Origin of the sequence: Enterobacter sp. RHBSTW-00975, assembly GCF_013615235.1 — a bacterium.
Lineage (GTDB): Bacteria > Pseudomonadota > Gammaproteobacteria > Enterobacterales > Enterobacteriaceae > Enterobacter > Enterobacter ludwigii.
In genome coordinates this window covers 746,726-804,396 of the sequence record NZ_CP055883.1, presented here as the reverse complement: position 1 = coordinate 804,396, position 57,671 = coordinate 746,726, and the positions used below count along the sequence as shown (strand labels likewise).

At 55.5% G+C, this 57,671-nt stretch carries 48 protein-coding genes (1 of these 48 cut by a window edge); 25 read left to right on the top strand and 23 right to left on the bottom strand.

Features of this window, described 5'->3' with window-relative positions; all coding sequences use genetic code 11:
* Nucleotides 1-210, top strand: partial view of a TRIC cation channel family protein gene (locus HV340_RS03800; RefSeq protein WP_014168690.1) — the final stretch only. It extends 414 nt beyond the left edge of the window; only the last 210 of its 624 coding nucleotides appear in the window; its start codon lies beyond the left edge, outside the window; the stop codon is at nt 208-210.
* A 56-nt stretch (nt 211-266) separates the two neighbouring features.
* On the opposite strand, the gene erpA is transcribed toward HV340_RS03800, so the two are convergent.
* Together erpA and clcA are read right to left on the bottom strand one after the other, a co-directional pair.
* Nucleotides 267-611, bottom strand: coding sequence for an iron-sulfur cluster insertion protein ErpA (gene erpA, locus HV340_RS03795; protein ID WP_013095643.1), 345 nt, complete (start codon nt 609-611; stop codon nt 267-269).
* Between the two features lie 85 nt (nt 612-696).
* Nucleotides 697-2,097: a H(+)/Cl(-) exchange transporter ClcA gene (clcA, locus tag HV340_RS03790; protein WP_063925637.1), complete on the bottom strand. Its 1,401-nt coding sequence runs from the start codon at nt 2,095-2,097 to the stop codon at nt 697-699.
* Between the two features lie 177 nt (nt 2,098-2,274).
* On the opposite strand from clcA, the gene hemL reads away from it, so the two are divergent.
* Nucleotides 2,275-3,555, top strand: a complete 1,281-nt coding sequence (gene hemL, locus HV340_RS03785; protein ID WP_041162433.1) for a glutamate-1-semialdehyde 2,1-aminomutase — start codon at nt 2,275-2,277, stop codon at nt 3,553-3,555.
* Nucleotides 3,556-3,611: 56 nt separating this feature from the next.
* Here hemL and fhuB read toward each other — a convergent pair whose 3' ends face one another.
* The 6 genes from fhuB to hrpB form a co-directional block, all read right to left on the bottom strand.
* Nucleotides 3,612-5,594, bottom strand: a complete 1,983-nt coding sequence (gene fhuB, locus HV340_RS03780) for a Fe(3+)-hydroxamate ABC transporter permease FhuB (RefSeq protein WP_063925638.1) — start codon at nt 5,592-5,594, stop codon at nt 3,612-3,614.
* Nucleotides 5,591-6,481 (bottom strand): Fe(3+)-hydroxamate ABC transporter substrate-binding protein FhuD, encoded by an 891-nt coding sequence (gene fhuD / locus HV340_RS03775; protein ID WP_040018653.1) that lies wholly within the window; start codon nt 6,479-6,481, stop codon nt 5,591-5,593. Before fhuD ends, fhuB begins: the two co-directional genes overlap by 4 nt.
* Nucleotides 6,481-7,278: a Fe3+-hydroxamate ABC transporter ATP-binding protein FhuC gene (gene fhuC / locus HV340_RS03770; RefSeq protein WP_020882606.1), complete on the bottom strand. Its 798-nt coding sequence runs from the start codon at nt 7,276-7,278 to the stop codon at nt 6,481-6,483. Before fhuC ends, fhuD begins: the two co-directional genes overlap by 1 nt.
* 50 nt (nt 7,279-7,328) lie before the next feature.
* Entirely contained in the window at nt 7,329-9,548 is a 2,220-nt protein-coding gene (fhuA, locus tag HV340_RS03765) for a ferrichrome porin FhuA (RefSeq protein ID WP_063925639.1), read from the bottom strand.
* 229 nt (nt 9,549-9,777) lie between these two features.
* Nucleotides 9,778-12,303: a bifunctional glycosyl transferase/transpeptidase gene (gene mrcB, locus HV340_RS03760; protein ID WP_025205202.1), complete on the bottom strand. Its 2,526-nt coding sequence runs from the start codon at nt 12,301-12,303 to the stop codon at nt 9,778-9,780.
* Between the two features lie 174 nt (nt 12,304-12,477).
* On the bottom strand, nt 12,478-14,907 hold the full coding sequence (gene hrpB / locus HV340_RS03755) for an ATP-dependent helicase HrpB (protein ID WP_063925640.1): 2,430 nt from the start codon (nt 14,905-14,907) through the stop codon (nt 12,478-12,480).
* A gap of 73 nt (nt 14,908-14,980) precedes the next feature.
* Between hrpB and thpR the strand changes: the two genes are divergently transcribed.
* The 9 genes from thpR (at nt 14,981) to panD (ending at nt 21,942) form a co-directional block, all read left to right on the top strand.
* A complete protein-coding gene (thpR, locus tag HV340_RS03750; protein ID WP_014168680.1) occupies nt 14,981-15,535 on the top strand; it encodes an RNA 2',3'-cyclic phosphodiesterase in 555 nt (184 codons plus the stop codon).
* Nucleotides 15,525-16,229 (top strand): DNA/RNA nuclease SfsA, encoded by a 705-nt coding sequence (gene sfsA / locus HV340_RS03745; RefSeq protein ID WP_014168679.1) that lies wholly within the window; start codon nt 15,525-15,527, stop codon nt 16,227-16,229. The genes thpR and sfsA overlap by 11 nt, the downstream gene beginning before the upstream one ends.
* Before the next feature lie 176 nt (nt 16,230-16,405).
* The gene (dksA, locus tag HV340_RS03740) at nt 16,406-16,861 is read left to right on the top strand and encodes an RNA polymerase-binding protein DksA (RefSeq protein WP_001155232.1); all 456 of its coding nucleotides are present in this window, start codon (nt 16,406-16,408) and stop codon (nt 16,859-16,861) included.
* Between the two features lie 59 nt (nt 16,862-16,920).
* Nucleotides 16,921-17,811, top strand: a complete 891-nt coding sequence (gene gluQRS, locus HV340_RS03735) for a tRNA glutamyl-Q(34) synthetase GluQRS (protein ID WP_063925641.1) — start codon at nt 16,921-16,923, stop codon at nt 17,809-17,811.
* A gap of 42 nt (nt 17,812-17,853) precedes the next feature.
* Nucleotides 17,854-19,251 (top strand): polynucleotide adenylyltransferase PcnB, encoded by a 1,398-nt coding sequence (pcnB, locus tag HV340_RS03730; protein WP_071842211.1) that lies wholly within the window; start codon nt 17,854-17,856, stop codon nt 19,249-19,251.
* Entirely contained in the window at nt 19,248-19,727 is a 480-nt protein-coding gene (folK, locus tag HV340_RS03725; RefSeq protein WP_063925642.1) for a 2-amino-4-hydroxy-6-hydroxymethyldihydropteridine diphosphokinase, read from the top strand. The genes pcnB and folK overlap by 4 nt, the downstream gene beginning before the upstream one ends.
* 122 nt (nt 19,728-19,849) lie before the next feature.
* Nucleotides 19,850-20,641, top strand: a complete 792-nt coding sequence (panB, locus tag HV340_RS03720) for a 3-methyl-2-oxobutanoate hydroxymethyltransferase (protein ID WP_063925643.1) — start codon at nt 19,850-19,852, stop codon at nt 20,639-20,641.
* An 11-nt stretch (nt 20,642-20,652) separates the two neighbouring features.
* On the top strand, nt 20,653-21,504 hold the full coding sequence (gene panC, locus HV340_RS03715) for a pantoate--beta-alanine ligase (RefSeq protein ID WP_025205376.1): 852 nt from the start codon (nt 20,653-20,655) through the stop codon (nt 21,502-21,504).
* A 57-nt stretch (nt 21,505-21,561) separates the two neighbouring features.
* Nucleotides 21,562-21,942 (top strand): aspartate 1-decarboxylase, encoded by a 381-nt coding sequence (gene panD / locus HV340_RS03710; protein ID WP_014168672.1) that lies wholly within the window; start codon nt 21,562-21,564, stop codon nt 21,940-21,942.
* A 40-nt stretch (nt 21,943-21,982) separates the two neighbouring features.
* On the opposite strand, the gene HV340_RS03705 is transcribed toward panD, so the two are convergent.
* The 4 genes from HV340_RS03705 to HV340_RS03690 all read right to left on the bottom strand — a co-directional run bounded on the left by HV340_RS03705 (nt 21,983) and on the right by HV340_RS03690 (nt 25,533).
* A complete protein-coding gene (locus tag HV340_RS03705) occupies nt 21,983-23,230 on the bottom strand; it encodes a polysaccharide deacetylase family protein (RefSeq protein WP_014168671.1) in 1,248 nt (415 codons plus the stop codon).
* Between the two features lie 63 nt (nt 23,231-23,293).
* Nucleotides 23,294-23,734, bottom strand: coding sequence for a PTS sugar transporter subunit IIA (locus HV340_RS03700; protein ID WP_025205377.1), 441 nt, complete (start codon nt 23,732-23,734; stop codon nt 23,294-23,296).
* Between the two features lie 105 nt (nt 23,735-23,839).
* Nucleotides 23,840-24,610 (bottom strand): ABC transporter permease, encoded by a 771-nt coding sequence (locus tag HV340_RS03695; RefSeq protein ID WP_014168669.1) that lies wholly within the window; start codon nt 24,608-24,610, stop codon nt 23,840-23,842.
* Nucleotides 24,607-25,533, bottom strand: a complete 927-nt coding sequence (locus HV340_RS03690) for an ABC transporter ATP-binding protein (RefSeq protein WP_014168668.1) — start codon at nt 25,531-25,533, stop codon at nt 24,607-24,609. The genes HV340_RS03695 and HV340_RS03690 overlap by 4 nt, the downstream gene beginning before the upstream one ends.
* A 107-nt stretch (nt 25,534-25,640) precedes the next feature.
* Between HV340_RS03690 and can the strand changes: the two genes are divergently transcribed.
* Nucleotides 25,641-26,303 (top strand): carbonate dehydratase, encoded by a 663-nt coding sequence (gene can, locus HV340_RS03685; protein WP_020882596.1) that lies wholly within the window; start codon nt 25,641-25,643, stop codon nt 26,301-26,303.
* Nucleotides 26,304-26,404: 101 nt separating this feature from the next.
* Here the strand turns inward: can and hpt are convergent, their stop codons facing one another.
* Nucleotides 26,405-26,941, bottom strand: coding sequence for a hypoxanthine phosphoribosyltransferase (gene hpt / locus HV340_RS03680; RefSeq protein ID WP_025205381.1), 537 nt, complete (start codon nt 26,939-26,941; stop codon nt 26,405-26,407).
* Between the two features lie 207 nt (nt 26,942-27,148).
* Here hpt and HV340_RS03675 point away from each other — a divergent pair, with 207 nt between their 5' ends.
* Nucleotides 27,149-29,539, top strand: coding sequence for a glucose/quinate/shikimate family membrane-bound PQQ-dependent dehydrogenase (locus HV340_RS03675; RefSeq protein WP_020882595.1), 2,391 nt, complete (start codon nt 27,149-27,151; stop codon nt 29,537-29,539).
* A 96-nt stretch (nt 29,540-29,635) separates the two neighbouring features.
* Here the strand turns inward: HV340_RS03675 and cueO are convergent, their stop codons facing one another.
* A complete protein-coding gene (gene cueO / locus HV340_RS03670; RefSeq protein WP_050737494.1) occupies nt 29,636-31,195 on the bottom strand; it encodes a multicopper oxidase CueO in 1,560 nt (519 codons plus the stop codon).
* 145 nt (nt 31,196-31,340) lie between these two features.
* Between cueO and HV340_RS03665 the strand changes: the two genes are divergently transcribed.
* The 3 genes from HV340_RS03665 to speD all read left to right on the top strand — a co-directional run bounded on the left by HV340_RS03665 (nt 31,341) and on the right by speD (nt 33,469).
* Nucleotides 31,341-31,688, top strand: a complete 348-nt coding sequence (locus HV340_RS03665) for a YacC family pilotin-like protein (RefSeq protein WP_014882582.1) — start codon at nt 31,341-31,343, stop codon at nt 31,686-31,688.
* A 116-nt stretch (nt 31,689-31,804) separates the two neighbouring features.
* A complete protein-coding gene (gene speE, locus HV340_RS03660) occupies nt 31,805-32,674 on the top strand; it encodes a polyamine aminopropyltransferase (RefSeq protein ID WP_014168661.1) in 870 nt (289 codons plus the stop codon).
* Entirely contained in the window at nt 32,675-33,469 is a 795-nt protein-coding gene (gene speD / locus HV340_RS03655; protein ID WP_014168660.1) for an adenosylmethionine decarboxylase, read from the top strand.
* Between the two features lie 31 nt (nt 33,470-33,500).
* Here the strand turns inward: speD and yacL are convergent, their stop codons facing one another.
* Nucleotides 33,501-33,863, bottom strand: a complete 363-nt coding sequence (yacL, locus tag HV340_RS03650) for a protein YacL (RefSeq protein WP_014168659.1) — start codon at nt 33,861-33,863, stop codon at nt 33,501-33,503.
* A 188-nt stretch (nt 33,864-34,051) separates the two neighbouring features.
* Nucleotides 34,052-36,649 carry a bifunctional aconitate hydratase 2/2-methylisocitrate dehydratase gene (gene acnB, locus HV340_RS03645; protein WP_020882592.1) on the bottom strand — a complete coding sequence of 866 codons (2,598 nt, stop codon included), beginning with the start codon at nt 36,647-36,649 and terminating at the stop codon, nt 34,052-34,054.
* A 412-nt stretch (nt 36,650-37,061) separates the two neighbouring features.
* Here acnB and HV340_RS03640 point away from each other — a divergent pair, with 412 nt between their 5' ends.
* Complete coding sequence (locus HV340_RS03640; RefSeq protein ID WP_163387292.1) at nt 37,062-38,600, top strand: DUF3300 domain-containing protein; 1,539 nt, start codon at nt 37,062-37,064, stop codon at nt 38,598-38,600.
* Between the two features lie 10 nt (nt 38,601-38,610).
* Nucleotides 38,611-39,402: a DUF2950 family protein gene (locus HV340_RS03635; protein WP_044858481.1), complete on the top strand. Its 792-nt coding sequence runs from the start codon at nt 38,611-38,613 to the stop codon at nt 39,400-39,402.
* Nucleotides 39,403-39,455: 53 nt separating this feature from the next.
* Here the strand turns inward: HV340_RS03635 and lpdA are convergent, their stop codons facing one another.
* From lpdA to pdhR, 4 genes are all read right to left on the bottom strand, one after another.
* The gene (gene lpdA / locus HV340_RS03630) at nt 39,456-40,880 is read right to left on the bottom strand and encodes a dihydrolipoyl dehydrogenase (protein WP_020882589.1); all 1,425 of its coding nucleotides are present in this window, start codon (nt 40,878-40,880) and stop codon (nt 39,456-39,458) included.
* Nucleotides 40,881-41,078: 198 nt separating this feature from the next.
* Entirely contained in the window at nt 41,079-42,974 is a 1,896-nt protein-coding gene (gene aceF / locus HV340_RS03625) for a pyruvate dehydrogenase complex dihydrolipoyllysine-residue acetyltransferase (protein WP_014168654.1), read from the bottom strand.
* Between the two features lie 14 nt (nt 42,975-42,988).
* Nucleotides 42,989-45,652, bottom strand: a complete 2,664-nt coding sequence (gene aceE / locus HV340_RS03620) for a pyruvate dehydrogenase (acetyl-transferring), homodimeric type (protein WP_014168653.1) — start codon at nt 45,650-45,652, stop codon at nt 42,989-42,991.
* A gap of 123 nt (nt 45,653-45,775) precedes the next feature.
* Nucleotides 45,776-46,540, bottom strand: a complete 765-nt coding sequence (gene pdhR, locus HV340_RS03615) for a pyruvate dehydrogenase complex transcriptional repressor PdhR (RefSeq protein ID WP_013095596.1) — start codon at nt 46,538-46,540, stop codon at nt 45,776-45,778.
* A 537-nt stretch (nt 46,541-47,077) separates the two neighbouring features.
* Between pdhR and aroP the strand changes: the two genes are divergently transcribed.
* The 3 genes from aroP (at nt 47,078) to HV340_RS03600 (ending at nt 50,971) form a co-directional block, all read left to right on the top strand.
* A complete protein-coding gene (gene aroP / locus HV340_RS03610) occupies nt 47,078-48,448 on the top strand; it encodes an aromatic amino acid transporter AroP (protein WP_014168651.1) in 1,371 nt (456 codons plus the stop codon).
* Between the two features lie 164 nt (nt 48,449-48,612).
* Nucleotides 48,613-50,010: an MFS transporter gene (locus HV340_RS03605; protein WP_063925644.1), complete on the top strand. Its 1,398-nt coding sequence runs from the start codon at nt 48,613-48,615 to the stop codon at nt 50,008-50,010.
* Between the two features lie 10 nt (nt 50,011-50,020).
* Nucleotides 50,021-50,971 (top strand): family 43 glycosylhydrolase, encoded by a 951-nt coding sequence (locus tag HV340_RS03600; RefSeq protein ID WP_063925645.1) that lies wholly within the window; start codon nt 50,021-50,023, stop codon nt 50,969-50,971.
* An 18-nt stretch (nt 50,972-50,989) separates the two neighbouring features.
* On the opposite strand, the gene ampE is transcribed toward HV340_RS03600, so the two are convergent.
* Both ampE and ampD read right to left on the bottom strand, forming a co-directional pair.
* On the bottom strand, nt 50,990-51,844 hold the full coding sequence (gene ampE / locus HV340_RS03595; protein WP_063925646.1) for a beta-lactamase regulator AmpE: 855 nt from the start codon (nt 51,842-51,844) through the stop codon (nt 50,990-50,992).
* Between the two features lie 9 nt (nt 51,845-51,853).
* Complete coding sequence (gene ampD / locus HV340_RS03590) at nt 51,854-52,405, bottom strand: 1,6-anhydro-N-acetylmuramyl-L-alanine amidase AmpD (RefSeq protein ID WP_113656576.1); 552 nt, start codon at nt 52,403-52,405, stop codon at nt 51,854-51,856.
* Nucleotides 52,406-52,492: 87 nt separating this feature from the next.
* On the opposite strand from ampD, the gene nadC reads away from it, so the two are divergent.
* From nadC to hofC, 4 genes are all read left to right on the top strand, one after another.
* Nucleotides 52,493-53,386, top strand: coding sequence for a carboxylating nicotinate-nucleotide diphosphorylase (gene nadC / locus HV340_RS03585; RefSeq protein WP_063925648.1), 894 nt, complete (start codon nt 52,493-52,495; stop codon nt 53,384-53,386).
* Nucleotides 53,387-53,559: 173 nt separating this feature from the next.
* The gene (gene ppdD, locus HV340_RS03580) at nt 53,560-53,997 is read left to right on the top strand and encodes a prepilin peptidase-dependent pilin (protein WP_047743422.1); all 438 of its coding nucleotides are present in this window, start codon (nt 53,560-53,562) and stop codon (nt 53,995-53,997) included.
* 10 nt (nt 53,998-54,007) lie between these two features.
* A complete protein-coding gene (gene gspE, locus HV340_RS03575) occupies nt 54,008-55,390 on the top strand; it encodes a type II secretion system protein GspE (RefSeq protein ID WP_025205399.1) in 1,383 nt (460 codons plus the stop codon).
* Nucleotides 55,380-56,564, top strand: a complete 1,185-nt coding sequence (hofC, locus tag HV340_RS03570) for a protein transport protein HofC (RefSeq protein WP_063925649.1) — start codon at nt 55,380-55,382, stop codon at nt 56,562-56,564. Before gspE ends, hofC begins: the two co-directional genes overlap by 11 nt.
* 33 nt (nt 56,565-56,597) lie before the next feature.
* On the opposite strand, the gene HV340_RS03565 is transcribed toward hofC, so the two are convergent.
* Nucleotides 56,598-57,641 carry a GMP reductase gene (locus tag HV340_RS03565; protein ID WP_181216293.1) on the bottom strand — a complete coding sequence of 348 codons (1,044 nt, stop codon included), beginning with the start codon at nt 57,639-57,641 and terminating at the stop codon, nt 56,598-56,600.
* Nucleotides 57,642-57,671 lie beyond the last annotated feature (30 nt).

The following is a 57,671-nucleotide window of genomic DNA, read 5'->3' as shown; positions in this document are numbered from 1 at the left end:
CGTGAAGTTCCCATGATCCTGCGTACCGAAATCTATGCCACGGCGTGTATTATTGGTGGGATTGTTCACGCGACGGCGTATTACACCTTTGCGATGCCGCTAGAAAATGCAGCCATGCTGGGTATGGTGGTCACGCTGGGGATACGGTTAGCGGCGATACGCTGGCATCTGAAGCTGCCGACGTTTGCGCTGGATGATAATGCACGATAAGCGTTGTTTATAAGCCCGGTGGCGCTACGCTTACCGGGCTTACGACTGCATCCCTGTCAGATGCTGAACGAAGAGCCACATCCACAGGTACTTGTCGCGTTCGGGTTAGTCACAACGAAGCGCGAACCTTCCAGGCCTTCAGTGTAATCCACCGAACCACCCACCAGGTACTGCAGGCTCATCGGGTCAACCACCAGCGCAACGCCCTGCTTCTCGATAGTCATATCGCCGTCGTTGACCTGATCGTCAAAGGTAAAACCATACTGGAAGCCGCTGCAGCCGCCACCGGTAATATAGACACGCAGTTTCAGATCCGGATTGTCCTCGTCGGCAATCAGGGTTTTCACTTTGTTGGCTGCTGCTTCGGTAAATTCCAGCGGCAACGCTACGTCATCACTCATCTTATGCTCCCATGAATACTGCTACTGCTATTGGGTAAAATTCACCCAATTCTTTATGTCATTATCTAATACCCTGGTAATTCATTCAAGTATTCTGCGTCGGGGCCCGCTCGGCCTCTTGTTTTGCCAGGGTACGGGCAAGAATGGTGGAGTATAGCGGTTTTCCACCCAGGAATTGGGCTAATAGTGTCGCGCCGAGACAGGTAATGATCATTGGCAAAATGAGCTGGTAATTATCCGTCATCTCCAGAACCAGCACGATGCCGGTCAACGGCGCGCGCAGGGACGCCGCCAGCAGCGCGCCCATTCCGGCAATAGCAAAGGTCCCGGCGTCCAGATGATAGGCCGGGAATCCGGTAGCAGCGACCATGCCAAACGCGGTTCCCAGAAGCGTACCCAGCGCCAGCATCGGGGCAAAAATACCGCCAGGCGCACCGGAGGAGAAGCACAATACGGTGGTAATCACCCGCGAAATAAACATGAACAGCAACAGACCAATGCTGAAATTACCCGCCGCGGCAATCGGTATCAGCCCGAAGCCACCGCCTGCGGCATTGGGCTCAATGAAGCCGAGCACGCCGCAGGCGCCGCCCAGCAGTCCGCCGATCAATACCCAGCGGGTGGTATTCCCACCGTGAATGCGCTGGAACATATCCTGGGCGCGTAAGATAAGCGTGTTAAACAGCGGGCCAACCACGCCAAAAATCATGCCGAGGATCAGGTATAGCCACAGCGTATTCACCGGCGCATTGGTCAGTTTCCCCACCTCAATCACCGCCCCTTCGCCATTAAAAATGCGAAAGACAATGCTCGACATAATGACGCCGGTGAATACCGCTTTTATTGAGATAAGGTTGTAGCGAAACTGTGCCCGCATCTCTTCAATAATGAACAGGATCCCCGCGAGCGGTGCGTTGAACGCCGCCGAAAGGCCGGCCGCCGCCCCCGTTGCCAGCAGCGTATGTCGCGCCTCCGCGCTGCGCATGCGAAACAGATCGCCGACCATGCGCCCAACGTTTCCGCCCAGCTGCACCGTTGGCCCTTCGCGCCCGAGCACCATGCCTGCCCCGAGCGTTCCCATGCCACCGATAAATTTTACCGGGATGACGCGCCACCAGCGAACCGGCCTCAGCTCTTCCAGTGCGCCTTCTATTTCAGGGATCCCGGAACCGCCCGCTTCCGGCGCAAATTTACGGACCAGGAAATAGCCCACCATGGCAAACAGCGCAGAAAAGCCAAAGGCCCACACCCATACCCATCCACCGCTATAGGCAAAACCCGCCACGGTTCCAATTCGCCAGTTCATTATCGCGTTAACCGCTTTTTCGAAGGCGATACCCACCAGCCCGGCAACGGCGCCGACCACGGCAGCAGCCAGCAGGATAGCCAGCGGCGTTTTATCACGATTAAGCAAGCGCCGGATGCTGATACGGTGCTGCGCACGTCTGAACTGCTGTTCAGTATAAGAATGAGTGTCTGCTTTCATTACCGTTTCTTTTCGTCATACAAATAACCGCAGGGATTTTACCAGAGTGCGTAATATCATCCCGTGAAAAATACTTAACAATTGTTTGGGCATGAAAGGGGGCAAAAATTTCATTACCTTCCGAGGATCACTTAGAATAGTGTGCTTAATCATTTTATACGAACCAGGAACGACGCCATGAGCAAGTCTGAAAACCTCTACAGTGCAGCCCGCGAGCTTATCCCAGGTGGCGTGAATTCGCCTGTTCGCGCCTTTACCGGCGTAGGCGGTACGCCGCTGTTTATCGAACGTGCTGACGGCGCGTATCTGTATGATGTCGATGGCAAAGCCTATATCGATTATGTCGGCTCATGGGGTCCGATGGTGCTGGGTCACAACCATCCTGCAATCCGCAATGCGGTGATTGAAGCCGCCCAGCGCGGCCTGAGCTTCGGCGCGCCAACCGAGATGGAAGTGAAAATGGCGGAACTGGTCACCGAACTGGTCCCGACTATGGACATGGTGCGTATGGTGAACTCCGGTACCGAGGCCACCATGAGCGCGATCCGCCTGGCACGTGGTTTTACCGGCCGTGACAAGATCATCAAATTTGAAGGCTGCTACCACGGTCATGCGGACTGCCTGCTGGTAAAAGCCGGCTCCGGCGCGCTAACCCTCGGTCAGCCGAACTCACCGGGCGTACCGGCTGACTTTGCGAAGCATACCCTGACCTGCACCTATAACGATCTGAACACCGTTCGGGCAGCCTTCGAGCAGTATCCGCAGGAGATTGCCTGTATCATCGTTGAACCTGTCGCAGGCAACATGAACTGCATTCCACCGCAGCCGGAGTTCCTGCCGGGTCTGCGCGCCCTGTGCGATGAGTTTGGCGCTCTGCTGATCATCGACGAAGTGATGACCGGCTTCCGCGTCGCGCTGGCGGGGGCACAGTCTTACTACGGCGTAGAGCCGGACCTGACGTGCCTTGGCAAAATCATCGGCGGCGGCATGCCTGTCGGTGCATTCGGGGGACGTAAAGAGGTGATGGAAGCGCTGGCGCCGACTGGCCCGGTCTACCAGGCGGGTACCCTTTCCGGCAACCCGATTGCAATGGCCGCAGGTTTCGCCTGTCTGACCGAAGTCGCGCAGCCGGGTATTCACGAAACCCTGACCGATCTGACAACTCAACTGGCCAACGGCCTGCTGGAGGCCGCGCAAGAAACCGGTATTCCTCTGGTGGTAAACCACGTTGGTGGGATGTTCGGGATTTTCTTCACCGATGCGAAAACCGTGACCTGCTATCAGGATGTGGTGAAGTGTGACGTTGAACGCTTCAAGCGCTTCTTCCATCTGATGCTGGAAGAAGGCGTCTACCTGGCACCATCCGCGTTTGAAGCAGGCTTTATGTCCGTCGCGCACAGCGAAGACGATATCAATAAGACTATCGATGCTGCGCGCCGGGTCTTTGCGAAGTTGTAAGACAGAAACGAACTGCTGCCCTCTCCACCCGGAGAGGGCAATACCCCACCGCCCTTCTACCTGCTTTGCTTTCTCAACAAATAGATAAAGTACGGCGCACCGATAAACGTCGACAGCAACCCGGCAGGTATCTGGTACGGGAACAGCACCATCCGCCCCAGCCAGTCAGCAACCACCAGTATTACGCCCCCCGTCAGCGCCGACATCACAATGTGCGGCATCGTGCGACGAAAGCCCATCATTCTGGCAATGTGCGGCGCCATTAAGCCGACAAAGCTCAGCGGGCCGATGGTCATGGTGGCCGTTGCCGTGAGGCATGCGGCCAGCAGCAGTAACCCGATACGGGACGGCGCCAGGGCCATCCCCACCGCACGCGCGGTCTCGCCGCCCAGCGGCAGAATGGTCATCCAGCGACGACACAGCGGCACCATCGCCAGCAATACGATCATTGCAATCCCGGAATGCACGACCTGGCTGGCGGTGGCGCTGTACGTTGAACCGGAGATCCAGGTCAGGATCTTGGCCATACGCGGATCGCCACTCGCCTGCAGCATCATCAGCAGCATAGTAAATGCCGTGCTGAGCGCCATCCCGGCAAGCAGCATCCGGTGAGGGGAAAACCCGCCACGCCCGGAGGCAATGAGGATGATCAGCAGCGTCACCGCCGCGCCAACGCTCCCGGCAGGCATCAACCAGCCGAAGGCATTTCCCGGCACCAGGAACAGCATCAGGACCACGCCAAAGGCGGCACCAGAACTGATACCCAGAACCTCCGGGCTGGCCATCGGATTACCGGTCAGACGCTGGATAATACAGCCCGCCACCGCCAGCATGACCCCGGCGATTAACGCCGAGAGAATGCGCGGCCAGCGCCACTGCATGAGTTCGTTAAGCAGATCCCCAGACGCCCAGTGCCAGCCCACCGCATCGCGTCCGAAAGCGAGCGCGGCAAATGAGATAACAATCAGCACTGCCAGCCCGGCAAGGCTGAACCCCAGCACTGACTGGCGCTCAGCATAGACCTTATCGCCAGCATCCATCGCTGGCGCGCTGATACTGCGCAGACGCGGCAGCAGCCACAGCAGCAGCGGTGCACCGATAAGCGCCGTCATCGAACCGGTAGACACTTCCATCCAGACGCGTGCCAGCCAGAGAATGATTTGATCGGAAAGCCAGAGGATCAACGCGCCAATCAGCGGGGCTAACATCAGGCGCGCCAGCAGGCGGCGCGCACCGAGCATTTTTGCCAGCAGCGGCGCAAACAGTCCGATAAACCCGATGATGCCTACCGCATTAACCAGCAGGGCACTGAGCACAATTGCCAGCGTCAGCGCCCCCAGACGGGCCAGCGACAGCGCCAGCCCCAGATTACGCGCCACGCCATCGTCAAGACCCATCAACGTCAGCGGGCGCAAGAGCAGCAGCGTCAACACGACGCCACCGACGAGCTGCGGCCACAGACGCTGCACGACGCTCCAGTCGGTCTGGGTGAGCGTACCGGTGCTCCAGAGGAACATGCTCTGCAGCTGATCGTGATGGAACAGCACCAGCAGCTGATTAATCGCGCCGCAGTACAGGCTTACCACCAGCCCCGCAAGAATAAGCGTGACGGGGGAGAGACGCTTGCCCCAGGCGACGCCGAATACCAGCGCGCCCACTACACACGCACCGGCGAGGGCAGCAAACTGCGAGGTCAATGCCCCAGGCAACGCCCAGAGTGTGGTAATCGTGATCCCAAGCTGTGCCCCGGTCGCCACGCCAAGCGTCGTCGGCTCGGCCAGAGGGTTACGCAGTACCTGCTGGAATAAAACGCCCACCAGCCCTAATCCCGCCCCGACCAGCAGCGAAATCGAAAGGCGCGGCAACAGACTGTAGTGGAACAGCATTTGCTGAATATTATCGATATCTGGCGTCACCAGCGCCGCACGCCACTGGTCGCGCGGTAAGGCCGTCGACAGATTGAACCAGGTCAATGCCAGCGCGCACAGGAAAATGAGGCAAAGTAACAGTGCCGGGAAACGGGCAATACGCTTACTCATGCCTGGCCTCCCAGCGCGTTGTCCAGCACGCGGGCAAAGTGCATGGCAGAAAGCGTCGCGCCGTAGAACCATACCGCAGGTGCGCGCAGGAACCGTTTTTCACGCACAAACGGCATTGCCTGCCAGAGCGGCGTCGCCATCAGGGTTTGCATCTCCCGCTCGTTGCCGTGGTCAAAGCACAACACATCGACATCGCGAAATGCCGCAAGACGGTCAATCCCCACGGCGGTGCTGCCCCAGAAGGTCATCTCCCCTTCCCAGGCATTACGAATACCAAAACTGTCGAGCACGTCCTGGAACAGGCAGTTTTTCCCAAAGACCAGCATATGGCGGGCATCCAGCAGCGTCACCATCAGCAGCGGGCGATCGCCCCGGTGAGCAAAACGCGGCTTCAGGGCGTTAATCAGTGCATCAAAATCGTCGAGATGTTTTTTGGCCTCAACCTCACGGTTAAGGAACTGTGCCATCTCGTGGAGGGAGTTTTTCGCCATCGCCAGCGGATTTTTACCGTCGCTGAAGGAGAAACCACGGCCGGGCGCAATCCGTGCCATTGTCTCTTCTGACGGGCCGTAACCTGCAGACCAGAACAGGAATGACGGCTTCATCTGGGTGAGCAGTTCGAGATTTGGCTCGGTGCGCAGGCCGATGTCGATTACCGAGTCCGGTAGCCTCGGCTCATTCACCCATAGCCTGTAGTTGGGAATATCCGCCACGCCATAGGGCGTAACGCCCAGCGCCATCATCAGCTCTACCGGCAACCATTCCAGCGCCACAATGCGGTGTGGATCGACCGCAGCCGCACGCGCGGTATTCATTTTTAACAGCAGCGGTGAAAGCGCCATTGCCGTCAGCAGACGACGGCGACTCATCAACATAGAATCCAGCATCAGTACACAAAGCTCACCGGTGCTGCCCCGGCAGGGTGAGGCAAAATCCCCATTGGAATACCGTAAATGTGTTCCAGCGTTTCACTGCGCATCAGTTCAGACGGCGTCCCCTGGGCGATCATTTCACCGCCGCGCAGGGCAACGAGGTAATCGCAGTAACGCGCGGCCATGTTGATATCATGCAGGACCGCGATAACCGTCAGACCGCGCTGCTGGCTTAAACGATGCACCAGCGCAAGCACGTCGACCTGATGGGCAATGTCCAGCGCAGAGGTCGGTTCGTCGAGCAGCAGGCAGCGGCTGTCCTGGGCCACCAGCATTGCTATCCACGCGCGCTGACGTTCCCCTCCTGACAGGCTGTCTACCAGACGGTGGGCCAGCGGTTTTAGCCCCACCAGCGCAATCGCCTCTTCCACTTTCTCTCTGTCGGCCACGCCGAAACGGCCAAGCGCGCCGTGCCACGGATAACGTCCAATCGCCACCAGTTCACGCACGGTCATCCCCTCCGCCTGCGGCAACTGCTGCGGCAGATACGCCACTTTGCGGGCAAAGGCTTTACTGCTCCAGCTCTCCAGCGGCTGACCGTCCAGCAGGATATCGCCTTCTGACGGCGGCTGATGGCGGCCAAGCATTTTGAGCAGCGTTGATTTACCAGAGCCGTTGTGACCAATCAGGCCTGTCACTTTACCTGCCGGGAAGGTCAAAGAGAGCGGATGCAGCAGGGTGCGTCCGGGCACGCGAAAGGAGAGATTATTGAGCGTGAAGGTGGTGTCGGATTGCGTTTGATTATCCTGCATATCGGCCAACTTAAATAAAAAGGGCACGGCGAACCGTGCCCGAAGAGAGATTAGAAGCGGAAGGTCGCGGTGGCGACAACCTGACGTTCAGCACCCCAGTAGCATGCATAATCCTTGTAGCAGCTGGAGACATATTCCCGATCGAACAGGTTATTCACGTTCACCGCCACAGATGACCCCGGCAGACCCAGACGGGCCAGATCGTATTTCACCATCGCATCGGCAAGGGTGTAGCTCGCGACGTTAAACGGCTGATCTTTTTTGTCGCCGCTTGAGTAGTAGCTCACCGTGTTACCGATGTAACGGGTACCGGCACCAATCGTCAGGCCGCTTAAGGCCGTGTCGGTGAAGGTGTAATCTGCCCATAATGACGCCTGATTACGCGGCACTTCCGCCGGACGTTTACCTTCAAAGGTGCTGTCATGGGTGTACTCAGCATCAATAAAGCTGTACGCCGCGGTCACATTAATATTGGCGTTAACCGCTGCTTTCGCTTCCAGTTCGAAACCACGAGAACGGATCTCACCGGTCTGGATACTGTGAGTATTCGTTGGATCGTTCGGATCCGCCGTCAGGTTTTTATCTTTCGTCAGCTGGAACAGCGACGCGGTGACCACAACCGGCAGGTCTTTCGGCGCGTATTTCACACCCGTTTCATACTGCTTACCGCGGGAAGGGTCGAACGGTGTGCCGTTACGATCGGCGCCCGATACCGGCTCAAACGACTCGCTGTAGCTGAAGTAAGGTGAAATACCGTTATCAAAGAGATAGTTAATTCCCCCGCGCCAGGTGAAAGCCTGGTCGTGGTTTTCAGCCAGCGAATCGGCCGTACCGCGCGTCAGCGTTGAGGCCATCACGTAGTCGTAGCGTCCGCCCAGCGTCAGCACCCACTTATCCCACTCCGCCTGATCCTGAGCATAGAGCCCGGTCTGTTCATTACGGTTAACGACGGAATAGTTAGACCATGGCAGGTTAGTGTTGATGTTCGCGTTGCCGTAATCCGGGTTCTGGATATCAATCGGGTCGGCGGAACCATACAGCGCATTGATATCATTACGCATACGCGAGTAATCAACACCCGTCAGCAGCGTGTGGTCTACGGCGCCCGTCGCGAATGTCGACTGCAGTTGAGTATCCACGGTGAACATATTCAGATCTTCATCTGAACGCACGTAAGCGCGGTTAATCTTGCCAGGCTCAGCGTAGCCATTGCCGTAAACAGAGCGGTAGAGCGTATGAACTTTTGCGTAACGCAGATTCTGACGCACGGTGAACGTGTCATCAAACTGATGCGAGAAGCTGTAACCAATCAACTGCTGGCGACGAGCCATCTTATTATCCGCTTCACCTTCGTTGAAATCGGTTGGGATCTTATGCTCATTGCCGTTTGCGTCACGGTATGGCACCACGGTCCCTTCCCGTGGCAACCAGCCGTAGTAGCCCGCTTCCGGATCGTTCTGGAAATTGCTCAGGAAGGTGAAATCGGTTTTGTCATCCGGACGCCAGCTAAAGGAGGGCGCAATCGCATAGCGGGTTGATTTTGACATCTCCTGCTGTGCGTTCTGACTACTGCCAAGACCGGTCAGGCGGTACGACCACACGCCATCTTCATCGATTGCATCACTGAAATCGAAGCCCGTTTGCCACAGGTTATTGGTCCCCATTTTAAACTGGACTTCTTTCAGCGGCTCGGTCAGTGGGCGTTTGCTCACCATACTGACGATACCGCCTGGATTGCTGTTGCCGTAGAGCACAGACGTAGGCCCGCGCATCACTTCTACGCGCTCAAGGAAGTACGGATCCATGGAAGCTTCGGAGTAGTTATTCCCCATCAGCTTCATGCCATCGAGATACTGGTTGGTGTTTACCGTCGAAGGCGCGGTAAAACCACGAATTGAGACCACATCATAGGTGGTGGAGCTGCCGCGGGTCGCAAACACGCTCGGCGTATAGCCCAGCGCCTCTTTTACGGTCGCTGGCTGGCGGCGTTCCATTTCATCACGCGTTACCACGGAAATAGACTGCGGGGTCTTTTCAATCGCGGTATCGGTTTTGGTCGCCGTTGCCGTGCGCTTTGCTGCGATCGTTGGCGCAGGCCCCCACGGGCTTTCCTGGGCGGCAGGCGCGGCAGTGACGGTGATGGTTTCTTCTTTTTTCTGGGTTTCAGCCGCATGTGCATACGTAGACATGCTGGCAACCGCTGTGGCTACGACGACCGCGATTTTTCGCAGCGACGTGTGAATTGGCTGAGCAGTATTGGAAAGCGCCATGTTTATCTCTGATGGAAAAGTGAATGATAACGTAAACGAGAATTATTATTATGACCGCAGAATAATATGCGAAACGTTGGCTGCATAGCAAGCAGTAAGCGGCCCTACGAGAATTAAGGGTTTAAGAAATAAACAAGAGAAAACGAAGGGTTAATCAGAATGAAAACGAGGGTTAAGGAAATGGAAAGTACAGGTAAAAAAATCCCCCCTTTCGGGGGGATGTGAAGCGTTAGTTACCGCCGAACATATCTTTAATCCAGCCCGCGACACCGTCGCTGTCTTTTTTCTCATTCTGCTGCTGCGGCTGTTGTTGCGGCTGCTGCTGAGGCTGAGAAGACTGCTCGAACGGGTTACCCGTCGGTTGCTCTGGCTGGCTTTGCTGGCACAGCGAATCCGGGTTGGTGGTCCAGACAGGCAAGGTACGCATACCGCCGCCACAGACAAAGTTACCGGAACCGTCCACGCCCATATCGACAATATCTTCCGGCGCCACCAGATTCAGCGGTACCGGAGACTGATTCGCCAGATAGCGCTGGTAAATCGACATCGCCCCGCTCGCACCGTACAGTTTGGTTGGCTGGTTGTTATCGCGGCCTACCCAGGTGATCACCACTTCACGGCCATCGATACCGGCGAACCAGGTATCCACGTTGTTGTTGGTGGTCCCGGTTTTACCTGCCAGATGCAGGCCCGGATACTTCGCACCCAGTTGACGTCCGGTCCCCCGCTGCACAACCTGCTGCATCGTCCACAACGTCATATAGGCCGCCTGCGCTGGCACGGCACGTTCCGCTTGCGGGAAGCTCTGATACAGCACGGAGCCGTCCTCAGCAATCACCGAACGCAGAGCAGAGAGCGGTGCACGGTTACCCCCGCTGGCAATGGTCTGGAACGCCTGAGCCACTTCGATCGGCGTCAGGTTAAGCGCCCCCAGGATCATCGCCGGAACAGGATGGAGCTGATCTTTCGGCACACCCAGTTTCTGCCAGGTGTCGACAATCGCCGGCAGACCGAGCGCCATACCCAGGTTCACCGTTGGCACGTTCATCGAGCGGGTCAACGCATCCACCAGCATGACCTGGCCGCTGAACTGTTTATCGTCGTTCTGCGGAGACCATACCTGGCCGTTAGGCTGGCGCAGGGAAATCGGCGCATCGGCAATCCAGGTATTCAGGCGATACTGGTTAGGCTGACTCAGGGCGGTAAGATAGGTTGCCGGTTTTGCCAGTGAACCAATCGAACGTCGCGCCTGCATTGCACGGTTGTAGCCTGCGAACTGCGGCTCAGCACCGCCCACCATGGCGCGAACTTCGCCGGTGTTACGGTCAACCACCACCATCGCGGTTTCAAGATCGCTCAGCTTACGCTGTTTCTTCAGCGCCGGGATACCTTCCACCGCAGCTTTTTCAGCGGCTTCCTGCGCCACGGAATCGAAGGTGGTAAAGATCTTCACGCCGGAGAGATCTTTCACCTTATCACCGAGCTTGCTTTGCAGCTCCTGACGCACCAGCTGCATAAACGCAGGCTGAGGCGAGATCACGCCACCGCGCGGCTGAACGCCGAGTGGACGTGCGCTCAGCATGTCGTACAGCTCCTGGTCAATCACCTGCTGTTGTTGCAGCAGACGCAGCACCAGGTTACGACGTTCCAGCGCCAGTTTCGGGTTACGCCACGGGTTATAAATGGACGCCCCTTTCACCATGCCCACCAGCAGCGCCTGCTGGTCAAGGCTCAGCTCTTCCACCGGACGACCAAAGTAGTACAGACTTGCCAGCGGGAAGCCGCGGATTTCGTTATCCCCGCTCTGACCGAGGTACACCTCGTTCATGTACAGCTCAAGGATACGATCCTTGCTGTAACGCGCATCCATCAGTACGGCCATGTACGCTTCGTTGGCTTTACGCCAGTAAGAGCGTTCACTGGAGAGGAACAAGTTCTTCACCAGCTGCTGGGTCAGCGTACTCGCCCCCTGCACCGTCCGTCCGGCGGTCAGGTTAGCCAGCACCGCACGGCCAATCGAGTAAAGGCTGATGCCATCATGCTCATAGAAGTGACGGTCTTCGGTTGCCAGCAGGGTATCAACCAGCAGGTCCGGGAAGCCGTTACGGGCAACAAACAGACGTTGTTCGCCGTTCGCCGACGAGAGCATGGTGATCAGACGCGGATCGAGACGGAAGAAACCGAACTGACGGTTGTTATCCATGTTCTCGATGGTGTCCAGACGATCGCCGTCAAAGGTCAGACGCGCACGCACCTGACCCTCTTTGCTGTCCGGGAAATCAAACGGACGGCGGATCATCTCAATGCTTTTCGCCTGCACGGTAAATTCGCCAGGACGCGTCATTTTCGACACCTGACGATACTGGGTGGCTTCCAGCAGTTTCACCATCTCGTTCTTGCTGATGGACATATCTGGCTCAAGGTTCACCATGCGGCCATACACCGCCGCAGGCAGTTGCCAGACTTTTCCGTCTATACGGCTACGGATCTTCTGATCCAGATAGACGCCGTAAATCGCCATCAGCACAACAAATACAATGAACAGCTTCAGCAGCAGCCAGAACCAGCCGCGCTTGCCCCGAGGCTTACGCCCTTTGCCTTTCCCTTTACGCGGCATCGGTTCTTCATCCTCATAATCGTCTTCATAGTCATCGTCATAGTCCTCATCTCTGAGGCGACGACGGCTTACCTTTTCTTTCGCCGGACGCGTTGGTTTTCCCTTACGTCCTATTGGCTCGCGGTCATTCCCCGCCATGCTTTTTCTCCGCAACTTTCAGGCGCAAGGGCCCGATTCTCTTTTCTTCCACTGGCCTGTGAAAGAAGAAATCTCTCAAAGTAAACAGCAAGACCTTCCAGACAGGAACGTCTTTAGTATTTTCTCCCGCACCCTGCGGGTGAGGGCATCAAGCCGCACGTTCCCAGCCCCCCGTCACGAATACTTCTTCGTCCGTCGTGTCGGTGCCGTATTTGCCGGATCGTCCGGCCAGACATGTTTGGGATACCGCCCCTTCATCTCTTTTTGCACGTCACGGTAGCTCCCCGCCCAGAATGCCCCCAGGTCGCGGGTAATCTGTAACGGGCGATGGGCTGGCGACAACAGCTCCAGCACCAGAGAGACGCGCCCTTGCGCCACAGAAGGCGTGGTGGCCTCTCCAAACATTTCCTGCATACGTACCGCCAGCGCCGGAGGATTATCCTCGTGATAACGAATGGCAATCCGGCTTCCGGTCGGCACAGTGTAATGCCCTGGCAGTTCACTATCCAGACGTTGACGTAATGACCAGTCCAGTAAATTCTGTAACGCGACCTTAACATCAAGCGCTTTTAGCGCACGCAGCGAGTGTACACCGTGCATTTGCGGCAGCAGCCAGCGTTCCAGCGAGCCCAGCAATGTCTCATCATCGACCGCGGGCCAGTCATACTCCGGTAGCCAGCGCGCGGCACAGTGCAGACGAATACGGTACTGTTCCGCCTCTGGCGTCCAGTTCAACACCCCTAACCCTTTGTCCCGGATGCCGTTCAGCATGGCCAGATGCAGCACCTCTTCCGACGGTTTTGCCAGCGGTGTGGTGCCGAGGATCAGTTTACCTGTCTGGCTGCGACGAAACGCCTTCAGCGTGCCCTGAGCCTCATCCCATTCCACGGTATCGGATTGCTGGACCAACTGCGGACAGGCACGCGTCAGGGCATCTATATCCACCGCGATAGCCTGTAAAATACGCGCGTCCGGGGAGTGGTTACCCTGTAACAGTAACGGCGCAATCAGCCATTCGTGACGCGTCATGGCGTCATCGCTGTCCAGCATCGCACCCATGCCATTGGCCAGTTGATATCGCCCGTCCAGACCGCGACGACGCGCGATCCTGTCGGGAAACGCCTGCGCTAACAGAGGCGCGATAGTCGCGCTGTCTGGCGATCCGGCTTTGCCGTTGAGTCGCCGGCAAAGCTGCTGCGCCCGCTGCTGCCAGTTCCCCTGATTGCGGGAAAAGGCCTGCGCCAGATCGCTGCTGCCACCGCGCGGTGGCTCCTCAAGAATAGCCGCCAGTTTCGCCGCCGTAGCAATTTCATCCTCCCCCTGCGCGGCCACCAGCATCGCCGCCAGGCGAGGGTCATTGCCCAGCGCGGCCATTTTTTGCCCGCGGGATGACAATCGCTCACCATCAAGCGCCCCCAGGCGGTTCAGTAAGATCCGGGCAGCAGCAAGGTTCGCGGCGGGTGGAGGATTAAGCCAGGTCAGCTGTGCCGGATCCGGGCATCCCCACTGCAAAAGATCCATCACCAGCCCCGCCAGATCGCTGTGTAAAATTTCCGGCGTGCTTTGCTGTGCAGCGCGTTCAGCCTGCTCCGCGCTGGTCAAATGCAGGCAGATACCGGGCTCAAGACGTCCCGCACGGCCTGCTCGCTGGACCATTGACGCCTGGCTTATGCGCTGCGTCAGCAGTTTAGTCAGCCCGGTACGCGCGTCAAAGCTCGCCACCCTCTCCTGCGCACTGTCCACCACCAGGCGAATGCCTTCTATGGTTAAACTGGTTTCGGCAATATTGGTTGCCAGCACCACTTTACGCTGCCCCACGGGCGCGGGCAGGATTGCTTTACGTTGATCCGCCAGCGACAGCGCGCCGTAGAGCGGGCAAAGCAGCACGTCACTTCCCACCCGGGAAGCCAGTTGGTCCTGCACGCGCTGGATCTCGCCTACGCCGGGCAAAAACAGCAGTAGCGATCCCGATTCCTGGCGGAGCAATTCGGCGGTTGCGATGGCTACCGCGTCGTCAAAACGCTGATGGGCAGGCAACGGCTGATAGCGACGCTCAACGGGAAATGCTCTGCCTTCGGAGGCGATAACCGGCGCGTCGGGCAACGTCTGCTGCAGTCGCTCGTTATCCAGCGTAGCGGACATGATAAGCAACCGGAGGTCGTCGCGTAGCCCTTGCTGAACATCAAGTAACAGCGCCAGTGCCAGATCTGCCTGCAGGCTACGCTCGTGGAATTCATCCAGAATCACCAATCCGACGCCGTTTAACTCCGGATCGTTTTGCAGCATGCGGGTCAGGATCCCTTCGGTCACCACCTCAAGGCGCGTGGACGGGCCAACGCAGGTTTCGGCGCGCATACGGTAACCCACCGTCTCGCCCGGCTTTTCACCAAGCAGTTCCGCCAGGCGCTGCGCTACGTTCCGTGCGGCCAGCCTGCGCGGCTCCAGCAGGATAATTTTCCCGCGGGCAGTGCCCTCTTTGAGGATCTGCAGCGGCAGCCAGGTGGATTTACCTGCGCCCGTCGGGGCGTTAAGTAAAACCTGCGGGGCATGGTGTAAGGCAGCAAGAAGCTCAGGAAGGACGACGGCGACCGGCAATGAGGACACTAACAGCTCCAGAGGGTTAACATTAGTCGGCGTACATTGTAGCATCGGCGCATACCATTACCGAGTCCCCTGTATGTCTGAGTCGAAACGGCTGTTTTTTGCCATAGAATTGCCCTCCACGCTGCAGCGAAAAATCGTTCGCTGGCGAGCCAGCCATTTTCCCCAGGACGCAGGCCGTCCGATCGCGGCGGCAAACCTGCACCTGACGCTGGCCTTTCTGGGCGATGTCAGCGCCGAAAAACAGCGCGCGCTGGCAGCAATGGCTGGCCGCATTTCTCAGCCGGCGTTTACGCTGCACCTCGACGACGCGGGCCAGTGGCTGCGCTCACGCGTGGTCTGGCTGGGCACGCGCCAGCCGCCCCGCGGGCTTTTACAGCTTGCCAGTATGTTGCGCGCCCAGGCGGCTCGCAGCGGGTGTTACCAGAGTCCGCAGCCGTTTCATCCGCATATCACCCTGCTGCGCGATGCCGGTCAGGCCGTTGCCATTCCGCCACCCGGTTTTCACTGGGACGTTGAGGTCAATACCTTCGCGCTTTACGAATCGGTCTTTACCCAAGGACGCACCCGTTACACGCCGCTACAGCGCTGGTCGCTGGGCGATACCCTAAGGAATTCTGATGAAGTTTAGTCCTGCCCTGCAGCACGCCACGCTGGTTCAACGCTACAAACGCTTTCTCGCTGACGTGATCACCCCCGAAGGTGAACAGCTCACGCTGCACTGCCCGAACACCGGTGCCATGACCGGCTGTGCAACGCCGGGTGACACAGTCTGGTATTCCACTTCAGAAAATACTAAACGCAAATATGCCCATACCTGGGAAATGACCGAGACGCAAAACGGGGCATTTATTTGTGTGAATACCCTGCGCGCCAATCAATTAGTTAAGGAAGCATTGACCCTTGGCACCCTGCCCGAACTGGTGGGGTATGGCACGCATAAAAGTGAAGTTAAATATGGCGATGAAAGCAGCAGAATTGACTTCATGTTACAGGCGGAAGACCGGCCCGAGTGCTATATTGAAGTAAAATCAGTGACGTTAGCGGAACAGGAAAACGGCTACTTTCCGGATGCGGTCACGCTACGGGGGCAGAAGCATCTGCGGGAGCTGATGAGTGTTGCGGCGGCGGGCAAACGCGCCGTATTGCTGTTTGCGGTTTTACATTCAGCCATTGAACGATTTTCTCCAGCCCGCCATATTGATCTCAAATACGCGCAATTGTTGAATGAGGCACAAAAGCAGGGGGTGGAGGTTTTGGCTTATAAAGCGGAACTTTCTGCCGATAATATGACTCTGAGATCCTCTCTTCCCATTGTCTTATAAGGGATTAGACGATTGACTATTAAGTGTTCTGGCCGCGTGCGCAAATACGCTTTTCCTCACAGGCTTGTCAAGTGTTACGTTTAGATAATTGCCATACGGAAAAGCATCTGCTATTTATAGCGACCTGATTTTTCCCCCAACACGGGGATCGATAGTGCGTGTTAAGGAGAAGCAACATGCAAGAAGGGCAAAACCGTAAAACATCGTCCCTGAGTATTCTCGCCATCGCTGGGGTGGAGCCGTATCAAGAGAAGCCGGGCGAAGAGTATATGAACGAAGCCCAGCTGTCGCACTTCAAGCGTATTCTTGAAGCATGGCGTAATCAACTCAGGGATGAAGTCGATCGCACCGTTACTCATATGCAGGATGAAGCTGCTAACTTCCCGGACCCGGTAGACCGTGCCGCTCAGGAAGAAGAGTTCAGCCTCGAACTGCGTAACCGTGACCGCGAACGCAAACTGATCAAAAAGATCGAAAAAACGCTGAAAAAAGTCGAAGACGAAGATTTTGGCTACTGCGAATCCTGCGGTGTTGAAATCGGAATTCGTCGCCTGGAAGCGCGTCCAACCGCCGATCTGTGCATCGACTGTAAAACGCTGGCAGAAATCCGCGAAAAACAGATGGCCGGTTAATACCAGCGCTGTTTACACACTCTAAAGGCGGGAGTTTCTCCCGCCTTGTTACTGTTGATATGTCTGAATCACACTATATTGGGCGCTTCGCGCCATCCCCTTCTGGTGAATTACACTTCGGCTCATTAATTGCCGCCCTCGGCAGCTACCTGCAGGCTCGCGCCCGTCACGGTAAATGGCTGGTCCGCATTGAAGATATTGATCCTCCGCGTGAAGTTCCCGGTGCAGCAGATACCATTCTGCGTCAGCTGGAACATTACGGTCTTCACTGGGACGGCGACGTCCTCTGGCAGTCAAGGCGACATGATGCCTACCGGGAACGCCTGGCGTGGCTCCACGCACAAGGGCTCTCCTACTACTGCACCTGCACCCGCGCGCGTATTCAGAGCGTGGGTGGCGTCTATGACGGCCACTGCCGCACGCGCAATAACGGCCCAGAACTGGCCGCCGTGCGCATAAAGCAGCATGCCCCGGTGACGCACTTTACTGATTTACTCTCCGGCGAGATCCAGGCGGATGAACGTCTTGCACGCGAAGATTTTATTATCCACCGCCGTGACGGCCTGTTCGCCTATAACCTGGCGGTTGTGGTTGATGACCATTTCCAGGGCGTGACGGAAATTGTGCGCGGGGCTGACCTGGTGGAACCTACCGTGCGACAAATATCGCTCTATCACCAGTTTGGCTGGAACGCGCCGGATTACATTCATCTGCCGCTGGCGGTCAATGAACAGGGCTTTAAGCTGTCAAAACAAAATCATGCGCCCGCCCTGCCAGACGGCGATCCGCGCCCTGTTTTGATCGACGCGCTGCGATTTCTCAACCAGAATGTAACCAACGAATGGCAGGATTTGCGAATTGACGAACTGCTGAAAATGGCGATCGCCAACTGGACGCTGACGACCGTGCCAAAAATCCAGCATTCTCAAATGCGTTGCGCTGAGCTATGATTAGCCGCTTTTTTCATAACAAAACACACTACGAGGTGTACTATTTTTACCCGAGTCGCTAATTTTTGCCGTAAAGTGCTAAGCCGCGAAGAGAGCATGGCGAACGACGCTATTGCGCAAAACCGCATGTCGGTTATTCCACGTGAGCAGCACAATATTTCCCGCAAAGATATCAGTGAAAATGCCCTCAAGGTGCTCTATCGTCTGAATAAAGCAGGCTACGAGGCCTATCTCGTTGGCGGTGGGGTGCGTGATTTACTGCTGGGAAAAAAACCAAAAGATTTCGACGTGACGACCAGCGCCACGCCAGAGCAGGTGCGCAAATTATTCCGTAACTGCCGCCTTGTTGGCCGTCGTTTTCGTCTTGCTCACGTCATGTTTGGGCCGGAAATTATTGAAGTGGCGACCTTCCGCGGTCACCACGAAGCGGGCGAATCCGATCGCACCACCTCCCAGCGCGGCCAGAACGGCATGCTGCTGCGGGACAATATCTTCGGTTCTATCGAAGAAGATGCCCAGCGTCGCGATTTCACGATCAACAGCCTTTACTACAGCGTGGCAGATTTCACCGTCCGTGATTACGTCGGTGGCATGCAGGACCTGAAAGAGGGTCTGATTCGCCTGATCGGCACGCCGGAAACGCGTTATCGTGAAGACCCGGTGCGTATGCTGCGCGCCGTACGTTTCGCCGCCAAACTGTCAATGCGCATCAGCCCGGAAACCGCAGAGCCGATACCGCGTCTGGCGACGCTGATTAACGACGTGCCGCCAGCCCGTCTGTTTGAAGAGGCGCTGAAGCTGCTGCAGGCCGGTTACGGCTACGAAACCTACAAGCTGCTACGCGAATACAGCCTTTTCCAGCCCCTGTTCCCGACCATTACGCGCTGCTTTACCGAAAACGGTGACAGCCCAATGGAACGCATGATTGCGCAGGTGCTGAAGAATACCGATACCCGCATTCACAACGATATGCGTGTGAACCCGGCGTTCCTGTTTGCCGCGATGTTCTGGTATCCGCTGCTGGAAGCAGCGCAGAGAATTGCGCAGGAAAGCGGTCTGGCCTACTACGATGCGTTTGCGCTGGCCGCAAATGACGTGCTGGATGAAGCCTGCCGCACGCTCGCCATTCCAAAACGTATTACGACGCTGGTGCGTGATATCTGGCAGCTTCAGCTGCGCATGTCTCGTCGTCAGGGTAAACGCGCCTGGAAGCTGATGGAACATCCTAAATTCCGCGCTGCGTTCGATTTACTGTCGCTGCGTGCTGAAATTGAACGGAACCAGGAACTGCAGCGTCTGGCGCAGTGGTGGGGAGAATTCCAGGTTTCAGCACCGCCAGAGCAGAAAGATATGCTCGTCGACCTCGATGACGAACCGACGCCGCGTCGTCGCCACCGTCGTCCGCGCAAACGTGCGCCGCGCCGTGAAGGTACGGCATGACCCTGGCGTACATTGCCATCGGCAGCAATCTGGCCTCTCCGCTGGAGCAGGTTAATGCTGCCGTTCAGGCGCTGGGTGAAATCCCACAAAGCCGTATTGTGGCGGTCTCTTCTTTCTACCGGACACCGCCGCTGGGTCCACAGGATCAGCCTGATTACCTGAATGCCGCCGTGGTGCTGGACACTGCGCTGAATGCCGACACGCTGCTGGAAAATACTCAGCGAATCGAACTGCAGCAGGGCCGCGTACGCAAAGCCGAACGCTGGGGGCCGCGCACCCTCGATCTCGACATTATGCTGTTTGGCCATGAGGTGATTAACACCCCCCGTCTCACCGTTCCGCACTACGACATGAAAAATCGCGGCTTTATGCTCTGGCCGCTGTTCGACGTTGCCCCTGACCTCACCTTCCCTGACGGCCTCTCGCTGAAGGCAGTGCTGGATAGCCTCGACGCAGAAAAACCAGCCCGCTGGTGATCCGCGTTTTTACCGGTTAACCCTCACAGAATTGTGGTTAATCGGTTGCCTAAAATCATTGTTCCCTCAAATGTTACTGTTAGAATGCGCAAAGATTCGCTTTTGGGCTATCAGGAAACAGTATGAAACCAACCACCATCTCCTTACTGCAGAAATGCAAACAGGAAAAGAGACGCTTCGCCACCATTACTGCGTATGACTACAGCTTCGCTAAGCTTTTTGCCGAAGAGGGTATCACTGTCATGCTGGTCGGAGATTCGTTAGGGATGACGGTACAAGGCCATGATTCCACCCTGCCGGTGACGGTCGAAGATATTGCCTACCATACCCGTGCCGTGCGCCGCGGAGCACCTGCCTGTCTGCTGCTTTCCGATCTGCCTTTTATGGCCTACGCGACGCCAGAGCAAGCGTTCGAGAATGCGGCAACCGTCATGCGTGCCGGGGCCAATATGGTCAAAATCGAAGGCGGAACCTGGCTTGCAGAGACCGTGAAAATGCTCACCGAACGTGCCGTGCCGGTCTGCGGTCATCTGGGTCTGACGCCGCAATCCGTCAATATTTTTGGCGGCTATAAGGTGCAGGGCCGCGGTGATGCAGCACAGACACTGTTTGAGGATGCCCTGGCGCTGGAAGCCGCTGGCGCACAGCTGCTGGTGCTGGAGTGTGTGCCGGTTGAACTGGCAAAACGCATCACCGAGGCGCTGTCGATTCCGGTGATTGGCATTGGCGCAGGCAATGTTACCGACGGTCAGATTTTAGTGATGCACGACGCCTTTGGTATTACCGGCGGTCATATCCCTAAATTCGCCAAAAATTTCCTGGCAGAAGCAGGCGACATGCGTGCTGCTGTGCGGCAGTATATTGCCGACGTTGAATCCGGTGTTTACCCGGGTGAAGAACACAGTTTCCATTAAGGAGTCTTGTTGTGCTAATCATTGAAACCCTGCCGCTGCTTCGCCAGCATATCCGTCGTGCACGTCAGGAAGGTAAACGTATCGCACTGGTTCCCACGATGGGTAACCTGCATGACGGCCATATGAAGCTTGTTGATGAAGCCAGAGCGCGTGCAGATATCGTGGTGGTCAGTATCTTTGTGAACCCCATGCAGTTTGACCGTGCCGACGACCTGGCGCGCTATCCGCGCACCCTGCAGGAAGATTGCGAAAAACTCAAAAAACGCCACGCGGACATTGTCTTCTCTCCGGCACCTGCAGACGTCTACCCGCAGGGGACCGAGGACGCGACCTACGTGGACGTGCCGGGCATTTCAACCATGCTGGAAGGCGCCAGCCGTCCGGGCCATTTCCGCGGCGTTTCAACCATCGTCAGCAAGCTGTTTAACCTGGTGCAGCCCGACGTTGCCTGCTTCGGTGAGAAGGACTTCCAGCAGCTGGCGTTGATCCGTAAGATGGTCGCCGACATGGGTTATGATATTGAGATCGTGGGCGTGCCGATTGTGCGTGCCAAAGACGGTCTGGCGCTCAGTTCCCGTAACGGGTACCTTACCGCGGATGAGCGTAAAATCGCGCCGGGATTGAGCAAGGTCATGAATACCATGGCGGAACAGCTTGTGGCTAAAGAGCTGAGTGCAGAAGAGATCGTTGCCCTCGCCGAACAGGCGCTGAACGACAAAGGCTTCCGCGCTGACGATATCCAAATCCGTGATGCCGATACGCTGCTTGAGCTGACCGATACCAGCAAGCGCGCGGTGCTTCTGGTGGCTGCATGGCTCGGTCAGGCACGCCTTATCGACAATAAAGTGGTTGAGCTGGCATAACTCTCTACCTCCCCTCGTTCGCGGGGGGTTAACGCATGATGATTAAAGGTAAACGTAATGATTCGCAAAATGCTGCAAGGTAAGCTTCACCGTGTGAAAGTCACTCAGGCCGACCTGCACTATGAGGGCTCCTGCGCCATTGATCAGGATTTTCTTGATGCAGCGGGCATCCTTGAAAACGAAGCCATTGATATCTGGAACGTGAATAACGGTAAGCGCTTCTCTACCTATGCGATCGCGGCGGAACGCGGCTCCAGAATTATCTCCGTGAATGGCGCTGCCGCTCACTGTGCTGACGTCGGTGATATCGTCATCATCGCCAGCTTCGTGATGATGTCTGACGAAGAAGCCCGTCGCTGGCAGCCAAAAGTGGCGTACTTCGAAGGCGACAACGAAATGAAACGCACCGCGAAAGCCATTCCGGTCCAGGTTGCCTGATATCCTGAAGGCTGTGAACCGTTCACAGCCTTCTCTCACCTCATCCCTGCGGCTGATTACTGATAAGCCGCGACATCGTCTCCAGCGAATCCGTCCTTAAAATATACAGTCGCTTAAGCAGGAACGGATTGTCCCCGGGCTTCACTTTGCCTTTTACCGTTGTCACCGCCAGGTGGAACCCTGCGTCATTCGCTGCTTTTACCGCTTTGTCGTCATAGGCGCCAAACGGATAAGAGAGATAGAGCACGTGCGGGTTAAATTGCGCCAGCGCCCGGCGTGAACGCGCGAAATCGAACAAAATCACGTGATGGCTACGGCTCAGTAAGATCGGGTGTTTATTGCCGTCCACCCGATGCAAGAAGTGGGTATGAGACTGGATATCAAACACATCCTGGATCTGCTCAAGCTCAGAGACACTCATAAACTGCAGGTATTTCGGCGCCCACTTCTGCGGATGACGTTTTATACGCGACGAGATGATAAACGCCGTCGCCTTGAATCCATACGCTTTGAGGACGGGATACGCATAGCGGCTCACCGACTTCAGCCCGTCATCAAAGGTGATCACCACAGACTTCGCCGGCAGGTTCATTTTGTTACGCACATACCCTTCAAGCTGAGCCATCGTCAGCGTGGTATAGCCCTGATCGCGAAGCCAGGTCATCTGGTTGCTGAACGCACGCACGCTGGTGGTCGTGGAGGTATGCCGGAAACGGGTGTTCTCCTCATCACGCAGGATATGGTGATAGGTCAGGACCGGGATGCCGTTATCTTCCTGCGCATCCAGGCTGCTGATCCACGCCAGACGATTGCCGATGCGGATCTGATACCAGGTCTGGTTCAGACGGTCTTTAAGTTTATTCAGAATGGGGTAGCGAAGGTTAGCACTCATCGTGCCGAATGGGGCGCTTCCGCTGCTGGGGGCGTTAAAGACAGGCGTGTCTTTCCAGGTTATCAGGTTCTGGTTACTCAGCGGTTTATTCAAATCACCAAGGCTGTCCTCCACGCGCTGTTTGCCCTGCACGTCTTCCAGGTGCTCTTTATCAATAAAGCCCGTGCCGAAGCCAAAACGAAACTCGTAGTAATCAGCGGATGTGGGGACAACGGCCAGGATTTGCCCGGCACGGATATTGCCGACATTGACCACATTGTTACCTACTTGCGCCCAGATAGCCGCATCTTCGGTGGTTTGCATATATCGGGCGGGAAGCCCTTGCTGAGCAATCAGGCTGGCAGATGCGCCGCCGGAAACCAGCAGCAACAGAAGGAACACAACGCGCATGAACATGGAATATTAATCGACACGGAAAATCAGCCACCATTGTAACAAAAGCAGCATCAATACCAATGTTTAATTCTTATACAAATCATGCAGCAAGACAAAGGGAGGATTTTTTTGCTGCTGATGCCACAGGCTGCTGACGCCGGCCACTTTTTTGTCGACGATCGCATGACGGAATTCAGCGCTGCTTAAGGTTTCCCGGAAGGGATACATGGATTCCAGCAGCAAAAAGTTAATGCCTGATATCACTTCACAGTTGTCGTGCTTGTGGCTCAACAATGCCGCAGAGCGATAAGGTGCCGCGCCGGATTTATCGGTCAGGAAGATGACGCCGTCACCGGTGTCGGTTTCATGCAGGGCATCGCACATCATGCGGCTGAGCATGTTGGTGCTCAATCCACGCCAGTAGTTAACCGCACGGCATTGCGCCAGCGGACCAAATCTGGCCTCCAGTTTATCCAGCATATCCTGCGCCTGTTCATCATGGCAGGCGATCACCCATCCCAGCATCACTCTCTCCTTAGCAGGCAAGTAGTTTAGCGGAGTGAAGGTTAGCGTACGGTGATAACAATCAAAGAAAAGCGCCCGGCAAACAGAATGTCGCCGGGCGGGAGATTAGCTGCGCAGACCGCGTCCACGCTGAATGAGAGACCAGCACAGCAGGTAGAAGGCGATAATAAACACCACCAGCACCGCAACCGTGGTAATCAGTGGCACATCCGTAATGCCGAGGAAACCAAAGCGGAAGCCGCTGATCATATAAACAATCGGGTTCAGGTGTGACAGCGCCTGCCAGAACGGCGGCAGCAGCGTCAGGGAGTAGAACACCCCGCCAAGATAGGTCAGTGGCGTCAGCACAAAGGTCGGGATCAGGCTGATATCATCAAACGTTTTAGCAAACACCGCGTTCAGCAGACCGGCCAGCGAGAACAAGATTGCCGTCAACAGTAACGTGAGCGCCACGAACAGCCATGAATGCACCTGGAACGGCACAAAGAACAGGGAGATCGCCGTCACCAGAATCCCCACGCAGAGACCGCGCGCCACGCCGCCGCCCACATAACCCGCAATGATCACATGCGTTGGTACCGGCGCGACCAGCAGCTCTTCAATGTTACGCTGGAACTTGGCGCTAAAGAATGATGATGCCACGTTAGCATAGGCGTTGGTGATCACCGCCATCATGATCAGGCCCGGCACAATAAACTGCATATAGGTAAAGCCGTGCATTTCACCAATGCGGGAACCGATGAGGTTACCGAAGATGATGAAGTAGAGCGTCATGGTGATCACCGGCGGTACCAGGGTTTGCACCCAGATACGCATAAAGCGGTTAATCTCTTTCGCCCAGATGCTTTTCAGCGCGACCCAGTAAAGATGCGTCATGCCTTGTCTCCTTGTTTATCCTGCACCAGAGAGACAAACAGCTCTTCCAGTCGGTTCGCTTTGTTACGCATACTTAATACCTGAACACCCTGCGCGCTCAGCTGTGAGAACACGCTGTTAATGCCCTGCTCGCGCAGCACTTCCACTTCCAGCGTTGAGGTATCCACCAGACGATAGTTATAGCCTTCCAGCGTCGGCAGCGGGCTTTTCGCCGCCAGGTCGAGAATGAAGGTTTCGGATTTCAGCTTGGCGAGCAGGCTCTTCATTGAGGTGTTTTCCACCAGCTCACCGTTCTGAATGATGCCGATATTGCGACACAGCATCTCCGCCTCTTCGAGGTAGTGCGTGGTCAAAATAATGGTCGTGCCTTTGTCGTTAAGGTCCTTCAGGAAGCCCCACATTGAACGACGCAGTTCGATATCCACGCCCGCGGTGGGCTCATCAAGGATCAGCAGCTTTGGCTCATGCATCAGCGCACGGGCAATCATCAGACGGCGCTTCATCCCGCCAGACAACATGCGCGCACGTTCATTGCGTTTTTCCCACAGATCGAGCTGTTTGAGGTACTTTTCGCTGCGCTCCACCGCTTCTTTGCGCTCAACACCGTAGTAACCCGCCTGATTAACCACGATTTGCTGCACTGTCTCGAACGGGTTGAAGTTGAACTCCTGCGGTACCAGTCCGAGCTGGCGCTTGGCATTCACCACATCTTTTTGCAGGTCGTAACCAAACACGCTCACCCGGCCGGACGTTTTGTTGACCAGCGAACTGATAATGCCAATGGTGGTGGATTTCCCCGCCCCATTCGGCCCCAGAAGCGCGTAGAAATCCCCCGCTTCCACTTTGAGATCTATCCCACGCAGCGCCTGAACGCCGCCTGGATAGGTTTTTTTGAGCTGCTCAAGCTCCAGTGCAATCGCCATGAATTAAACTTACCTTAGGTTCTGACACACGTTGTGTGGTTTCATTAAAAGTCGAGTTACCCTATATTAGCGCAACGCAATCACTCGGTTACAGGTCGCTAACCTCCATGAACGACATAGATACACTCATCAGCAACAATGCACTATGGTCAAAAATGCTGGTGGAGGAAGACCCCGGATTTTTTGGAAAGCTCGCGCAGGCGCAAAACCCACGCTTTCTCTGGATTGGATGTTCCGACAGCCGCGTTCCGGCAGAGCGCCTGACAGGCCTCGAGCCTGGCGAACTGTTTGTGCACCGTAATGTTGCCAACCTGGTGATCCATACCGACCTCAACTGCCTTTCGGTTGTTCAGTACGCCGTTGACGTTCTGGAGGTCGAGCACATCATTATTTGTGGCCACTATGGCTGCGGCGGTGTGCAGGCCGCGATTGAAAATACCGAACTCGGGTTAATCGATAACTGGCTGCTGCATATCCGCGATATCTGGTTCAAACATAGCTCACTGTTGGGTGAAATGCCGCAGGAGCGTCGTCTCGATACCCTTTGCGAGCTGAACGTGATGGAGCAGGTTTATAACCTTGGCCATTCCACCATCATGCAATCGGCGTGGAAACGCGGGCAAAAAGTCTCGATCCACGGCTGGGCCTACGGTATTCACGATGGTCTGCTTCGTAACCTGGAAGTGACCGCCACCAACCGTGAAACGCTGGAGCAGCGCTATCGTTCCGGGATCGCCAACCTGAAGCTTAAGCACGTCAACCATAAATAGCTGCCTGTAAGCGGTTCAGATAAAAACAAAACGGCAACCCGGGTTGCCGTTTTTACTGTGTGTCCCCTCGTCAGAGGGCAACAGACCGCACATCACAAACCTTACTCGTCGAGCAGGATCACTTTACCCACATACGGCAGATGGCGGTAACGCTGCGCGTAGTCAATGCCATAGCCCACGACGAACTCGTCAGGGATAGAGAAGCCGACAAACTCTACCGGCACCTGCACTTCACGGCGGCTGGGTTTATCCAGCAGGGTGCAGATCGCCAGGGATTTTGGCTCACGCAGGCTCAGGATCTCGCGCACTTTAGAGAGCGTGTTGCCGGAGTCGATGATGTCCTCAACGATCAACACATCTTTGCCACGAATATCTTCATCCAGATCTTTCAGGATTTTCACATCACGGGTTGTGGACATGCCGCTGCCGTAGCTGGAGGCGGTCATAAAATCGACCTCATGGGACACCTGCACTTCACGGCACAGGTCTGCCATGAACATGAAAGAGCCACGTAAAAGACCGACCAGCACCATTTCGCTGCCGCTGTCCTTGTAATGTTCGGTGATTTGACGACCCAGTTCGGCGATACGCGCTTTGATCTCGGCTTCCGGGATCATCACTTCAACAGTATGTTTCATATTACTAACCATATGATTTTAATGAAAATCTCTCAATGCGGATGAATGTTACTCCGGCATCGATACGCAAGCCAGCCATTATATCAGTAAATGGATACACCTGGCGCATGAGTTATAAAAAGCAAATATTGTGATTCCGATCACACTTGTTAATACCTATAATTAGTTGCTAGCAAATAATTAACAAAACTGACGAGTACACTTTCTATGGCTGAAATAAAAACTCAACAGCCACGTCTACTGGTGACATTAACAGCGCTATTCGCCGCCTTCTGCGGCCTGTATCTGTTAATCGGTGGCGTCTGGCTGGCCGCAATTGGCGGCTCCTGGTACTACCCTATTGCGGGTCTGGTTATGCTTGGCGTAACCGTCCTGTTGTGGCGTAGAAAACAATCCGCGCTATGGCTTTATGCTGCTTTACTCCTCGCAACCATGATCTGGGGCGTCTGGGAAGTCGGTTTCGACTTCTGGGCACTGACGCCGCGCAGTGACATCCTGGTCTTCTTTGGTATCTGGCTGATCCTGCCGTTCGTGTGGCGTCGCCTGATTGTTCCTTCAAGCGGTGCCGTTGCGGCGCTGGTGGTTGCCCTGCTGATCAGCGGCGGCATTCTCACCTGGGCCGGTTTTAACGACCCGCAGGAGATTAACGGTACGCTGAATGCCGAATCCACCCCAGCTGCGGCTATCTCGCAGGTCGCGGATGGCGACTGGCCAGCTTATGGCCGTAATCAGGAAGGTCAGCGCTACTCCCCGCTCAAACAGATCAACGCGGACAACGTTAAGAACCTGAAAGAAGCCTGGGTATTCCGTACCGGCGACCTGAAGATGCCAAACGATCCGGGTGAACTGACCAACGAAGTGACGCCGATTAAAGTCGGTAACATGCTTTATCTGTGCACCGCGCACCAGCGTCTGTTCGCGCTTGATGCGGCCACCGGTAAAGAGAAATGGCACTTCGATCCACAGCTGAACTCCAACCCGTCGTTCCAGCACATCACCTGCCGTGGCGTCTCTTACCACGAAGCGCGTGCTGATAATGCGAGCCCTGAAGTCATTGCCGACTGTCCTCGCCGCATCATGCTGCCGGTAAACGATGGCCGCCTGTTCGCGATCAATGCCGAAACCGGTAAGCTGTGTGAGACCTTTGCCAACAAAGGTATCCTGAATCTGCAGACCAACATGCCGGACACCACGCCGGGTCTGTATGAGCCAACCTCACCGCCGATTATCACCGATAAAACTATCGTGATTGCCGGCTCGGTAACCGATAACTTCTCCACCCGCGAAACCTCTGGCGTTATCCGTGGTTTTGACGTGAATACCGGTAAACTGCTGTGGGCCTTCGACCCGGGCGCGAAAGATCCAAATGCGATCCCATCGGACGAACACACCTTTACCTTTAACTCACCTAACTCCTGGGCACCGGCGGCGTATGACGCGAAGCTGGACCTGGTCTACCTGCCGATGGGCGTCACCACGCCAGATATCTGGGGGGGTAACCGTACGCCTGAGCAAGAGCGTTATGCCAGCTCTATCGTGGCGCTGAACGCGACCACCGGTAAACTGGCCTGGAGCTACCAGACTGTTCACCACGACCTGTGGGATATGGACATGCCGTCCCAGCCGACGCTGGCTGACATTACCGTTAACGGCAAAACCGTTCCGGTGATTTATGCACCCGCGAAAACGGGCAACATCTTTGTGCTGGATCGCAGCAACGGTAAGCTGGTTGTCCCGGCACCAGAAAAACCCGTTCCGCAGGGCGCTGCTAAAGGCGACTATGTCACCAAAACACAGCCGTTCTCTGACCTGAGCTTCCGTCCGAAGAAAGATCTCAGCGGTGCAGACATGTGGGGTGCCACAATGTTTGACCAGCTGGTGTGCCGCGTGATGTTCCATCAGCTGCGCTATGAAGGTATCTTCACGCCACCTTCTGAGCAGGGCACGCTGGTCTTCCCGGGTAACCTGGGCATGTTCGAATGGGGTGGGATCTCCGTTGACCCTAACCGTCAGGTGGCGATTGCCAACCCGATGGCCCTGCCGTTTGTTTCTAAGCTCATTCCACGCGGTCCAGGCAACCCAATGGAGCAGCCTAAAGATGCTAAAGGCAGCGGTACTGAAGCGGGTATTCAGCCGCAGTATGGCGTGCCATACGGTGTCACGCTGAACCCGTTCCTGTCGCCGTTTGGTCTGCCGTGTAAACAGCCTGCCTGGGGTTATATCTCCGGCCTGGATCTGAAAACTAACCAGATCGTCTGGAAAAAACGTATTGGTACGCCTCAGGACAGCATGCCGTTCCCGATGCCGGTTCCTGTCCCGTTCAATATGGGTATGCCAATGCTGGGTGGTCCAATTTCTACCGCCGGTAACGTGCTGTTCATCGCGGCAACCGCCGATAACTACCTGCGCGCGTACAACATGACCAACGGTGAAAAACTGTGGCAAGGCCGTCTGCCAGCAGGTGGACAGGCAACGCCGATGACCTATGAAGTGAATGGCAAGCAGTACGTTGTCATCTCTGCGGGTGGTCACGGTTCGTTTGGTACGAAGATGGGCGACTACATTGTGGCTTATGCTTTACCCGACGACGCTAAATAACTAACACCGCCAACGGTAAAAAAAACGGCAACTTCGGTTGCCGTTTTTATTGCTTATCCCCTCTGGACCAAGGTCTGGGCATCAGCCCACACGATATTAAACCGTGAACCCCAGCATCATGCCCGTATCTTCATGCTCCAGCAGATGGCAGTGCGCCATATAGGCAAACGCCTTCGGTGCCTCGTGGTCAAATTTCACCAGCACCTCACTGACGCCACCTTCAACCCTGACGGTGTCTTTCCATCCCGCGCGATGCGCCTGTGGCACGTTACCGTTTTCAGAAAGGATGCGGAACTGGGTGCCGTGAATATGGAACGGATGCAGCATCATGTCGCCTTCGCCTGAAATCACCCAGCGTTCAAACTGCCCTTTTGTGGCAGCAAACATTGGCGTGTTCATGTCGAACGCTTTGCCGTTGATCATGTTGGCATTATGGAAATCGAAATCATGGCCACCGTGCCCCATGCCGCCCATTTTACCGTGGTCCATATTCATATGGCCCATCATCTCTCCGTGGTGCATGCCCGCCATCGCCTGATTGCCATATTTCGCCATCAGTGCCTGCATGCCCATCATGTCGAGCATCGGGTTCATGGACAGTTGCAGCTTGCGTTGGGTCAGGCCCTCGAGAGAAGGTAGCGCCGGGAGCGTGGTCAGGGTATCCGGCAACATGCCCGAGGCCGTGACCTGCAGCGGCTGGATCTGCAGCACCGGGTGTGGCTTGTCAAAGGGTGCAACCGCCATTCCCATCTGACTGACCGGAAGCGTGACCAGGTCAAACGGTTTGCCGTCGCTGATATCCACCAGCACCTCAAAACGCTCCCCCATCAGCATCGGTAGCGTATCCACCTTCACCGGTTCAGGCAGCAGCCCCCCGTCGCTTGCGACCACGTACAGAGGGCGTTTATCGCTGGTGGCGAAATTCAGTGAGCGGGCGTTACAGCCGTTGAGCAGGCGTAAGCGCAGCCAGCCTTTCGGTGCCGCATGCTGCGGGTAAATGGCACCGTTGGTCAGCAGGGTGTCGCCAAACCAGCCTACCGCCGCGCTCATGACGTCCAGTTGGTAATCAATTTGTCCGTCAGCGGTGAATTTTTTGTCCTGCACAATGACCGGCACATCGTCGATGCCCCACTGTTTGGGCAGGCGCAGCAAACGGCTTTCGTCATCTTCAATCAGCACCAGCCCCGCCAGCCCCATCGCCACCTGATGGCCCGTTTTGCCATGCTGATGGGGGTGGAACCAGCAGGTCGCGGCGCGCTGGTCCGGGGTAAAGGTCACGCTTCGCTTACCGCCCGGTTTTATGATGCCCTGCGGCCCCCCGTCCACCTCGCCCGGCACTTCCAGTCCGTGCCAGTGCAACGTGGTCTCCTCTGCCAGCGTGTTATGGATATCCACCGTTACCGCTTTCCCTTTACGTAACTGAAGTGCCGGGCCGAGAAGATTGCCGTTATAACCCCACGTTGTCGCACTGTGTGCGCCAAAGGTCGTTTTACCGGACTGGACAACAAGCTGGATGCGGCTACGGGCATCCGCGGTGAGTAAATCAGGGATCGGTAAGGCAGGTCTGTCGGCAGCAAAAGCCGCGCGGCTCCACAGCGGTAAAGCGCTGGCTACGCCAAGCGCAACGGAATATTTTAAAAAATCACGGCGTTGCATGTTCATTTCCTTATTTCCAGCAGGCGATCTTTTGAGCATAAACCCTCCCCTTACCGGAAGGTCAAGTAAAGCGGCAATAATAAAGATCGTCGGCCTGGCATCAAGTATGCTAACGTTAATTTTCCGTGATGCAGTGGTAGAAGCAATGAAGACGTTTTTCAGAACAATTTTGTTCGGTAGCCTGATGGCGATGTGTGCGAACAGTTACGCGCTGAGTGAAAATGAAGCGGAAGATATGGCCGATCTGACGGCAGTTTTTGTCTTTCTGAAAAACGATTGTGGTTACCAGAATTTGCCCAACGGGCAGATTCGTCGCGCACTGGTCTTTTTTGCCCAGCAAAACCAATGGGATCTCAGCAACTACGATAGCTTCGACATGAAGGCGCTCGGCGAAGACAGCTACCGCGATTTAAGCGGTATTGGTATCCCTACCGCCAAAAAATGCAAAGCGCTGGCTCGCGATTCACTCAGCCTGCTCGCCTACGTGAAATAACCTTCCCGACGCCCCCTTGTTGAGCCTATAGCCGTGCAACCACGGTTATAGTTAGCTATCATGTTTCGCTCATTTTTTGTGAGCGTAACGGATGTTAACAAAGGAGGAGTCCGCGTATGGCCGACCACACGTTGTGGCATGAAACACTGCATGACCAGTTTGGTCAGTACTTTGCCGTTGATAACGTGCTCTATCATGAGAAAACCGATCACCAGGATCTGATCATCTTCGAGAATGCCGCCTTTGGCCGCGTGATGGCGCTGGACGGTGTCGTGCAAACGACCGAGCGTGACGAATTTATCTATCATGAGATGATGACCCACGTCCCACTGCTGGCACACGGGCATGCGAAGCATGTTCTGATTATCGGTGGTGGTGATGGCGCAATGCTGCGTGAAGTCTCCCGCCATCAATCCATCGAAACCATTACGATGGTGGAAATTGATGCCGGCGTGGTCTCTTTTTGTCGTCAGTACCTGCCGAACCATAACGCCGGTAGCTATGACGATCCGCGCTTCAGTCTGGTCATTGATGATGGGGTTAACTTCGTTAATCAGACGACCCAGACCTTCGACGTTATTATCTCCGACTGTACCGACCCGATCGGTCCCGGCGCATCGCTGTTTACTTCCGATTTCTACGAAGGCTGCAAGCGCTGCCTGAAGCCGGGCGGGATTTTCGTGGCACAAAACGGCGTCTGCTTCCTGCAACAGGATGAAGCCCTCGACAGCCACCGCAAGCTGAGCACCTATTTTGGCGATGTCAGCTTCTATCAGGCCGCTATTCCGACGTACTACGGCGGGATCATGACCTTTGCCTGGGCGACGGATAACGACGTACTGCGCCATCTCTCCACCGAAATTATTCAGGCCCGCTTCCACCAGGCCGGTCTTACGTGCCGTTACTACAATCCGGCAGTTCATACCGCAGCGTTTGCCTTACCGCAGTACCTGCAAGACGCATTATCCACTAAGGGGGTGAGCTAATTGAAAAAGCTTAAACTGCATGGCTTTAACAACCTGACCAAAAGCCTGAGTTTTTGTATTTACGATATCTGCTATGCCAAAACAGCGGAAGAACGCGATGGTTACATCGCCTATATCGATGAACTCTACAATGCCAACCGCCTGACCGAGATCCTGTCAGAAACCTGTTCGATTATCGGCGCGAATATCCTGAATATCGCCCGTCAGGATTATGAACCTCAGGGTGCCAGCGTCACGATTCTGGTCAGCGAAGAGCCGGTCGACCCTCAACTTATCGATAAAACAGAACATCCGGGCCCGCTGCCGGAAGTGGTCGTCGCCCATCTCGATAAAAGCCACATCTGCGTGCACACCTACCCGGAGAGCCATCCTGAAGGCGGGCTGTGTACCTTCCGTGCCGATATCGAAGTGTCGACCTGCGGTGTGATCTCCCCGCTGAACGCGCTGAACTATTTAATCCACCAGCTGGAATCCGATATCGTGACGATTGATTATCGCGTGCGAGGCTTTACCCGTGACATTAACGGCATGAAGCACTTTATCGATCACGAGATCAATTCCATTCAGAACTTTATGTCCGACGACATGAAGTCGCTGTATGACATGATGGATGTGAACGTGTATCAGGAAAATATCTTCCATACCAAGATGTTACTTAAGGAGTTCGACCTTAAGCACTACATGTTCCATACCCGACCAGAAGATTTAAGCGAAGAAGAGCGCAAGGCCATTACTGACCTGCTCTGGAAAGAGATGCGCGAAATCTACTACGGCCGCAATATTCCGACCGTGTAAGCCGCGCTGGGAGCAAGGACGCTCCGGTGTGCTATTTCTGTTTCATGAACGCCCGGTACGCCGTCACGACTTGCAAAAAGTCTTCTACGCCGCACAGCGACAGACTCTCTTCATCGTAGTAGCTCATCCCCTCTTCCATCTCATCACCGGAGAATTCAAGCTGGTTGGCACGCACCATCACCTCTTCGCCATCCATCCACAGCGTGTATTCGTGCCCGGCACGTTGCCAGGAGCGTTCACTGCCTTTCACCGTATTTGCCGCCTGTTCAACTTCGTCCAGAAGGGCGAGATTCTCTTTCACCTCTTCGTTGAACCAGTGTCCAACAGCTTCGTGGCCCATCGACATACGCACTTTCACCACTCCGGTGATGTCGCGCAGAAATTCGTAATCCATAGTATTTTCCTCTGCAAAGCCATTACGCTAATTATCGCAGCAGAGAGGAAGAAAAAAAGCGTGGGAGGCAGGAGGAATGAAAATAAAAAGGTGAGAGCAAGACCTTGCGGTCTGTTGCCCTCACCCTGTCCCTCTCCACAGGAGAGGGTGCAAACACAAAACCGCCTCCGTGAAGACGGTTTAGCTGTTTATACTGCCGTCTGGAAGATAACCCCGTCAGCCTTCTCGGTGTACTGAGAGAGCTGGTCGAAGTTCAGATAGCGATAGGTATCTACCGCCGTCTTATCCACCTGAGCCACAAAGGTCTGGTACTCTTCCGGCGTTGGCAGTTTACCAATCAGTGCCGCAACCGCCGCCAGCTCCGCAGAGGCCAGGTAGACGTTAGCACCGGTACCTAAACGGTTCGGGAAGTTACGGGTAGAGGTGGAAACCACCGTCGCACCGTCAGCCACGCGTGCCTGGTTACCCATACACAGGGAACAGCCAGGAATTTCGATACGCGCACCGCTCTTACCGAACACGCTGTAGTAGCCCTCTTCGGTCAGCTGAGCCGCATCCATACGGGTTGGCGGAGCCACCCACAGACGCGTTGGCAGCTGGCCTTTATGGGTATCCAGCAGCTTACCGGCAGCACGGAAGTGGCCGATGTTGGTCATACAGGATCCGATGAACACTTCGTCGATCTTGTCGCCCTGAACGTCTGAAAGCAGACGCGCATCGTCCGGATCGTTTGGTGCACACAGGATCGGCTCTTTGATATCCGCCAGATCGATGTCGATCACTGCCGCGTATTCTGCGTCAGCATCGGCTTCCAGCAGCTGTGGATCCGCCAGCCATTTTTCCATGCCCTGGATACGGCGCTCCAGCGTACGACGGTCGCCGTAGCCTTCTGCAATCATCCACTTCAGCAGCACGATGTTAGAGGTCAGATACTCAATAATCGGTTCTTTGTTCAGCTTGATGGTACAGCCAGCAGCAGAACGCTCCGCGGACGCATCGGTCAGTTCGAATGCCTGCTCGACTTTCAGATCCGGCAGACCTTCAATTTCCAGAATACGGCCAGAGAAGATGTTTTTCTTCCCTTTCTTCTCAACGGTCAGCAGACCCTGTTTGATGGCATACAGAGGGATAGCATGCACGAGGTCACGCAGGGTGATACCCGGCTGCATTTTGCCTTTGAAGCGCACCAGAACCGATTCTGGCATATCCAGCGGCATCACGCCGGTCGCAGCCGCAAACGCCACCAGCCCCGAGCCCGCCGGGAAGGAGATACCGATTGGGAAACGCGTATGGGAATCACCACCGGTACCGACGGTATCAGGCAGCAACATACGGTTCAACCAGGAGTGAATAACACCGTCACCCGGACGCAGCGACACACCGCCACGGTTCATGATGAAGTCAGGCAGCGTGTGGTGCGTGGTCACGTCAACCGGCTTCGGATACGCGGCAGTGTGACAGAAGCTCTGCATCACCAGGTCAGAAGAGAAGCCCAGGCACGCCAGGTCTTTCAGTTCATCACGGGTCATTGGGCCAGTGGTGTCCTGAGACCCCACGGAGGTCATCTTCGGTTCGCAGTACGCGCCAGGACGGACACCGGCGACGCCGCAGGCGCGACCCACCATTTTCTGCGCCAGGGAGTAACCACGATTGCTTTCCGCCACATCTTTCGCATGACGGAACACGTCGCTGTGCGGCAGACCCAGCGCTTCACGCGCTTTGGTCGTCAGGCCACGACCGATGATCAGCGGAATACGGCCACCGGCACGCACTTCGTCAATCAGCACGTCGGTTTTCAGCTCAAAACTCGCCAGCAGTTCGTTGGTTTCGTGGTTGCGCACTTCACCTTTGAACGGGTAAACGTCAATCACGTCGCCCATATTCAGGTTAGAGACATCCACTTCGATCGGCAGTGCGCCCGCATCTTCCATGGTGTTGAAGAAGATTGGCGCAATTTTGCCGCCCAGCACCAGGCCGCCGCCACGTTTGTTAGGCACATGAGGGATGTCATCGCCCATGAACCACAGTACAGAGTTGGTCGCGGACTTACGGGACGAACCGGTACCCACTACGTCACCGACGTATGCCAGCGGGAAACCTTTTTCCTGCAGGGCTTCGATCTGTTTGATCGGGCCAACGCTGCCCGGCTGATCCGGCTCAATACCTTCACGGGCATTTTTCAGCATCGCCAGTGCGTGCAGAGGAATATCAGGACGAGACCACGCATCCGGTGCCGGAGAGAGGTCATCGGTGTTAGTTTCACCGGTCACTTTGAAGACGGTAACGGTGATTTTTTCAGCCAGTGCAGGACGGTTCAGGAACCATTCGGCATCGGCCCAGGATTGCATAACCTGTTTCGCGTAGGCGTTGCCGGCTTTGGCTTTTTCTTCCACATCGTAGAAGTTATCGAACATCAGCAGCGTTGAGGAGAGCGCTTTGGCGGCAATCGGTGCCAGCGTGTCGTTATCCAGTGCGTCAATCAGCGGATGAATGTTGTAGCCACCCTGCATGGTACCGAGCAGTTCAATAGCTTTTTCAGGAGTAACCAGTGGGGAGGTTGCTTCGCCTTTGGCGACGGCGGCAAGGAATCCGGCTTTTACGTAGGCAGCTTCATCTACGCCAGGCGGTACACGGTTGATCAACAGATCTAACAGGAATTCTTCTTCGCCCTTAGGCGGGTTCTTCAGCAGCTCGACGAGCGCGGCCATTTGGGTTGCATCTAAAGGTTTGGGTACAATTCCCTCGGCGGCACGTTCTGCTACGTGCTTACGGTATTCTTCTAGCACGACGGTTCTCCTCGCTCTCATTGTCATATGCGGCGGGCGTTCTCTTCACGCTCCTGTGAGACAGCAGTTTGTAGGGTAAATGCCCGATACCGCGTCGGGCAGCATAGCAGGATTTCTGCACAGTGTTAATCCGTTTACAAAAAAGCAACATTAAAAAATTTGCTGAATCGTTAAGCATGGTGTAGCGGGCAGGTGCAACGAATTCTGACTGCAAAAACCGTGAGTGCCACCTTCTGAATATTCCGGCGGCATTTCAGCCATCCGATATAATTGTGTAATAAATACTCACACTCTTTATCCGGACGTACCGGATGATTCCCCACAAAAGTCAAAACAGTAAAAGACGGGTGATTGATACTCACGCCAACCGTAACGCCTCACGGCACAGCGCTTGTCTCGTTGGAGTCATTTTATGAAGTTGCCCTTTAAGCCACAACTGCTTGTCCTTCTGTGCAGTGCCGGGCTGTTTGCCGCCTCAGGCGTCATGTTCGTTAAAAGCCGCGCAACGGAGCCTGTGGCTCCTGCCCCCGTCGCACAACAACCGGCTGCGCCGCCTGCCGCCCCTGCCGCTCAGCCAGCACCGGTCGTCGCGCCAGCCTACACGGCCGCGCAAATTGATCAGTGGGTTGCCCCCATCGCGCTCTACCCGGATGCCCTGCTATCGCAAATTTTGATGGCTTCGACTTACCCGGCCAACGTCATCCAGGCGGCACAGTGGTCAAAAGACAACCCTAAACTGCAGGGCGATGCCGCCATTCAGGCCGTGGCGAATCAACCCTGGGATCCGAGCGTGAAATCACTGGTGGCGTTTCCTCAGCTGATGTCCCTGATGGGCGAAAATCCCCCCTGGGTGCAGAGCCTGGGCGACGCGTTTCTCGCGCAGCCGAAAGATGTGATGGATTCCGTGCAACGTCTGCGTTTACTGGCGCAGCAAACCGGTGCATTGCAATCAACGCCGCAGCAAACGGTCACCACCGAGACAAAACCGGCCCCGGCGAAAACGGCCACCAGCCAGACAACAAGCACCGCCACGACGTCAGCCCCGACGGTCATTAAAATTGAGTCTGCCGACCCGCAGGTGGTTTACGTTCCCACCTACAACCCGAATACCGTGTATGGCACCTGGCCGAACACCGCTTATCCGCCCGTCTATTTACCGCCCTCCCCGGGAGAGCAGTTTACGGACAGTCTGGTCAAAGGCTTAGGGTTCAGCCTGGGCGTGGCGACCACCTACGCTATTTTCAGCAACATCGACTGGGATGATGACGATGACTGGGATCACCACCATGATGACGACTGGGATCACCACGGCGGTTATAACCGCAACGGTGATAACAATATCAATATCAACGTTGAGAACTTTAATAAAATCAGCGGCCAGCGCCTGACGGACGCCAACCGCACCTGGCAGCATAACCCGGCCTATCGTGAAGGAGTGCCCTATCCCACTAACACGCTCAACAATCGTTTCCACTCAACGAACATGGCAACGGGGCTAAGCGCGACGCAGCAAAAACCGGTCAACCGGGACAGCCAACGGCAGGCTGCGCTGAGCCAGATGGAGAAATCAACGGGAAAAACCTTCCCGCAGACCGCGCGTCCGGGCACCAAAGATGCACAGCGTCAGGCGTCAACCGCCCAGCTGAAGCAAATTTCCCAGCGCAACAACTACCGGGGCTACGACACCAAACCGCAAACGGCACAGCGGACAGCCGCTAAGACGCGAGACAGCCGCCCGACCACCACCCAAAGGCAAGAGAAACGGGTTTCGCAGCCTGCGCGGAGTAGCCAGCCGCGCGCCAATGCGCTCAGCGGTAACGACAGTCGTTCCGCCAACTGGCAAGCCCAGCAGCAGCGAGGTGCCCAGAGCCGGCAACAGGCTGCCCGCCATCAGCAACCGCGCCAGACGTCTACCGGGCGTGCTGAACACCGTGAATTCCGTCACCGTTAAGGAAGCCGACATGAAAAGCAAATTACTCAGTGGGATCGCGTTATTCATGCTGTCGGCCGCCGCAATGGCGCAGCAATCTTTCAGCACGCCAGACCAGGCAACCGATGCGCTGGCCAGCGCCATCAGTGAGCAAAATGAAAGCGCGATGAACACCCTGCTCGGTGAAAACTGGCGTGATTTCCTGCCGCCGGAAGGGGTGGATCCTGATGCCGTGGATCGCTTCCTGCGCGACTGGAAAGTTCGGCACAATACGGTCGTTGACGGGGATAAGGCACATCTTGTGGTCGGTGACAGCGACTGGCAGCTACCGATTCCGGTGATCAAAACCGCCTCTGGCTGGCAATTTGATATCAAAGAAGGGGCTGAAGAGATCCTGACCCGCGAGATTGGCCGCAACGAGCTCGCCGCCATCGAGGCGCTGCACGCGTATGTGGATGCACAGCAAAGCTATTTTGCGCTGAACCAGAAATATGCGCAGAAGATTGTCAGCTCAGCCGGCAAAAAAGACGGCTTATACTGGCCGGCCTCGCCCGGCGAAGCCCCCAGCCCACTCGGTCCGGCCTTCAGCCCGAAAGAACCCGGCACTGGCTATCACGGCTACCGTTTTCGCATCCTGCCGGATAAAAACGGTTTTGCCATGGTGGCCTGGCCAGTCAGCTACGGTCAGACGGGCGTGATGAGCTTTGTAATAAACCAGACCGACAAGGTGTATCAGTCGGACCTCGGTAGCGAGTCAGAGAAGAAAGCGCAGGCGTTACCTGCTTATCACCTGGATCACACCTGGCAACCGGTCGCCCCATAACGCAGGCAAAAAAAAACGCCTCCGGAGGAGGCGTTTCGCAATCATGAAGAAACTTATTTCTTCTTCGCTTTCGCGTTAGGCAGGTCGGTGATGCTACCTTCGAACACTTCTGCCGCCAGGCCAACAGACTCGTGCAGAGTCGGGTGAGCGTGGATGGTCAGCGCGATGTCTTCAGCGTCACAACCCATTTCGATAGCCAGACCGATTTCACCCAGCAGCTCGCCGCCGTTGGTACCGACAATCGCACCACCGATCACACGGTGAGTCTCTTTGTCGAAGATCAGTTTGGTCATACCGTCTGCGCAGTCGGAAGCGATAGCACGGCCAGAAGCAGCCCACGGGAAGGTGGCGGTTTCGTAGCTGATGCCTTTCTCTTTCGCTTCTTTCTCAGTCAGACCTACCCATGCCACTTCTGGCTCGGTGTAAGCGATAGATGGGATCACTTTCGGATCGAAGTAGTGTTTCATGCCGGCGATAACTTCAGCGGCAACGTGACCTTCGTGAACACCTTTGTGCGCCAGCATTGGCTGACCGACGATATCGCCGATAGCAAAGATGTGCGGCACGTTGGTGCGCAGCTGTTTGTCAACGCGGATGAAGCCACGGTCGTCCACTTCCACGCCTGCTTTGCCCGCGTCGAGGTTTTTACCGTTCGGCACACGGCCGATAGCCACCAGCACGGCGTCGTAACGCTGTGGTTCGGCAGGGGCTTTTTTGCCTTCCATGGAAACGTAAATACCGTCTTCTTTCGCTTCAACGGCAGTCACTTTGGTTTCCAGCATCAGGTTGAATTTCTTGCTGATACGTTTGGTGAAGACTTTAACGATGTCTTTATCGGCAGCCGGGATAACCTGGTCGAACATTTCAACCACGTCGATCTCTGAACCCAGCGCATGGTACACGGTACCCATTTCCAGACCGATGATACCGCCACCCATAACCAGCATACGCTTAGGTACGGATTTCAGCTCCAGCGCATCGGTGGAATCCCACACGCGTGGATCTTCATGTGGAATGAATGGCAGCTGAATTGGACGGGAGCCCGCAGCAATGATCGCGTTGTCGAAGTTAATAACGGTTTTGCCGTTTTCGCCTTCCACTTCCAGGGTGTTCGCGCCGGTGAATTTACCCAGACCGTTTACCACTTTCACTTTACGGCCTTTGGCCATACCTGCCAGACCACCGGTCAGCTGAGTGATAACTTTCTCTTTCCAGGTACGAATTTTGTCGATATCGGTTTTCGGCTCGCCGAAGACGATACCGTGTTCAGCCAGTGCTTTAGCTTCTTCGATAACTTTCGCAACGTGCAGCAGAGCTTTAGAAGGGATACAGCCTACGTTCAGGCAAACACCACCGAGGGTGTTGTAGCGTTCTACGATTACGGTTTCCAGACCTAAATCAGCGCAACGGAAGGCAGCAGAGTAACCCGCCGGGCCTGCCCCAAGTACCACGACCTGAGTTTTGATTTCAGTACTCATCATGACCTCTTATTGATTTCCGGCGGTCCAGGTACTTGTCGCCCTTCATCCACCGGGACGTTCTATCCGCCCGCAGTTTACAAAATTGTTAACAATTTTGAAACAACAAACGGCTCACGAATTGTCGCTTTTCGCCAATAACCTCACAGACCACATGAGATTAACAGAAAAAAGCCGGCCGACTGGCCGGCTTTTCGATTACATCACCAGGCGGCGAATGTCGCTCAGGGTGTTGTTGATGATGGTGATGAAACGCGCACCATCAGCACCGTCGATCACGCGGTGGTCGAAGGACAGAGAGATTGGCATCATCAGACGCGGCACGAACTCTTTGCCATTCCATACCGGTTCCATCGCGGACTTGGACACACCGAGGATAGCCACTTCCGGCGCGTTAACAATCGGTGCGAAGTGGGTAGTTCCCAGGCCGCCGATGCTGGAGATAGTGAAGCAGCCGCCCTGCATTTCGCCGGCAGTCAGCTTACCATCACGCGCTTTTTTGGAGATGGTGGTCAGTTCACGGGACAGCTCAGTGATGCTCTTCTTGTTCACGTCTTTAAAGACCGGAACAACCAGACCATTTGGCGTATCAACCGCAACACCGATATTGATGTATTTCTTCAGCGTCAGCTTCTGGCCATCTTCGGACAGGGAGCTGTTGAAGCGTGGCATCTGCTCAAGCGCCGCAGCAACGGCTTTCATGATGAAGACGACTGGGGTGAATTTCACGTCCAGTTTACGCTTCTCAGCTTCGGCATTCTGCTGTTTACGGAACGCTTCCAGATCGGTGATATCCGTTTTGTCGAAGTGCGTAACATGCGGGATCATCACCCAGTTACGGCTCAGGTTGGCACCCGAGATTTTCTGGATACGACCCAGTTCCACTTCTTCGATTTCACCGAACTTGCTGAAGTCCACTTTCGGCCATGGCAGCATGCCCGGGATACCGCCGCCAGCGGCAGCAGCAGGGGCAGCTTCAGCGCGTTTCACCGCGTCTTTCACATAGGCCTGAACGTCTTCTCGCAGGATACGACCTTTACGGCCAGTCCCTTTCACTTTCGCCAGGTTTACACCGAATTCGCGCGCCAGGCGACGAATCAGTGGCGTAGCGTGAACGTAAGCGTCGTTCTCAGCGAACTCAGATTTACCTTCTGCTTTTGCAGCAGGGGCAGCAGCAGGTTTAGCCGCCTGAGCCGGTGCAGCGGCAGGTGCTGGTGCAGCAGCGGCAGCCGGAGCAGCAGCTGGCGCAGCGCCTTCCACTTCGAAGACCATGATCAGAGAGCCCGTAGACACTTTGTCGCCGGTGCTGATTTTGATCTCTTTAACGGTACCCGCGAATGGCGCGGGTACTTCCATAGACGCTTTGTCGCCTTCAACGGTGATCAATGACTGTTCAGCAGCAACTTTGTCGCCCACTTTTACCATCACTTCGGTGACTTCAACTTCGTCACCACCGATGTCAGGTACGTTGACATCTTTCGCACCGCCAGCAGCAGGTGCAGCGGCCGGCGCTGGCGCAGCAGCCTGAGCAGGTGCGGCAGCAGGTGCAGCACCTGCCACTTCGAAGATCATGATCAGAGAGCCGGTAGAAACTTTGTCACCGGTGTTGATCTTGATCTCTTTAACCGTACCCGCGAATGGCGCCGGCACTTCCATAGAGGCTTTGTCGCCTTCTACGGTGATCAGGGACTGCTCAGCCGTAACGCTATCGCCCACTTTCACCAGGATTTCAGTGACTTCAACTTCGTCACCGCCGATGTCAGGCACGTTGACTTCTTTTGCCGCAGCAGCTGCTGGTGCAGCAGCCGCAGGAGCAGCTTCTTTCTTCTCTTCCTGCGCAGGTGCAGCAGCTGCTGCACCGTCGGCGGAATCGAAAATCATGATCAGTTTGCCAGTCTCGGTTTTATCGCCAACAGAGACTTTGATCTCTTTAACGATGCCAGCCTGAGGAGACGGAACTTCCATAGAGGCTTTATCGCCTTCTACAGTGATCAGCGACTGTTCAGCTTCAACTTTGTCGCCCACTTTGACCAGGATCTCGGTGATTTCAACTTCATCAGCCCCGATGTCCGGTACTTTGATTTCGATAGCCATTCTTCTTTTACCTCTTACGCCAGACGCGGGTTAACTTTATCTGCATCGATGTTGAATTTGGTGATTGCGTCCGCAACCACTTTCTTATCGATTTCGCCACGTTTAGCCAGTTCGCCCAGTGCTGCTACAACCACGTAAGATGCATCCACTTCGAAGTGGTGACGCAGGTTTTCGCGGCTGTCAGAACGACCGAAGCCGTCAGTACCCAGTACGCGGTAATCATCAGCCGGTACGTAAGTACGAACCTGCTCAGCGAACAGTTTCATATAGTCAGTAGACGCAACCGCAGGCGCGTCGTTCATCACCTGAGCGATGTATGGAACGCGTGGCGTTTCCATTGGGTGCAGCATGTTCCAGCGCTCACAATCCTGGCCATCACGCGCCAGTTCAGTGAAGGACGTTACGCTGTACACGTCAGAGCCAACGCCGTAGTCGTTCGCCAGGATCTGTGCCGCTTCACGTACGTGACGCAGGATAGAACCGGAGCCCAGCAGCTGAACTTTACCTTTGCTACCTGCAACGGTTTCGAGTTTGTAGATACCTTTACGGATACCTTCCTCGGCACCTGCTGGCATGGCCGGCATGTGGTAGTTTTCGTTCAGCGTGGTGATGTAGTAGTAAATGTTCTCTTGCGCTTCACCGTACATGCGCTGCAGACCGTCATGCATGATGACTGCCACTTCGTACGCGTAAGACGGGTCGTAAGAGATACAGTTAGGGATAGTCAGAGACTGAATATGGCTGTGACCATCTTCGTGCTGCAGACCTTCACCGTTCAGGGTCGTACGACCAGAAGTACCACCGATCAGGAAGCCGCGAGCCTGCTGGTCGCCTGCCTGCCAGCACAGGTCACCGATACGCTGGAACCCGAACATGGAGTAGTAAATGTAGAACGGGATCATCGGCAGGTTGTTGGTGCTGTAAGAGGTCGCAGCAGCCAGCCAGGATGCGCCTGCGCCCAGCTCGTTGATACCTTCCTGCAGGATCTGACCTTTCTCGTCTTCTTTGTAGTAAGCAACCTGCTCACGGTCCTGCGGGGTGTACTGCTGGCCGTTCGGGCTGTAAATACCGATCTGACGGAACAGACCTTCCATACCGAAAGTACGCGCTTCGTCGGCAATGATTGGAACCAGACGATCTTTGATCGACTTGTTCTTCAGCATCACGTTCAGGGCACGAACGAAAGCGATAGTGGTAGAGATCTCTTTGTTCTGCTCTTCCAGCAGCTGAGAGAAATCTTCCAGCGCTGGCAGTTCCAGCTTCTCGGTGAAGTTAGGCTGACGAGCTGGCAGGTAGCCTTTCAGCGCCTGACGACGTTCGTGCAGGTACTTATGCTCTTCAGAACCTTCAGGGAAGGTGATGTAGGACAGGTTTTCTACCTGCTCATCGGTCACTGGAACGTTGAAACGGTCGCGGATATAACGCACGCCGTCCATGTTCATTTTCTTAACCTGGTGAGCGATGTTTTTACCTTCTGCGGTATCACCCATGCCGTAACCTTTGATGGTATGTGCCAGGATTACAGTCGCTTTACCTTTGGTTTCACGCGCTTTTTTCAGTGCAGCGTAAATTTTCTTCGGATCGTGGCCGCCACGGTTCAGAGCCCAGATCTGTTCGTCAGTCCAGTCTGCAACCAGTGCTGCGGTTTCAGGATATTTACCGAAGAAGTGCTCACGAACGTAGGCACCGTCTTTGGATTTGAAGGTCTGGTAGTCACCGTCAACGGTTTCGTTCATCAGCTGGATCAGTTTACCGCTGGTGTCTTTACGCAGCAGTTCGTCCCAACGGGAACCCCACATCACTTTGATCACGTTCCAGCCAGCACCTGCGAAGATGCCTTCCAGTTCGTTGATGATCTTGCCGTTACCGGTTACCGGACCATCCAGACGCTGCAGGTTACAGTTGATGATGAAGCACAGGTTGTCCAGTTTCTCACGGGTCGCAATGGTGATTGCGCCTTTCGATTCTGGCTCATCCATCTCGCCATCGCCCAGGAAGGCGTAGACGGTCTGTTCAGAGGTGTCTTTCAGACCACGGTGTTCCAGATATTTCAGGAATTTAGCCTGATAGATAGCACCGATTGGGCCCAGACCCATGGATACTGTCGGGAACTGCCAGAATTCTGGCATCAGTTTAGGGTGTGGGTAAGAAGACAGACCTTTACCGTGAACTTCCTGACGGAAGTTGTTCATCTGCTCTTCAGTCAGACGACCTTCCAGGAATGCACGTGCATAGATGCCCGGAGAGATGTGGCCCTGGAAGTACACCAGATCGCCGCCGTCTTTCTCGTTAGCTGCACGGAAGAAGTGGTTGAAACACACTTCGTAAACGGTCGCAGAAGACTGGAAGGACGCCATGTGGCCACCCAGCTCCAGGTCTTTCTTGGACGCGCGCAGAACGGTCATGATGGCGTTCCAGCGGATTGCAGAACGGATACGGCGTTCCAGATCCAGATTGCCCGGGTATTCCGGTTCGTCTTCAACGGCAATCGTGTTTACGTAGTTGCTAGCCCCTGCACCTGAAGCAACCTTCACACCGCCTTTGCGGGCTTCAGAAAGCAGCTGATCAATCAGATACTGAGCACGCTCAACACCTTCTTCACGGATGACCGATTCGATCGCCTGTAGCCAGTCGCGAGTTTCGATCGGATCCACGTCATTTTGGAGACGTTCTGACATGGGGGTATTCCTTATCTATCTAATACGTTGATTTGTCTGGAACCTGTCCCATTGTGCTCTTGGGCAAGAACACAATAAGACAGGTTCTGCGTTTAGTTGCCGCGCTCTAAAAAACCCTGGCGCTTAATCCTTTCGTTGCTGTATGCGGCGTAATGAACGTTCGCGACGCGATTGTTCACGGCTGCGGTCCAGCAAGATTTCCTCAATGAAAGCCAGATGTCGGTGCGACGCTTCGCGCGCCTGCTCCGGTTCCCCGGCCATTATCGCCTCGAATACTCGGGTGCGATGGTTGCTTACCAATGGGAGCATGTCCCGACGGGCATACAACAATTCAAAATTCTGACGAACGTTCTGGGCCAGCATCGGCTCCATGCAGCGTAGCAGATGGAGGAGCACAACATTGTGTGCAGCTTCGGTGACGGCGATTTGATACTGGACAACGGCATTGGACTCGGCGTCTAAATCGCCGGATTGCTGTGCCCGTTCAATGGCCTGATGAAGTTCGCGGATACGCACGCGATCTTCATCAGTGCTACGAAGTGCGGCGTAATAGGCCGCGATACCTTCTAGCGCGTGACGGGTCTCAAGCAGATCAAACTGGGATTCTGGGTGGTCAGAGAGAAGTTCTACCAGCGGATCGCTGAAGCTCTGCCACAGGCTGTTTTGCACAAAGGTTCCGCCGCCCTGGCGACGAAGCAGCAAGCCCTTTGCTTCGAGACGTTGAATCGCCTCACGCAGAGAGGGACGTGAAACGTCGAACTGTTTTGCCAGCTCGCGTTCTGGCGGAAGTTTCTCACCCGGGCGCAGTGTCCCTTCGAGGATTAAAAACTCCAGCTGCTGCTCAATCACATCAGATAGTTTTGGTTGGCGAATTTTGCTGTAGGCCATATTCCCTGTCTTACGCCTTTTTGCCCGGAGTCAATTGGTCTTACCAATTTCAAGTTCGTATCGCTAAAGTAACAAAGTATTCACCTTCTGTCCATATTGGTTTTGATTGAAATCAGTAAACCCTGCACATTTTAACAACCTTACAGAAATAACGTTTCAGAAATGTAACTTCGCACAAATGAGTTAGTTACTCCCTTAGTGGGAGTTTTAACCTTAATGAAACGAGGGTTTTTGCAATCTGAAGCGATTCAACAACGCAAAATATGAAATTTTGCCCACTTACGGAGCATTTCTATTCTATAGGTTGGGGTAAGAAGGGTTAGCGGGGTGATTTACAAATGCTTTCTTTTTATTCAACTCGTCATCGCCCCGGCATAAAGCAGGTGCAATCGCTGGCGCTTACCACTATTCTGGCGCTTACGGAAGACATCTCAGCTTTTTTCGGTCTCATTGACTGTAAAGAAATAAATACAGAAAACGGATATTCATAATTACACACGCGTCGCGTGAACATAACAACCACACACGAGGTTTCAAATGGAAGCTCAACAGCACGGCGATCAGCTAAAGCGCGGTCTGAAGAACCGCCATATACAGCTAATCGCACTGGGCGGTGCTATTGGCACTGGACTGTTTCTGGGAAGTGCATCCGTTATCCAGTCTGCCGGTCCCGGCATTATTTTGGGTTACGCCATTGCCGGTTTTATCGCTTTTCTGATTATGCGCCAGTTAGGTGAAATGGTCGTTGAAGAGCCGGTTGCGGGCTCTTTCAGCCACTTTGCCTATAAGTACTGGGGCAGTTTCGCCGGTTTCGCGTCAGGCTGGAACTACTGGGTGTTGTACGTTCTGGTTGCCATGGCTGAACTGACCGCCGTCGGGAAATACATTCAGTTCTGGTACCCGGAGATCCCCACCTGGGCTTCTGCTGCGGCCTTCTTCGTCATCATTAACGCCATCAACCTCACCAACGTTAAAGTCTTCGGTGAGATGGAGTTCTGGTTTGCCATCATCAAAGTGGTTGCTGTCGTTGCGATGATCATCTTTGGCGGTTGGCTGCTGTTTAGCGGCAACGGTGGCCCGCAGGCCACGGTACGCAACCTCTGGGAACAGGGCGGCTTCCTGCCTCACGGCATGACGGGCCTCGTGATGATGATGGCAATCATTATGTTCTCCTTCGGCGGTCTGGAGCTGGTCGGCATCACCGCAGCTGAAGCCGATAACCCGGAACAGAGCATCCCGAAAGCGACCAACCAGGTTATCTACCGTATTCTGATTTTCTATGTGGGCTCACTGGCCGTTCTGCTCTCTCTGCTGCCGTGGACGCGCGTTACTGCCGACACCAGCCCGTTTGTCCTGATTTTCCACGAGCTGGGCGATACCGTCGTGGCAAATGCGCTCAACATCGTGGTGCTGACGGCGGCGCTGTCGGTCTATAACAGCTGCGTATACTGCAACAGCCGTATGCTGTTCGGCCTGGCCCAGCAGGGTAACGCGCCGAAGATGCTGCTCAACGTCGACAAGCGTGGCGTTCCGGTGAACACCATCATCGTTTCGGCGATCGTAACGGCGCTGTGTGTCCTGATTAACTATCTGGCCCCGGAATCGGCGTTTGGCCTGCTGATGGCGCTGGTGGTCTCTGCCCTGGTTATCAACTGGGCGATGATCAGCCTGGCACACATCAAGTTCCGCCGTGCCAAGCATCAGCAGGGCGTGAAGACTCGCTTCCCTGCCCTGCTCTATCCGCTGGGCAACTGGATCTGTCTGCTGTTTATGGCGGGAGTGCTGGTCATCATGCTGCTGACCCCGGGTATGGCAATCTCGGTATACCTGATCCCAGTCTGGGTTGCCGTTCTTGGCATCGGCTATCTGTTTAGCCAGAAAAGCCGCAACGCCCTGAAAGCTCACTAAGTCTCCCCCGCGGTATCTGCGTTTTGCAGGTACCGCGTGTTGTTACCTCCCTCACAGTTTCACGCCAACAGCGCATTTATCCATATCACCGCCCTGATACTGCAACGCATATATTCGTTTGCCAGCAAATAATTCTCTCCATACCGTAACCCGGAGAGCAGTCTATGGATAACGCTAAACTGTCAGTAAAAGAAAAGATCGGCTATGGGATGGGCGATGCAGGTTGCAACATCATCTTTGGCGCCATCATGTTGTTTGTTAATTATTTTTATACCGATATTTTTGGCCTGGCGCCTGCACTGGTCGGCGTACTGCTGCTGTCTGTCCGCGTAATTGATGCCGTAACGGATCCGATTATGGGGGCCATCGCCGACCGTACCCGCAGTAAATATGGCCGGTTTCGTCCATGGCTGCTGTGGATTGCCTTTCCCTATGCGCTGTTCAGCATCCTGATGTTCACCACGCCAGAGTGGAGCTACAACAGCAAAGTTATCTATGCCTTCGTTACCTATTTCCTGCTCTCTTTAACCTATACGGCAATCAACATTCCTTACTGCTCGTTAGGCGGCGTGATTACCAACGATCCGCAGGAACGTGTTGCCTGCCAGTCCTATCGCTTTGTGCTGGTAGGTATCGCCACGCTGCTGCTGTCGCTGACGCTGTTACCGATGGCCGACTGGTTTGGTGGCGACAACAAAGCCAAAGGCTACCAGATGGCAATGACCGTGCTGGCGCTGATTGGTACCGGTATGTTCCTGTTCTGCTTCTATACCGTTCGCGAGCGTGTACGCCCGGCGGTACAGACTCATGACGAGCTGAAAAACGACCTGAAAGACGTGTGGAAGAACGACCAGTGGGTGCGCATTCTGCTGCTAACCCTGTGCAACGTGTGCCCGGGCTTTATCCGCATGGCGGCCACGATGTACTACGTGACCTGGGTTATGGGCCAGAGTACCCATTTCGCCACGCTGTTTATCAGCCTGGGCGTGGTTGGCATGATGCTCGGCAGTATGCTGGCGAAAGTCCTCACCGACCGCTGGTGTAAGCTGAAAGTCTTCTTCTGGACCAACATCGTGCTGGCGATTTTCTCCTGCGCCTTCTATTTCTTCGATCCGAAAGCCACGGTCACCATTGTGGTGCTCTACTTCCTGCTGAACATCCTGCACCAGATCCCGTCTCCGCTGCACTGGTCGCTGATGGCCGACGTCGATGACTACGGTGAGTGGAAAACCGGTAAGCGCATCACCGGGATCAGCTTCTCCGGTAACATCTTCTTCCTCAAACTGGGGCTGGCGATTGCCGGTGCGATGGTTGGTTTCCTGCTCTCCTGGTACGGTTATGACGCGGGGGCGAAAGCGCAAAGTCCGGATGCCATCAACGGCATTATATTGCTGTTTACCGTGATTCCGGGCGTCGGGTATCTCATTACCGCAGGCGTGGTACGTCTGCTGAAGGTTGACCGCGAAACGATGAAGCAGATCCAGGAAGACCTCGAGAAGCGTCGCAACAATTATCGCGAGCTGAATAATTATCAGGAACTCAAAGCCGCTGAGACGAAATAAGGAAAGCCGAATGCACACCTGGCCAAACCCGTTTATTGAACAACGTGCCGACCCCTACATTCTGCACCACGAGGGTCTGTACTACTTTATCGCCTCCGTGCCGCAGTACGACAGGCTCGAGATCCGTCGCGCCGACTCGCTGGAAGGACTACGCGATGCCGAAGAGGTCGTGGTCTGGCGTAAACCGGAGACCGGGCCGATGAGCCAGCTGATCTGGGCACCGGAACTGCACCACATTGACGATAAGTGGTATATCTATTTTGCCGCCACCCATACCCAGACGCTGGACAGCCTCGGTATGTTCCAGCACCGCATGTTTGCGCTGGAGTGTGCGGACCACGATCCCCTCACCGGGACGTGGATCGAGAAAGGCCAGATTACCACCCCGTTCGACACCTTCGCACTGGACGCCACCACGTTCGTCCATCAGGGAAAACGCTGGTATTTGTGGGCACAAAAAGCCCCGGATATCGCCGGAAACTCCAACCTCTATCTGTGCGAAATGGCGAATCCGTGGACGCTTAAAGGCGAGCCGGTGATGCTCAGTAAACCGGAGTATGACTGGGAGTGCCGCGGATTTTGGGTCAACGAAGGTCCGGCAGTGCTGTTTCACGAAGATAAGCTGTTTATCAGCTACTCCGCCAGCGCTACGGATGAGAACTATTGCATGGGGTTACTGTGGATAGACATGAATGCCGATCCGCAAAATCCGGCGAACTGGCATAAAGCGTCGCGTCCGGTTTTCCGAACCAGCGTCGAGAATCGTCAGTTTGGGCCCGGGCATAACAGCTTCACACAAACGCCGGAGGGAGAGGACGTGCTGGTCTACCACGCGCGAAACTACACCGAGATTGAAGGCGACCCGCTCTATGACCCGAATCGTCACACGCGTCTGAAACACGTGCGCTGGGACGAAAACGGGATGCCTGACTTTGGCATCCCGCCTGCTGATACGCTCTGACCGGTACGGCGCGCTGGCTTAGACCAGCGTGCCGTAAATAGTCAGCAACGCCACGACCACGACCACCACAAACGACGTTTTCTTCGCCATGGAGACAGCCGCTTTCGGCGTTTCAATCTTGTCGGTATTCGGCTCACGCGCCAGCGAGAACTGCGCCAGACGTGTTAACACCTGATACTGAGACGTGTGGCGGTCGGCAAGCGAAGCAAACCATGCCGGCAGCGCTTTTTCACCGTGGCCAATTAACGCATAAACAACGCCCACCAGACGTACCGGGAGCCAGTCCAGCACATGCAGAATGGCATCGATACCCGACAATAAACGTTCATGCGGGGTAAGGTAACGGGCAAGCCAGGTCTGCCAGGCGCGCAGAAACGCATAGCCCATCAGCAGTACCGGTCCCCACGGACCGCCCACCACAAACCAGAACAGCGGTGCCAGGTAGTAACGGAAGTTGATCCACAGCAGCGCATTTTGCAGTTCGCGCAAAAATTCACGCTCATCGCAATCCGGCGGCACGCCGTGGATCATCGTCAGCTCGCTCGCCATGGCGCCCCGCGCATGGGCATCGTCACGGGATGCGGCTTTCAGATAGGCGTGGTAGTGCATACGCACCTTGCCCGCGCCAATACAGAGCACGCCGAGCAGGATCCACACCACCAGCAGCGGCACGTTGAAAAAGAGGCCGTAAAGCGAACGCAGCAGTAAAAACGTTATAACCATCACGCCAGCGGTCATCAGCAGCGTGCGCAGCATGGAAAAATGTTTAATCCGGCGGAAAAGCACCTCCAGCCGGTGATCCAGATGCCAGTGCTCACCGAGTTTGAACAGGCGTTCAGCGATGATAACCAGCAGCATGGTAAACAACGTCATGTTATCTCCTTATTCTGACGACGCGGTAAGCATGGCGCGAAACCGGGGCCAGTCAAAAGCCGGGCCGGGATCGGTTTTTCTCGCCGGGGCAATATCGCTGTGTCCCGTAATATTCCCGGCTATCGCGGGATAGAGCTCGATCAGCGTTTGGGTTACAGCCACCAACTGTTGATACTGTGAATTGGTGTAGGGGCTGGTGTCAGTGCCTTCCAGCTCAATCCCGATGGAAAAATCATTGCAGCGGTCTCGTCCCTGGTACATCGACACGCCGGCATGCCAGGCACGCTTATCAAAAGGGACGTACTGAACCACTTCGCCGTCGCGACGGATCAGACAGTGAGCCGACACGCGCAGATGCGCAATTTCAGCAAAGAAAGGATGGGCATCAGGATCCAGGGTCCCCGTGAATAACGCGTCGATCCACGGGCCGCCAAACTCACCCGGCGGGAGACTGATATTATGAACAACCAGCAGTGTGGGCTTTTCATCCTCCGGGCGGCAGTCGTGGTGCGGCGAGGGCACATGCCGCGCATCCACCAGCCATCCGTTTTCTAACAACATGCTGGAACTCCTTATGTATGGTGCTGTTACTCGGTTCAGAGTAGCATGTTTCAATATTATGATTCGTTACCAATTTGGAGTTTTATCATGCCGCCTCGCCGTTACAACCCCGACAACCGACGTGAAGCGCTTCTGGAACGTATTAATCTGGATATTCCGGCAAGCGTTGCCCATGCCCTGAAAGAAGATCTGGGCGGTGACGTCAGCGCCGACAGGGATATTACCGCACAATTATTGCCAAAAGAGACTCGCTCACATGCGGTCATTATTACGCGCGAAGAGGGTATTTTTTGCGGTAAGCGTTGGGTTGAAGAGGTCTTTACCCAACTGGCAGGCGATGAGGTGCAGATCACCTGGCATGTCGACGACGGTGATGCGATTACGGCAAACCAGCCGCTGTTCGAACTTGATGGACCTTCCCGCGTACTGCTGACCGGCGAACGAACCGCGCTGAACTTCGTGCAGACGTTGTCCGGCGTGGCAAGCGAAGTGCGTCGCTACGTTGACCTGCTGGCGGGTACCCGCACGCAGTTGCTGGATACCCGCAAAACGCTACCGGGTCTGCGCACTGCGTTGAAATACGCGGTGCTCTGTGGCGGCGGTGCAAACCATCGTCTGGGGTTGTCTGACGCGTTCCTGATTAAAGAGAACCATATCATTGCCTCAGGATCCGTGCGTCAGGCGGTCGAAAAAGCCTTCTGGCTGCATCCGGATGTGCCCGTCGAAGTGGAAGTCGAAAACCTGGAGGAGCTGGAGCAGGCTATCAAGGCCGGCGCCGATATCATCATGCTTGATAACTTCGAAACCGGGCAGATGCGCGAGGCGGTAAAACTGACCAACGGCAAAGCCCAGCTTGAAGTATCCGGCAACGTGACGTTCGATACGATCCGTGAATTCGCCGAGACCGGCGTTGATTTCATCTCCGTTGGGGCGCTGACCAAGCACGTTCGCGCCCTCGACCTCTCGATGCGTTTCAAATAATGACTCTCCCCTCTCGTTGCGGAGAGGGGAAATTCACTCCCGCTCGCAAAAGCATTGCCCTACCCTGCAACACGCCGCGAATTCCCTGAAAGCCCCTTCACGTTCCTTTTTTTGCCCCTCGTTTCTGCGCTGTCTCACTGCCAGAGTAGCCCTACTTAACGTAAGGAGCAGACATGGACAGACAACAAGGATTCACACTTATTGAGCTGATGGTGGTGATCGGCATTATTGCCATTCTGAGCGCCATCGGCGTTCCCGCGTACCAGAACTACCTGCGAAAAGCAGCGTTGACCGATATGCTGCAAACCTTCATTCCCTACCGTACCGCCATTGAGCTTTGCGCCCTGGATCACGGCGGCGTGGAGAGCTGTGACGGAGGCAGTAATGGCATCCCGTCCCCCACCACTACCCGCTACGTTTCAGGCATGAACGTGGCGAAAGGCGTCGTGACCTTAACCGGCCAGGAGAGCCTTAACGGGCTGGAGGTGGTCATGACGCCACAATGGAATGATGGCAACGGCATGACGGGGTGGACGCGTGACTGCAACATCGGTACCGACAGCGCGCTCAAGCAGGCCTGTGAAGACGTTTTCCGCTTCGACACCCACTGAGGAGCGGATGATGAATACCGATCAGCTTGTCGCACTTTGTCTGCGTCATCATGCCCTTCTGCTGAGCAGCGATAGCGACATGATTAGCATTGCCGTCGTGGGAAACCCCGGCCCTGAACTGATGGAAGCCCTGCGTTTCGCTACCCAGAAACGGATTGATATCGAGTGCTGGAGCGCCGAGCGCATGGAAAAGCACCGGCAGTTAACCACACAAACGCATCTGCCCGTCGTTACGCCGACACACTCAGCGGTGGATATTCTTAACCACACGCTTCAGCAGGCGATAAACCAACGCGCTTCTGATATTCATATTGAACCGATGGAGCAGACTTGCCAGATTCGCCTGCGCATCGACGGCGTGCTTTGCCCGCAGCCCCCACTTTCAGCCGCGCTGGCCACCATGCTCAGCGCCCGGTTAAAAGTGCTGGGTAACCTCGATATTGCGGAGCGCCGCTTACCCCAGGACGGTCAGTTTACGATTGAGCTGGCAAACGAGCCGGTCTCATTTCGCATCGCCACGCTTCCCTGCAGCGGGGGTGAAAAAATTGTACTGCGCCTGCTGCATCAGGTTCAGCAATCTCTTGAGCCGGAAACGTTGGGGATGAATGCTAAACAGCTGGCCGGCTTTAGCGAAGTGCTCCACCAGCCGCAGGGGCTGATTCTGGTTACCGGCCCCACCGGCAGCGGTAAAACCGTGACGCTGTATAGCGCGCTGCAGGCTCGAAACACGCCGGATGTGAACATCTGCAGCGTGGAAGACCCGATAGAGATCCCGCTTGCAGGATTAAACCAGACGCAGATAAACCCGCGTGCGGGCCTCACCTTCCAGACGGTGCTGAGAGCGCTGCTACGTCAGGATCCTGACATCATTATGGTCGGCGAAATTCGTGATGGCGAAACGGCAGAGATTGCCATTAATGCCGCACAAACCGGGCATCTGGTGTTGTCGACGCTACACACCAACTCGACGGCGGAAACCCTGATCCGCCTGCAGCAGATGGGGGTGGCGCGATGGATGATCTCTTCCGCCCTCTCGCTGGTCATCGCCCAGCGACTGGTGCGCCGTTTATGCCCCCATTGCCGCCAGGAAACCGACAAGCGGGCAGAACTGCCTCGCTCCGTTTGGCCCCGGCCGCTACCGCGCTGGCAACCCACCGGCTGTGAGCGCTGTTATCACGGTTTTTATGGTCGCGTCGCCATTTTTGAAGTGCTCGTCATTGACCAGACACTCCGGCAGGCCATTGCCAGCGGAGCGGGGTCAGAGGTGATAGAGGCCAGCGCCCGTCAGGCAGGAATGACATCCCTTTTCGAACATGGCTGTATGGCTGTTGAACAGGGACTGACCACGCTCGAAGAGTTGCTGCGTATCCTGGGAATGCCCGATGGCTGCTAATCACCTCTGGCGCTGGCGTGCGCTATCCGTTGAAGGAGAGCCCCGAAGCGGGGCTCTGTGGGCAACTGACCGCAATGCGGCTTTCGACAGGCTGATGCGCAAAGCGCTGCATCCTCTGACAATCACCCGCTGCACGCAGAGGTATCGCTGGCGACCACATCACCGCTACGAGGTATTTCACCAGCTCGCCACGCTTTTGCAGGCGGGCCTGACACTGTCTGACAGCCTGCAGATGCTGGCGGACCAGCATCCGATAACACCCTGGCAGGCACTCCTGCAAAGCCTTGCCGATGAGCTGAGTGAAGGATGCCCTTTTTCTGAGGCGCTGAAGCGCTGGCCCGCGGTATTTAGCCCACTGTATGTGTCGATGGTGAAGACCGGCGAGCTAACCGGGAAGCTGGAGACGTGCTGCCGTGAACTTGCCCAGCAACAAAAATCACAGCAGCAACTCAGTGCGAAAGTGAAAAAGGCACTGCGTTACCCGATGGTAATCCTGGCTCTGGCGGTACTCGTGGTGCTGGCCATGGTCACTCTGGTCTTGCCCGAGTTCGCCGCCATCTACAAAACGTTTAATACCCCGCTCCCGATGCTGACACAGATAGTCATGGGAATGGCAACGTTTATACAGTCCTATGCCTTCGCGCTGTTCGCGGGGCTACTCCTTCCCGTGATCATCGCCTGGGGTTTGCGGCAGGATCCGCGCTGGCAACACGTACTGCTGTATATCCCCGTCATGGGTGCACTGGCTAAAGGACAAAAGCTGGGGCAAATTTTTACCGTGCTGTCGCTCACGCAGCAGGCGGGCATCGCTTTTTTAAAGGGTCTGGAGAGTGCAGAAGAGACGGTTGAGAGCAGGTACTGGCAGGGGATACTCCGCGCCATCCGGGAAGACATTGAAAAGGGTTATCCCCTTTGGGCATCCTTTCAAAAGGCGGCGGTTTTTACTCCGCTGTGTATTCAGCTATTGCGAACCGGCGAAACGTCAGGTGCGCTCGATATCATGCTGGTAAACCTGGCGCGTCACCACACGGAGCAAACCTTTCAGTCAGCAGATAACCTGGCTGCCGTGCTGGAGCCTGTGCTGCTGATCGTGACGGGTGTGATTATCGGCACGCTGGTGGTGGCAATGTATCTGCCTATCTTCCATCTCGGGGATGCGATGAGTGCGGGATAACGCTGGCACACGGATGTGCGCCAGCTTACGCGATTACAGGCTGTTGAAAACGCGGTTTTCCTGTTCCTGAACGCGGATAAAGGTCGTGCGTTTCGTCAACTCTTTCAGGCGGGATGCCCCCACATAGGTGCAGGCCGAACGCAGGCCACCAAGAATGTCACGTGCGGTATTCTCAACCGGGCCGCGCAGCGGCAGCTTCACGGTTTTGCCTTCTGCCGCACGGTATTTTGCAACACCACCCACGTGACGGGTCATCGCCGATTCAGAGCTCATACCGTAGAACAGCATAAATTTCTCGCCGTTCTCTTCCACCACGGTACCGCCACTCTCTTCGTGACCTGCCAGCATACCGCCAAGCATCACGAAGTCTGCGCCGCCGCCGAAAGCTTTCGCGACATCACCCGGGGTAGTACAACCGCCGTCACTGATGATCTGGCCGCCCAGGCCGTGCGCAGCATCGGCACATTCAATAACCGCCGAAAGCTGCGGATAACCGACACCGGTTTTGACACGCGTGGTGCACACGGAACCCGGGCCAATGCCCACTTTGACGATATCTGCGCCAGAGAGGATCAGCTCCTCACACATCTCGCCGGTCACTACGTTACCCGCAATGATGGTTTTGTTCGGCCAGGCTTCACGCGCCTTGCTCACGAACTGCACGAAGTGTTCGGAATAACCATTCGCTACATCAATACAGACGAAGTTCAGCGCGGGGTTACTCTTGAGGATTTGTTTGGTCTTTTCGAAATCGGTATCTGAGGTTCCGGTAGAGACCATCACATGCTTCACGACCTCAGCAGAAGCGGATGCCACAAAGGCGTTCCACTCTTCAGGGCTGTAGTGTTTGTGAACTGCCGTGAGGATGTCGAACTGTGCCAGCGCGGTTGCCATCTCGAAGGTTCCCACGGTGTCCATATTGGCAGCGATGATCGGCACGCCAGACCAGGTCTGACCGGAATGTTTAAAGTTGAATTGACGTTCGAGTTCAACGTCTGAGCGACTTTTCAGTGTAGAGCGTTTAGGGCGGATAAGAACGTCTTTGAAACCTAACTTCAGATCTTCTTCGATACGCATGTGCGGATTCCTGGGGTTAGAGGCAAATAT

Excerpts from the sequence above, each read along its gene's own strand:
- erpA (WP_013095643.1), bottom strand. The coding sequence starts at position 611 with ATGAGTGATGACGTAGCGTTGCCGCTGGAATTTACCGAAGCAGCAGCC.
- clcA (WP_063925637.1), bottom strand. The coding sequence starts at position 2,097 with ATGAAAGCAGACACTCATTCTTATACTGAACAGCAGTTCAGACGTGCG.
- hemL (WP_041162433.1), top strand. The coding sequence starts at position 2,275 with ATGAGCAAGTCTGAAAACCTCTACAGTGCAGCCCGCGAGCTTATCCCA.
- fhuB (WP_063925638.1), bottom strand. The coding sequence starts at position 5,594 with ATGAGTAAGCGTATTGCCCGTTTCCCGGCACTGTTACTTTGCCTCATT.
- fhuD (WP_040018653.1), bottom strand. The coding sequence starts at position 6,481 with ATGCTGGATTCTATGTTGATGAGTCGCCGTCGTCTGCTGACGGCAATG.
- fhuC (WP_020882606.1), bottom strand. The coding sequence starts at position 7,278 with ATGCAGGATAATCAAACGCAATCCGACACCACCTTCACGCTCAATAAT.
- fhuA (WP_063925639.1), bottom strand. The coding sequence starts at position 9,548 with ATGGCGCTTTCCAATACTGCTCAGCCAATTCACACGTCGCTGCGAAAA.
- mrcB (WP_025205202.1), bottom strand. The coding sequence starts at position 12,303 with ATGGCGGGGAATGACCGCGAGCCAATAGGACGTAAGGGAAAACCAACG.
- thpR (WP_014168680.1), top strand. The coding sequence starts at position 14,981 with ATGTCTGAGTCGAAACGGCTGTTTTTTGCCATAGAATTGCCCTCCACG.
- sfsA (WP_014168679.1), top strand. The coding sequence starts at position 15,525 with ATGAAGTTTAGTCCTGCCCTGCAGCACGCCACGCTGGTTCAACGCTAC.
- dksA (WP_001155232.1), top strand. The coding sequence starts at position 16,406 with ATGCAAGAAGGGCAAAACCGTAAAACATCGTCCCTGAGTATTCTCGCC.
- gluQRS (WP_063925641.1), top strand. The coding sequence starts at position 16,921 with ATGTCTGAATCACACTATATTGGGCGCTTCGCGCCATCCCCTTCTGGT.
- folK (WP_063925642.1), top strand. The coding sequence starts at position 19,248 with ATGACCCTGGCGTACATTGCCATCGGCAGCAATCTGGCCTCTCCGCTG.
- panB (WP_063925643.1), top strand. The coding sequence starts at position 19,850 with ATGAAACCAACCACCATCTCCTTACTGCAGAAATGCAAACAGGAAAAG.
- panD (WP_014168672.1), top strand. The coding sequence starts at position 21,562 with ATGATTCGCAAAATGCTGCAAGGTAAGCTTCACCGTGTGAAAGTCACT.
- HV340_RS03705 (WP_014168671.1), bottom strand. The coding sequence starts at position 23,230 with ATGTTCATGCGCGTTGTGTTCCTTCTGTTGCTGCTGGTTTCCGGCGGC.
- HV340_RS03700 (WP_025205377.1), bottom strand. The coding sequence starts at position 23,734 with ATGCTGGGATGGGTGATCGCCTGCCATGATGAACAGGCGCAGGATATG.
- HV340_RS03695 (WP_014168669.1), bottom strand. The coding sequence starts at position 24,610 with ATGACGCATCTTTACTGGGTCGCGCTGAAAAGCATCTGGGCGAAAGAG.
- HV340_RS03690 (WP_014168668.1), bottom strand. The coding sequence starts at position 25,533 with ATGGCGATTGCACTGGAGCTTGAGCAGCTCAAAAAAACCTATCCAGGC.
- can (WP_020882596.1), top strand. The coding sequence starts at position 25,641 with ATGAACGACATAGATACACTCATCAGCAACAATGCACTATGGTCAAAA.
- hpt (WP_025205381.1), bottom strand. The coding sequence starts at position 26,941 with ATGAAACATACTGTTGAAGTGATGATCCCGGAAGCCGAGATCAAAGCG.
- HV340_RS03675 (WP_020882595.1), top strand. The coding sequence starts at position 27,149 with ATGGCTGAAATAAAAACTCAACAGCCACGTCTACTGGTGACATTAACA.
- cueO (WP_050737494.1), bottom strand. The coding sequence starts at position 31,195 with ATGCAACGCCGTGATTTTTTAAAATATTCCGTTGCGCTTGGCGTAGCC.
- HV340_RS03665 (WP_014882582.1), top strand. The coding sequence starts at position 31,341 with ATGAAGACGTTTTTCAGAACAATTTTGTTCGGTAGCCTGATGGCGATG.
- speE (WP_014168661.1), top strand. The coding sequence starts at position 31,805 with ATGGCCGACCACACGTTGTGGCATGAAACACTGCATGACCAGTTTGGT.
- yacL (WP_014168659.1), bottom strand. The coding sequence starts at position 33,863 with ATGGATTACGAATTTCTGCGCGACATCACCGGAGTGGTGAAAGTGCGT.
- HV340_RS03640 (WP_163387292.1), top strand. The coding sequence starts at position 37,062 with ATGAAGTTGCCCTTTAAGCCACAACTGCTTGTCCTTCTGTGCAGTGCC.
- HV340_RS03635 (WP_044858481.1), top strand. The coding sequence starts at position 38,611 with ATGAAAAGCAAATTACTCAGTGGGATCGCGTTATTCATGCTGTCGGCC.
- lpdA (WP_020882589.1), bottom strand. The coding sequence starts at position 40,880 with ATGAGTACTGAAATCAAAACTCAGGTCGTGGTACTTGGGGCAGGCCCG.
- aceF (WP_014168654.1), bottom strand. The coding sequence starts at position 42,974 with ATGGCTATCGAAATCAAAGTACCGGACATCGGGGCTGATGAAGTTGAA.
- aceE (WP_014168653.1), bottom strand. The coding sequence starts at position 45,652 with ATGTCAGAACGTCTCCAAAATGACGTGGATCCGATCGAAACTCGCGAC.
- pdhR (WP_013095596.1), bottom strand. The coding sequence starts at position 46,540 with ATGGCCTACAGCAAAATTCGCCAACCAAAACTATCTGATGTGATTGAG.
- aroP (WP_014168651.1), top strand. The coding sequence starts at position 47,078 with ATGGAAGCTCAACAGCACGGCGATCAGCTAAAGCGCGGTCTGAAGAAC.
- HV340_RS03605 (WP_063925644.1), top strand. The coding sequence starts at position 48,613 with ATGGATAACGCTAAACTGTCAGTAAAAGAAAAGATCGGCTATGGGATG.
- HV340_RS03600 (WP_063925645.1), top strand. The coding sequence starts at position 50,021 with ATGCACACCTGGCCAAACCCGTTTATTGAACAACGTGCCGACCCCTAC.
- ampE (WP_063925646.1), bottom strand. The coding sequence starts at position 51,844 with ATGACGTTGTTTACCATGCTGCTGGTTATCATCGCTGAACGCCTGTTC.
- ampD (WP_113656576.1), bottom strand. The coding sequence starts at position 52,405 with ATGTTGTTAGAAAACGGATGGCTGGTGGATGCGCGGCATGTGCCCTCG.
- nadC (WP_063925648.1), top strand. The coding sequence starts at position 52,493 with ATGCCGCCTCGCCGTTACAACCCCGACAACCGACGTGAAGCGCTTCTG.
- ppdD (WP_047743422.1), top strand. The coding sequence starts at position 53,560 with ATGGACAGACAACAAGGATTCACACTTATTGAGCTGATGGTGGTGATC.
- gspE (WP_025205399.1), top strand. The coding sequence starts at position 54,008 with ATGAATACCGATCAGCTTGTCGCACTTTGTCTGCGTCATCATGCCCTT.
- hofC (WP_063925649.1), top strand. The coding sequence starts at position 55,380 with ATGGCTGCTAATCACCTCTGGCGCTGGCGTGCGCTATCCGTTGAAGGA.
- HV340_RS03565 (WP_181216293.1), bottom strand. The coding sequence starts at position 57,641 with ATGCGTATCGAAGAAGATCTGAAGTTAGGTTTCAAAGACGTTCTTATC.